Annotated in this window: 45 protein-coding genes (2 of these 45 only partly in view); 18 read left to right on the plus strand and 27 right to left on the minus strand. The window is 40.4% G+C overall.

Annotated features, from left to right (window positions below):
• From B4Q04_RS17095 to B4Q04_RS17105, 3 genes are all read left to right on the plus strand, one after another.
• Window positions 1-200, plus strand: partial view of a T9SS type B sorting domain-containing protein gene (locus tag B4Q04_RS17095; protein ID WP_088697535.1) — the 3' portion only. The gene continues 8,569 nt to the left of window position 1, outside the view; the window shows 200 of its 8,769 coding nt (coding positions 8,570-8,769); the start codon falls outside the window, past its left edge; it ends in the stop codon at window positions 198-200.
• A 126-nt stretch (window positions 201-326) separates the two neighbouring features.
• On the plus strand, window positions 327-1,046 hold the full coding sequence (locus B4Q04_RS17100) for a prolyl oligopeptidase family serine peptidase (protein WP_088697536.1): 720 nt from the start codon (window positions 327-329) through the stop codon (window positions 1,044-1,046).
• Between the two features lie 95 nt (window positions 1,047-1,141).
• On the plus strand, window positions 1,142-2,623 hold the full coding sequence (locus tag B4Q04_RS17105) for a sulfatase (RefSeq protein WP_236631040.1): 1,482 nt from the start codon (window positions 1,142-1,144) through the stop codon (window positions 2,621-2,623).
• A 230-nt stretch (window positions 2,624-2,853) separates the two neighbouring features.
• Here B4Q04_RS17105 and B4Q04_RS17110 read toward each other — a convergent pair whose 3' ends face one another.
• The 5 genes from B4Q04_RS17110 to tsaD all read right to left on the minus strand — a co-directional run bounded on the left by B4Q04_RS17110 (window position 2,854) and on the right by tsaD (window position 7,863).
• Window positions 2,854-3,966 carry a THUMP-like domain-containing protein gene (locus tag B4Q04_RS17110; RefSeq protein ID WP_317042126.1) on the minus strand — a complete coding sequence of 371 codons (1,113 nt, stop codon included), beginning with the start codon at window positions 3,964-3,966 and terminating at the stop codon, window positions 2,854-2,856.
• 73 nt (window positions 3,967-4,039) lie between these two features.
• Window positions 4,040-5,140: an AI-2E family transporter gene (locus tag B4Q04_RS17115; protein ID WP_013995058.1), complete on the minus strand. Its 1,101-nt coding sequence runs from the start codon at window positions 5,138-5,140 to the stop codon at window positions 4,040-4,042.
• Between the two features lie 28 nt (window positions 5,141-5,168).
• Entirely contained in the window at window positions 5,169-5,819 is a 651-nt protein-coding gene (locus tag B4Q04_RS17120; protein ID WP_088697539.1) for a DUF4159 domain-containing protein, read from the minus strand.
• A 223-nt stretch (window positions 5,820-6,042) separates the two neighbouring features.
• Window positions 6,043-6,750 carry a 16S rRNA (uracil(1498)-N(3))-methyltransferase gene (locus B4Q04_RS17125; protein ID WP_088697540.1) on the minus strand — a complete coding sequence of 236 codons (708 nt, stop codon included), beginning with the start codon at window positions 6,748-6,750 and terminating at the stop codon, window positions 6,043-6,045.
• Window positions 6,751-6,825: 75 nt separating this feature from the next.
• Window positions 6,826-7,863 carry a tRNA (adenosine(37)-N6)-threonylcarbamoyltransferase complex transferase subunit TsaD gene (gene tsaD, locus B4Q04_RS17130; RefSeq protein ID WP_013995061.1) on the minus strand — a complete coding sequence of 346 codons (1,038 nt, stop codon included), beginning with the start codon at window positions 7,861-7,863 and terminating at the stop codon, window positions 6,826-6,828.
• Between the two features lie 81 nt (window positions 7,864-7,944).
• Between tsaD and B4Q04_RS17135 the strand changes: the two genes are divergently transcribed.
• From B4Q04_RS17135 to B4Q04_RS17150, 4 genes are all read left to right on the plus strand, one after another.
• The gene (locus B4Q04_RS17135) at window positions 7,945-12,375 is read left to right on the plus strand and encodes a translocation/assembly module TamB domain-containing protein (protein WP_013995062.1); all 4,431 of its coding nucleotides are present in this window, start codon (window positions 7,945-7,947) and stop codon (window positions 12,373-12,375) included.
• Window positions 12,376-12,646: 271 nt separating this feature from the next.
• Window positions 12,647-13,633, plus strand: coding sequence for a 6-phosphofructokinase (gene pfkA / locus B4Q04_RS17140; RefSeq protein ID WP_013995063.1), 987 nt, complete (start codon window positions 12,647-12,649; stop codon window positions 13,631-13,633).
• 22 nt (window positions 13,634-13,655) lie between these two features.
• The gene (gene gap, locus B4Q04_RS17145) at window positions 13,656-14,657 is read left to right on the plus strand and encodes a type I glyceraldehyde-3-phosphate dehydrogenase (protein WP_013995064.1); all 1,002 of its coding nucleotides are present in this window, start codon (window positions 13,656-13,658) and stop codon (window positions 14,655-14,657) included.
• Between the two features lie 82 nt (window positions 14,658-14,739).
• Window positions 14,740-15,591: a hypothetical protein gene (locus B4Q04_RS17150; protein WP_013995065.1), complete on the plus strand. Its 852-nt coding sequence runs from the start codon at window positions 14,740-14,742 to the stop codon at window positions 15,589-15,591.
• Between the two features lie 60 nt (window positions 15,592-15,651).
• Here the strand turns inward: B4Q04_RS17150 and B4Q04_RS17155 are convergent, their stop codons facing one another.
• On the minus strand, window positions 15,652-16,032 hold the full coding sequence (locus tag B4Q04_RS17155; protein WP_013995066.1) for a RidA family protein: 381 nt from the start codon (window positions 16,030-16,032) through the stop codon (window positions 15,652-15,654).
• Between the two features lie 67 nt (window positions 16,033-16,099).
• Window positions 16,100-18,841 (minus strand): putative LPS assembly protein LptD, encoded by a 2,742-nt coding sequence (locus B4Q04_RS17160; RefSeq protein WP_088697541.1) that lies wholly within the window; start codon window positions 18,839-18,841, stop codon window positions 16,100-16,102.
• A 104-nt stretch (window positions 18,842-18,945) separates the two neighbouring features.
• On the opposite strand from B4Q04_RS17160, the gene B4Q04_RS17165 reads away from it, so the two are divergent.
• From B4Q04_RS17165 to B4Q04_RS17205, 9 genes are all read left to right on the plus strand, one after another.
• Window positions 18,946-20,325, plus strand: coding sequence for an N-acetylmuramoyl-L-alanine amidase (locus B4Q04_RS17165; RefSeq protein ID WP_088697542.1), 1,380 nt, complete (start codon window positions 18,946-18,948; stop codon window positions 20,323-20,325).
• A 100-nt stretch (window positions 20,326-20,425) separates the two neighbouring features.
• Window positions 20,426-21,406, plus strand: coding sequence for an MlaD family protein (locus B4Q04_RS17170; RefSeq protein WP_088697543.1), 981 nt, complete (start codon window positions 20,426-20,428; stop codon window positions 21,404-21,406).
• A complete protein-coding gene (locus B4Q04_RS17175) occupies window positions 21,407-22,735 on the plus strand; it encodes a (Fe-S)-binding protein (RefSeq protein WP_013995070.1) in 1,329 nt (442 codons plus the stop codon).
• A 49-nt stretch (window positions 22,736-22,784) separates the two neighbouring features.
• Complete coding sequence (locus tag B4Q04_RS17180; protein WP_013995071.1) at window positions 22,785-23,576, plus strand: (Fe-S)-binding protein; 792 nt, start codon at window positions 22,785-22,787, stop codon at window positions 23,574-23,576.
• Window positions 23,577-23,615: 39 nt separating this feature from the next.
• The gene (locus B4Q04_RS17185; RefSeq protein ID WP_013995072.1) at window positions 23,616-24,098 is read left to right on the plus strand and encodes a hypothetical protein; all 483 of its coding nucleotides are present in this window, start codon (window positions 23,616-23,618) and stop codon (window positions 24,096-24,098) included.
• Between the two features lie 107 nt (window positions 24,099-24,205).
• Entirely contained in the window at window positions 24,206-27,115 is a 2,910-nt protein-coding gene (locus B4Q04_RS17190) for a glycoside hydrolase family 3 N-terminal domain-containing protein (protein WP_088697544.1), read from the plus strand.
• 156 nt (window positions 27,116-27,271) lie between these two features.
• Complete coding sequence (bshA, locus tag B4Q04_RS17195; protein WP_013995074.1) at window positions 27,272-28,417, plus strand: N-acetyl-alpha-D-glucosaminyl L-malate synthase BshA; 1,146 nt, start codon at window positions 27,272-27,274, stop codon at window positions 28,415-28,417.
• Window position 28,418: 1 nt separating this feature from the next.
• Window positions 28,419-28,862, plus strand: a complete 444-nt coding sequence (locus B4Q04_RS17200) for a hypothetical protein (RefSeq protein ID WP_088697545.1) — start codon at window positions 28,419-28,421, stop codon at window positions 28,860-28,862.
• A gap of 119 nt (window positions 28,863-28,981) precedes the next feature.
• Window positions 28,982-30,160: an OmpA family protein gene (locus B4Q04_RS17205; RefSeq protein ID WP_088697546.1), complete on the plus strand. Its 1,179-nt coding sequence runs from the start codon at window positions 28,982-28,984 to the stop codon at window positions 30,158-30,160.
• Here the strand turns inward: B4Q04_RS17205 and B4Q04_RS17210 are convergent, their stop codons facing one another.
• The 19 genes from B4Q04_RS17210 to B4Q04_RS17300 form a co-directional block, all read right to left on the minus strand.
• Window positions 30,161-32,212, minus strand: a complete 2,052-nt coding sequence (locus tag B4Q04_RS17210) for an HAD family hydrolase (protein WP_088697547.1) — start codon at window positions 32,210-32,212, stop codon at window positions 30,161-30,163.
• 300 nt (window positions 32,213-32,512) lie between these two features.
• Window positions 32,513-33,694: a GNAT family N-acetyltransferase gene (locus B4Q04_RS17215; protein WP_088697548.1), complete on the minus strand. Its 1,182-nt coding sequence runs from the start codon at window positions 33,692-33,694 to the stop codon at window positions 32,513-32,515.
• A gap of 35 nt (window positions 33,695-33,729) precedes the next feature.
• The gene (locus tag B4Q04_RS17220) at window positions 33,730-34,701 is read right to left on the minus strand and encodes a hypothetical protein (RefSeq protein WP_236631041.1); all 972 of its coding nucleotides are present in this window, start codon (window positions 34,699-34,701) and stop codon (window positions 33,730-33,732) included.
• Window positions 34,702-34,707: 6 nt separating this feature from the next.
• Window positions 34,708-36,162 (minus strand): MBOAT family O-acyltransferase, encoded by a 1,455-nt coding sequence (locus B4Q04_RS17225; protein ID WP_088697549.1) that lies wholly within the window; start codon window positions 36,160-36,162, stop codon window positions 34,708-34,710.
• A 60-nt stretch (window positions 36,163-36,222) separates the two neighbouring features.
• Complete coding sequence (locus B4Q04_RS17230; protein WP_088697550.1) at window positions 36,223-37,467, minus strand: GNAT family N-acetyltransferase; 1,245 nt, start codon at window positions 37,465-37,467, stop codon at window positions 36,223-36,225.
• A gap of 12 nt (window positions 37,468-37,479) precedes the next feature.
• Complete coding sequence (locus B4Q04_RS17235) at window positions 37,480-38,529, minus strand: GNAT family N-acetyltransferase (protein ID WP_013995082.1); 1,050 nt, start codon at window positions 38,527-38,529, stop codon at window positions 37,480-37,482.
• Between the two features lie 327 nt (window positions 38,530-38,856).
• A complete protein-coding gene (locus B4Q04_RS17240) occupies window positions 38,857-39,513 on the minus strand; it encodes an HAD family hydrolase (RefSeq protein ID WP_088697551.1) in 657 nt (218 codons plus the stop codon).
• A complete protein-coding gene (locus B4Q04_RS17245; RefSeq protein WP_013995084.1) occupies window positions 39,497-40,465 on the minus strand; it encodes an ATP-grasp domain-containing protein in 969 nt (322 codons plus the stop codon). The genes B4Q04_RS17240 and B4Q04_RS17245 overlap by 17 nt, the downstream gene beginning before the upstream one ends.
• Window positions 40,462-41,487: a glycosyltransferase gene (locus B4Q04_RS17250; RefSeq protein ID WP_088697552.1), complete on the minus strand. Its 1,026-nt coding sequence runs from the start codon at window positions 41,485-41,487 to the stop codon at window positions 40,462-40,464. The genes B4Q04_RS17245 and B4Q04_RS17250 overlap by 4 nt, the downstream gene beginning before the upstream one ends.
• Window positions 41,478-42,095, minus strand: coding sequence for a sugar transferase (locus tag B4Q04_RS17255; RefSeq protein ID WP_088697573.1), 618 nt, complete (start codon window positions 42,093-42,095; stop codon window positions 41,478-41,480). Before B4Q04_RS17255 ends, B4Q04_RS17250 begins: the two co-directional genes overlap by 10 nt.
• A gap of 274 nt (window positions 42,096-42,369) precedes the next feature.
• Complete coding sequence (locus B4Q04_RS17260; RefSeq protein WP_088697553.1) at window positions 42,370-43,515, minus strand: glycosyltransferase; 1,146 nt, start codon at window positions 43,513-43,515, stop codon at window positions 42,370-42,372.
• Window positions 43,516-43,564: 49 nt separating this feature from the next.
• Window positions 43,565-44,704, minus strand: coding sequence for a glycosyltransferase (locus B4Q04_RS17265; RefSeq protein WP_236631042.1), 1,140 nt, complete (start codon window positions 44,702-44,704; stop codon window positions 43,565-43,567).
• 22 nt (window positions 44,705-44,726) lie between these two features.
• Window positions 44,727-46,583, minus strand: coding sequence for an asparagine synthase (glutamine-hydrolyzing) (gene asnB, locus B4Q04_RS17270; RefSeq protein WP_088697555.1), 1,857 nt, complete (start codon window positions 46,581-46,583; stop codon window positions 44,727-44,729).
• Between the two features lie 74 nt (window positions 46,584-46,657).
• Window positions 46,658-47,692 (minus strand): glycosyltransferase, encoded by a 1,035-nt coding sequence (locus tag B4Q04_RS17275; protein WP_088697556.1) that lies wholly within the window; start codon window positions 47,690-47,692, stop codon window positions 46,658-46,660.
• A 45-nt stretch (window positions 47,693-47,737) separates the two neighbouring features.
• The gene (locus tag B4Q04_RS17280; RefSeq protein ID WP_123772393.1) at window positions 47,738-48,877 is read right to left on the minus strand and encodes an O-antigen ligase family protein; all 1,140 of its coding nucleotides are present in this window, start codon (window positions 48,875-48,877) and stop codon (window positions 47,738-47,740) included.
• Between the two features lie 95 nt (window positions 48,878-48,972).
• Complete coding sequence (locus tag B4Q04_RS17285; RefSeq protein WP_088697558.1) at window positions 48,973-49,908, minus strand: ATP-grasp fold amidoligase family protein; 936 nt, start codon at window positions 49,906-49,908, stop codon at window positions 48,973-48,975.
• A 115-nt stretch (window positions 49,909-50,023) separates the two neighbouring features.
• Window positions 50,024-51,364: a murein biosynthesis integral membrane protein MurJ gene (gene murJ / locus B4Q04_RS17290; RefSeq protein WP_088697559.1), complete on the minus strand. Its 1,341-nt coding sequence runs from the start codon at window positions 51,362-51,364 to the stop codon at window positions 50,024-50,026.
• Between the two features lie 27 nt (window positions 51,365-51,391).
• Window positions 51,392-52,489: a glycosyltransferase family 4 protein gene (locus B4Q04_RS17295; protein WP_088697560.1), complete on the minus strand. Its 1,098-nt coding sequence runs from the start codon at window positions 52,487-52,489 to the stop codon at window positions 51,392-51,394.
• A 305-nt stretch (window positions 52,490-52,794) separates the two neighbouring features.
• Entirely contained in the window at window positions 52,795-53,679 is an 885-nt protein-coding gene (locus B4Q04_RS17300) for an IS256 family transposase (RefSeq protein WP_262508242.1), read from the minus strand.
• A 410-nt stretch (window positions 53,680-54,089) separates the two neighbouring features.
• Here B4Q04_RS17300 and B4Q04_RS17305 point away from each other — a divergent pair, with 410 nt between their 5' ends.
• On the plus strand, window positions 54,090-55,289 hold the full coding sequence (locus B4Q04_RS17305; protein WP_088697561.1) for a sugar-transfer associated ATP-grasp domain-containing protein: 1,200 nt from the start codon (window positions 54,090-54,092) through the stop codon (window positions 55,287-55,289).
• Window positions 55,290-55,319: 30 nt separating this feature from the next.
• Here the strand turns inward: B4Q04_RS17305 and B4Q04_RS17310 are convergent, their stop codons facing one another.
• Entirely contained in the window at window positions 55,320-57,089 is a 1,770-nt protein-coding gene (locus B4Q04_RS17310; protein ID WP_088697562.1) for an Ig-like domain-containing protein, read from the minus strand.
• Window positions 57,090-57,420: 331 nt separating this feature from the next.
• Here B4Q04_RS17310 and B4Q04_RS17315 point away from each other — a divergent pair, with 331 nt between their 5' ends.
• A protein-coding gene (locus B4Q04_RS17315; RefSeq protein WP_088697563.1) for an MBOAT family O-acyltransferase crosses the window boundary here: on the plus strand, window positions 57,421-57,671 show its 5' end (the start). The gene runs 1,168 nt beyond the window's last position; 251 of the gene's 1,419 nt are visible here — the first part of the coding sequence; the start codon lies at window positions 57,421-57,423; the stop codon falls past the right edge of the window.

Here is a 57,671-nt window from a genome sequence, read left to right on the forward strand (position 1 = left end):
GCAATCGTGAGTTCTTCCCTAACATAGAGGTGATTATCTATGACCGTTACGGTAGGGTGGTTGCTGAACTGGACCAAGTTAGTAATTGGGACGGACGCTACGAAGGAAAAGAACTACCAAGTGGTGATTATTGGTACGTGGTGAATCAAAACGATGACCGAGATATACGCTACGTTGGACATTTTACCCTGTATCGATAAACTTTTATAATATAAATCATATAGAAACGGATGCCAATTTTGGCATCCGTTTTTTTTGCGCTACATTTAAAATTGTACTTTAACCGATGAATTCTGTCATACCTATTTGCGGAAAAGAAGAGATCAATGTTGCGAAAATTATATTTCATTTTACTTTGTGGTGTCCTACAGGGGTGTGTCGCCCAATCAAAATATAAACTCATAGATGCCGAACAAGAAACGGTCATAACCGAAAACTACAGCTATTATCTGTACTATCCAGAGGAATACGATGAGCGTCCAGAGGAAAAGTTTCCGCTCTTGCTGTTTTTGCATGGAGGCGGAGAGTCTGGGGATAGTTTGGTATATGTAAAGAGAAACGGTCCGCCTAAATTGATAAAACGGGGCAAAAAATTTCCTTTTTTAATTCTTGCGCCTCAAAACCCCTATAAGAAAATGTGGTGGAACACCCGCTCTGTTATACAATTGCTCGATACGATTGTAAAAAACAATCGGGTAGACACGACTAGGATTTATTTGACAGGACTTAGTAGAGGTGGAGGGGCGGCATGGGAAATGGCCGTTCAGTATCCTAAAAAATTTGCGGCCATGGCTGTAGTTTGTGGTATGACCCCCTTGCCATATGCTTCGTGGATCGACAAGAAAATGCCTATCTGGGTTTTTCATGGGGAAGAAGATGAGTCCATTCCCATATCCGAATCGGAAACTATGGTGGCCAGGTTAAAAAGCATGGGGTACGAGGTGCGTTTCACTCGATATCCGGGTGTGGGCCACGATGCATGGGTGCCGGCCTATGACAATGAAGAGCTGTACGAATGGTTCGTGAAGCAAAAACGTCAGGAATAATTGATGGGCTAATCTTTTTGAGAATGATTTTAAGCCGCAACAGGTGTTTGAATTTGCTGCGGGATTAATGTAATAAGATAAATGAAATGAACAAGATGAATTTTTTTTACAGTTTGGTTTTTTTAATGGTTTTTAACCTGTCATCGGTATTGGCAAATACGGGACCTGATAATAGGAAAAAGAAAAAACCGCGTAATGTAATTTTTATTTTGACTGATGACCACCGCTATGATTATATGGGGTTTACAGGGAAGGTACCGTGGTTGGAAACCCCTCATATGGATAAATTGGCAGAGGAAGGCGCTTATCTCTCCAATGCCTTTGTAACCACATCGCTCTGTTCGCCCAGTCGGGCCTCAATATTGACCGGACAGTTTTCACATTCACATACCATAGTGGACAATCAAGCTCCCGACCCAGGAAACTTGACCTATTTCCCGCAATATTTGCAAAAGGCGGGCTATCAAACCAGTTTTTTTGGAAAGTGGCATATGGGAGACCATGGTGATGACCCGCAGCCAGGCTTCACCCATTGGGAAAGTTTCCCGGGCCAGGGTGTTTATTATAACCCAACACTAAATATTAATGGGAAAAGAGTGGCCTATAAAGATTCGACCTATATTACCGATTTGTTAACGGAACACGCTATCGATTGGCTCGATAATCGGGATAGGGAAAAACCGTTTTTTCTATACTTGTCGCATAAAGCGGTTCATGCCGGTTTTCAGCCAGCGCGCAGACACAAAGGACGGTATAAAGGAAATAAAATTGCCTTGCCGGCCACCTACGAGCAGACAAAAACAGGCGCATACAAAGAGTTGAAATGGCCACAATGGGTTGCGGACCAACGGGTAAGTTGGCATGGTGTGGATTATATGTACCATGAGAATAGGGATTTAAATGAAATGGTCGTAGATTATTGCGAAACTCTTTTGGGTGTAGATGAAAGTGTAGGAACGGTCATGCAATATCTTAAGGAGCATGGTCTTGATGAATCTACACTCGTTATTTATATGGGGGATAATGGTTTCAGTTGGGGGGAACATGGGCTTATCGATAAGCGACATTTTTATGAAGAGTCGGTAAAAGTACCTTTGTTGGTACGGTGTCCAGAATTGTTCGAAGGTGGATTGAAGCCCAAGGCCATGGTCCAGAATATCGATATAGGTCCTACTATTTTAGCGGAAGCGGGAATAGAAAAACCAAAGAACATGCCTGGGGTGTCTTTTATTCCGGCTCTTAGGGGCGAGGCCGGGGCAAATGTGCGTAAAGAGGTTTTTTACGAATATTTTTGGGAATACGATTTTCCTATGACGCCTACCGTTTTTGGTATGCGTACGGATAAATATAAATACATAAAGTATCAAGGTATATGGGATAGAAATGAACTGTATGATTTAGAGAACGATCCCGATGAAATGTACAATCTGATCGCTGACCCAGACAAGCAGGAAATTGTAAAGTCGATGTCTATTGCCATATATGATTGGTTGGAAAAGACCAATGGAATGGAGATACCTATTAAACGTACGGTAAAATATAGATTTGGCGATTATAAGCATAAGGGGGAGTATTGAATTTCTTTTTGGCTTCATTGCCAAAGTGTGGAAGTCCATGGAAGTTTAGAAATGAATTTAATAGCTTTTATGCATACGGAAGTACGCATTGATTTTAGGGTGTTTTTTGTGGGGAATTAAGGAGTCGATAAAATGGGTTATTTTATTAACTTGAAGTTCAGCAGGGCTATTTCTTTTCTTATCGACGTTCAGTGTACGTTACTTCTCCGCTAAAAGAAAACTTAGATTTACTAGGTTTTGGAGGTAAGTATAACTATGGCCTTTCTTTCTAGGTTTGTAGCGAAGAAGATATAGAGCTCGCCCCCATCTTTAATACTGAACTTCTTTCGGATATCGGCTACGCTATCGGGAAAATTGCGTGTTGTAATATTGGCCTTCCTTATGGCATTTCGCTTGATTTCCTTTTTGTTGTAAGGAAGCACTTTTTCGATTTTGAATCGTCTTCCCGGAAAATCGATCAGTTCATCGGAGGTGTATAAATGGGTGTGTTCCTGCAGTTTTTTCAGTTGATAGCTATGGCCAATGGTTTTAAAGGCCCCGGATTTCAAAATTGCGGCATTCGGCTCGTACAGGTACGATAGGGGAAGGGAAAAGCTTGAGTCGCATTTCCTTTCTTGCTCGAGGCCGAAGCTAAAGCTTTGGTCGTCTAATTTGGTTTTGTTAACGGTTTTGACGGTTACTTCGCCTTTAAAACCTCGTTCTAAAACCCATAAGAGTTCTTTTACTTCGTTGTTTAGGGCAACGATATGTATTTCCTTGATGTGTTTCAGTTCGTTTATCCCTGCGGAAATATCGAGGAGGGGTGCTGTCTTAATTAAGATGTGTTCCGTTTTGGAAAACAATAGATCTAGATTTGCGATTACATCGGGTTGGCAATCCGACAATAAAAAAACTCGTTGTTTGATATCATTTCGCCTTGAAGGGTCGATGTAGATCCATTCAAAATGCCGTTCCGAATTCCTGATAAAATCCAAACCGCTTTCCGCTTTTGTCTCTATGTTATTCGCACCTAAAACCTCAAAGTTATGGGACGCGATTTCGGACAAGTTTTTGTCGATTTCGCAGTGGAAAACACGGTCTATTTTTTTGCTAAAAAAATAGCTGTCTACACCAAAACCTCCGGTAAGGTCGACAAGTGATTTCCCCGATACTATTTCCGACTTGTAGCGAGCCGTAATTTCAGAAGAGGTTTGCTCAATATTTAGCTTGTTGGGGTAGTAGATGTTCGAGGCATTGAACCAGGTATTGAGTTTTTTTTCGCTCTTTTTTCGCGACTCTAATTGCTCGGCTAGCTCTTTGTTGGAAACTAGCCCAAAATAGGGTTTTTTAAGCAATACTGACATGATGTCAGTATTCAAATTTTTTAATATAAAATTCTGTACACCAGTATTTAATATATTTTTATTCAAACCTTAACTATAAACTTTTTGTGATCGATTTAACAAGCTTGTTTTCTGATAAAAATTCCTTTAAAATCACTTTTATGGCGGTGTATCCGGGTACGGCGACGATCATTCCGACCACACCGAAAAGCAATCCGGCAATGATAATGATCAAGAAGATTTCTAAAGGGTGTGACTTTACACTGTTGCTAAAAATGAAGGGTTGTGAAAAGAAATTATCAACGAGTTGTCCTATCAATAATCCGATTAAAACATAGCCGGCTTTGGGGAGGATTACGGTGCTAAAATCCATGCCTAAATTACTGGTCATTGTAAGCACTACCATAATGACCCCGCCAATGATCGGACCGATGTATGGAATGATGTTGAAGAGGGCGCACAAAAAGGCGATGACAATGGCGTTTTCTATACCTAAAATCAATAGTGTTATCGTGTAAATTACGAACAGGATAAAAATTTGAAGCAGCAAGCCAACGAAGTATCTCGACAATAAATTGTTTATTTTTTCAATAGAGGTTACGGTCCTTTTTTCGTTTTTTTCGTTGACAAAAGCCAGAATGCCGCTTTGAAAAAGATTACTGTCCTTTAAAAAGAAAAAGGAAATGAACAAAACGGAAAAGAGTCCGATACTGGCGGTGCTTAGGACGTCTAGGAAAGAGTTGAGAAAATTAGGTATAAATCCGATATTAAGGCTGTCTACAATCGTTTTTTCAAAGTCGGTGTCTTCGATTATTTCGTCCACTACGTTTGGCGCGGTGCCTATGAAATTGATGATTTGCTCGTGCAGTGAATCTAGGTTTCGTTCGAGTTGGTCAATATCGAGTAGTGAGAGGTTTTTGCCCTGCTCCGTTAGAAGCGGAACGAAAAGAGCGATAATCCCGCTCAACACACCTACCATTAGGGCCATGGTCAAGATTACCGCAATGGTATTGGGTAACTTGAGCCTGCGCCTGAAAAAGAACACGACAGGACGGCCAATAAGGGCTACGACAGCTGCAATGGCCAAATAGGCGATAACGGACTGGATTTTCCATAAAAAATAGAGTAGCAGGGCGGTGCTGAGAATGATTCCTACGGCGCGCAGAATTCCGTTGCTGATAGTTTTTGAGTTCATCTCTTTGTTGCGTTTTGTGGGCGTATATTTACTTGGTAAAGGCGTATTGAATGATGTTGGCGCCCATTTGAAGCGCCTTGGTCCTTATTTCGTCGGGGTCGTTGTGTACGCTGGGGTCTTCCCATCCGTCCCCAAGGTCGCTTTCTATAGTGAAGAGCAGTATCAGTCGGTTTTCGTCAAAAATGCCTAGGGCCTGGGGGCGCTTACCATCGTGCTCGTGTATTTTGGGTAGTCCGTCGGGAAATGAATAGACTTGCTTGAAAATAGGATGGTCGCTGGGGAGTTCTTCCAAAGTTTTGTTGGGAAAGACTTTTTCAAGGGCTTTTTTTAGGTAGGGGGCCATACCGTAATTGTCGTCGATATGTAAAAACCCACCGGATAGAAGGTAGGTTCTTAGGTTTTCTGCTTCCTCGTCGGAAAAGACTACGTTGCCATGTCCGGTCATATGAATGAAGGGATATTGAAAAATGGTGCTGCTTCCTACTTCAACGGTTTCGGGTTTCGGGGGCAGGGCGGTCCCGATATTTTCATTGCAAAATACGATGAGATTTGGTAGGGCGGTGGGGTTGGCGTACCAGTCGCCTCCTCCCTTATATTTTAATATGGCAATCTCTTGGGCAGGTAAGGAAACTGTTATCAACAGGGTAAGGAAGGCTAAATAATGGGTCAATCGTTTCATTTTAATGTCAGACTAAAGAACTATTATTCAAATGTATGAATTATGAAGTATAAACGAATTGTTTAGATATCGATTGTTTGGGGGAGACAATAGATATGTGAAAAATATTTTCGTTGAAGAGGTGGGGCGAAGCTTTCCGTCATAGTTGGTTTATGGTCTTTGCGAACATGTGAAATCTTGTGTAACGGGCGGGTAAAAAAGCTTGTGTTCCTTGTTTGGCTTCCTATGAATTGTTGATCATGGTGACGGTGGTGCAGGCTACAATGGCCGCTGTTTCGGTTCGTAAGCGGTATTCGCCCAAAGAAACGGGTAAAAAGCCGCTTTTACGGGCCAATCGTATTTCTTCGGGTGAAAAGTCACCTTCGGGCCCGATCAATATGGTGACGTCCGTGTCGGCCGCGACCCTTCTTTTTAGGTCTACTTTTTCTTCTTCTTCGCAGTGTGCGATGAACAAGAGTCCGTTTTGTGCTTGGGCGATGTAGTCTTTGTAGGCTATGGCGTCGTTCAATTTGGGGAGGTAACTGCGTAGGCTTTGTTTCATGGCCGATTGGGCCACTTTTTCCAAGCGCTCCTTTTTGATAACTTTTCGTTCCGATCTATCGCAAAAGATAGGGGTAATTTCGTTTACCCCAATTTCGGTAGCTTTTTCTAAAAACCACTCGAAGCGATCATTGTTTTTCGTCGGGGCGACCACCATATGTAGCCAGTGTCTTTGAGGGTGTTTCTTTGTTGTCGAGACCACTTGGGCCTTGCATCTTTTGGGGTCGGCGAGTAAGATTTCGGACTCGAAAATAAATCCTTTTCCATTGGTAATGTGTAAAGTGTCGCCTTCTTTTTTACGTAATACTTTAACTATATGTCGACTCTCTTCCTGTGAGAAGGTGAACTGTGAAACGCTCTGGTCTAAGTCTGGATTGTAAAATAATTGCATAGGTCTAAGGTATGAACAATATGGTGGGAACGAAATTTGTTTAACACTCAAGGTTGGGTTGTAGCGAATCTATTGTTAGAGTTTTTTTTGGGAAAGCATATAACGGGCCTTGGCGGAGATGTCCTGTTCGGAGAATTTATGCTGTTGGTATTTTAGGTAGCCTACTACGCCGATCATTGCCGCATTGTCGGTGCAGTATTCGAATCGGGGTATGAAGGTTTGCCAGCCCCTATTTTTTTCGGCCATTTTAAGTGCGTTCCTAATACCTGAATTGGCACTTACCCCGCCTCCGATAGCTATTTGGGTAATTCCGGTTTCTTCTACGGCTTTTTTGAGCTTGTCCATTAGAATATGGATGATTGTTTTTTGTATCGATGCACAAATATCTTTCAGGTTTTCTTGAACGAAATCGGGATTCTTTGCGGTTTCCCTTTGTATGAAATATAAAATACTGGTTTTTAATCCGCTGAAACTAAAATTTAGTCCTTCGACCTTTGGTTTAGGGAAAGGAAAGGCTTTGGGGTTTCCTTCTTGGGCATATTTGTCTACCAGCGGCCCTCCGGGGTAGGGTAGGCCTAAAATTTTGGCACTCTTGTCAAAGGCTTCCCCAACGGCATCGTCAAGTGTTTCGCCGAGAATTTCCATATCGAAAAAATCTTTTACAAGAACAATTTGCGTGTGGCCGCCACTAATGGTCATAGCTAAAAAAGGAAACTCGGGAGCGCCGTCTTGTTGCCCTTCTATAAAGTGGGCCAAGATGTGTGCCTGCATGTGGTTGACCTCGATTAGTGGGATGTTCAGGCCTAATGAAAGCGACTTTGCGAACGAGGTTCCGACAAGAAGCGAGCCCATCAATCCAGGACCGCGCGTAAAAGCTATGGCGGATAATTGTTTTTTGTCGATATTTGCTTTGTTCAAAGCTTGGTGTACTACTGGAACTATGTTTTGCTGGTGCGCCCGTGAAGCGAGTTCGGGTACAACACCTCCATATTCTTCGTGAATTTTTTGTGTGGCCGTGATGTTACTGAGTACTTTTTTATTGCTCAAGACAGCCGCAGAAGTATCGTCACATGAAGATTCTATGGCAAGGATATAAATAGTTTCGTTTTTCACCGAGTTTGGAATAAAAGTTGAACGCGCAAAGATAAAACATATAGACCTATCAAAAAACTGAGAAAAATACTGATTAGAACCATGATGGTACTCGTGCTGATCTGTATTTTAGCTACGGTCATACTTTCCTTGCCCTTCGTTCAGACAAGTTTCGCCAAATATGCCACGGATACGATCAACAATGATTTTGGTACGAATATCAATATCGATAAACTCAGAATTTCACTGATTACGTGGGATACCAATCTTGAAGGAATCTATATTGAGGACTACAGAAAAGATACCCTTTTTTACGTAAACAAGCTTACGACTTCCATTCTTAGTATTAGAAACCTGAGCAAGGGCAAACTCGAGTTTGGTGACATAAAAATAGATGAGCTGGATTTTAAGTTGAAAACCTATTTGGACAATAGGAGTACCAACCTTGAGGTGTTCATCGATAAGTTCGATGACGGAAAACCGCGTAAGCCCGGTACGGATCCTTTTCTCTTTTCGTCTTCTGATGTTGAGATTGCCAATAGTACTTTTCGCTTGATCGATGAGAATTTTGAAAATCAACTCTTGCTTGATTTTGAAGAGCTGAATATCGGGGCAAGCGATTTTCTTATTCTTGGTCCTCAGGTGTCGGCCAAAATCAATACCATGGCCTTTAATAGTCAGCGGGGCATCAACGTTCAGCAAATGTCTACCGATTTCAAGTATACAAAACAGCAAATGCGTTTTGACTCGTTGAAGATACAGACTGTTGGTTCGCACTTAAAAGGGGATTTGGTCTTTGATTATGAGCGAAAGGATTTTGCCGACTTTTTAAACAAGGTCAACTTAACGGCCGAATTTGAAGAATCTGTCGTGTCCTTTGACGAGATAAACATGCTCTACGATCAGTTCGGTAGGGGCAAGGAGGTCAATTTTTCGTCTAAGATATCTGGGGTGTTAAATGATCTTAATACCGAAGAATTGTTCTTACAGTCCGACAATACGGGTATCAGGGGCAATTTTAATTTTAAAAGCCTGTTCGATCGTAAAAAGCCCTTCATTATGCGGGCCGATATGAAGAACGTTACGTCAAGCTATTATGAGCTACGTGCCCTTATGCCGAATATATTGGGAAAATCCTTGCCTTCAAGTTTTCAGAAACTGGGGCAGTTCACCATACGGGGCGATGCGGTCATTACCGAAAATTCAATAGACGCCAAGGTGAACCTTAATACAGCTATAGGAAGCAGTTATGCCGATCTTGAGCTTTCCGATATCAACAATATCGACAACGCAACCTATAAAGGTTTTGTGTCCCTTATTGATTTTGATTTGGGCGATTTTACCGAAAACGAAAGATTGGGCAAGACCTCCTTGGATTTTAATGTGGAGGGGCAGGGCTTTGTTCAGGAAACTTTGAATACCGAGGTTATAGGTGAGGTGTATTCGGTGGAGTTTAACAACTACGCTTATAAGAATCTCAAGGTCTCGGGAATTTTAAAGGAGCAGTTGTTCGATGGTACGGTACTGAGCAATGACGAGAATATTAAATTCAGCTTTAAAGGGCTTGCCGATTTCGGGGAAGATCGAAACGATTTTAATTTTATAGCCTCCGTTGATTACGCCGACCTCAATAAGTTGAATTTTGTCAACGACAGCGTTTCCATATTTAAGGGAAATGTGAATATGGATGTTACCGGAAATACCCTGGATAACCTTGTGGGGGATGTCAAATTCACCAAGACCATCTTTCAGAATAAGAACGACACCTATTACTTTGAAGATTTTAAAGTGTCCTCGACCTTTGAGAACGATACGGTTCGCGTGATCGATATCAACTCGCCGGATATTATCACCGGTTATATGAAAGGAAAGTTTAAAGTGGGTGAGTTGGGTCGTTTGGTACAAAACTCCTTGGGAAGCATCTATACCAACTATAGGCCTTTTAAGATATCGGGAGGGCAGACCCTTGCCTTTAATTTTAAAATCTATAACAAGATTGTCGATGTCTTTTTTCCTGAAGTGAAATTTGACCCAAATACCTTTATCAAGGGAAATATTGTGGCCGATGAGGGTGACTTTAAGTTGAACTTTAAGTCCCCTAGTATAGTCGCATTTGGTAATGAGGCCGATAATATAGATATCAAGATCGATAATAAAAACCCATTGTTCAATACCTATATATCGGTTAGTGATCTTTCTACCAACTACTACGATGTAAAAGATTTTAACCTGATCAACACGACTCTAAAAGATACCTTGTTCTTTAGGACGGAATTTAAAGGGGGGAGTGATTTGAACGATAGTTATAATCTTAACTTTTATCACACCTTTAATAAAGACAACAAGTCGGTGATCGGTTTAAAGACTTCCGATGTAAACTTTAAGGGGAATAAATGGATTCTCAATAAAGACGGCGACAATAAAAACAAGGTAGTCATTAACCGTACGCTCGATAGTATCGATATACGGGAAATCGTAATGAACAATAGCGCCCAGGAACAGATTCGTCTGAAAGGGCAGTTGGCCGACTCTACCTATAAAGATTTGCAGCTTCAGTTCAAGATTGTTTCGCTGAACAAAATAACGCCCGCTATAGATAGTCTTCGGTTACAGGGTGAAGTGAACGGAACGCTCAATATCTTGCAGAAAGACAATATTTATTTGCCTTCTTCCAACCTTGCGGTCGATGATTTCTCCATTAATGATATGCGCTTGGGGGATCTTACCGTAGGTATTGTCGGTAATAAAGATTTGACGGAGTTTGCGGTAAATTCACAGATTACCGATAAGGGATTGGAAAAATTGAGCGTGGTAGGGAGTATCGACAATAAGGAAGATATGCCCAAAGCCAACCTTTTGGTAAGCTTTGATCGGTTTGATTTGGAGCCTTTTGCTCCCCTGGGGGAAAATATTATTAGCCATATACGGGGGTATGTCAGCGGTAATGCACGTATCCAAGGTTCGGTAGATAACCCTGATTTTAGCGGTGTACTTACTTTGGATAAGGCCGGTCTGGGTATTCCGTATCTAAATGTTGACTATGATTTTGCGGCGAACTCTAGGGTGAACCTGAGTAAGCAGACCTTTGATTTCGATCAGATAAAAATTACGGACGTAGATAAGAAGACCAAGGCAGTCTTGGATGGAACGATAAGTCATTCCTTTTTTGATAATTGGTTGCTCGATATCGATGTAGATACGAATAACGACAGGCTTTTGATTTTGAATACCGACTTTGAAGAGGAAGTGCTGTACTATGGTACCGGTTACTTAGACGGAAAAGGTCGGATTTTCGGGCCTACCAAGGCTTTGAATATTAAGGTGGAAGGAAAAACGGCAAGGGGGACTTCCTTAAAGATCCCGCTTAGTGATGTGGCTTCCATTGGGGATTATTCCTTTATCAATTTTGTGGAGAAGAATCAGTTGAACCATGTGGAAGAAGAACGCACCCTAGACGAGTTTCAGGGACTTGAGCTTACTTTTGACCTTGATGTTACCCCTGATGCAGAGGTAGAGATCGTGACCGATACCAAGACCGGAAGTTCTTTAAAAGGAAGCGGGGTCGGTATTTTGTTGATCCGTATCAATACCCGTGGTGCCTTTGAAATGTACGGAGATTTTGTTGTGGTCGAAGGACAGTATAACTATAAGTTCGGTGGGGTGATCAATAAAACCTTTCAGGTGAAACCGGGGGGTACCATCGTATGGGATCGTGAGCCTCTAAAGGCGACCTTGGACCTCGAGGCGGTATATGCCTTGAATGCCAACCCGGCGCCTCTGTTGGACAATCCGGGGTATACACGACGTATACCTACGGAAGTGGTGATTAAGCTTACTGATGACCTTGAGAGTCCTGATATCGAGTTTAATATTGATTTCCCGGGGACCAATAGTATCGTGCAGTCTGAGCTGGAATATCGATTGCAGGATCCTACGGTCGAAGAGCGCAATGCCCTTTTCTTGCTGGCTCAGGGCTCTTTCGTGAACGATCAGACCGGCATCGACCAACAAGCGGTAACCGGTAATCTTTTGCAATCGGCCTCGGGACTGTTGAACCAAGTGTTGGGCAATAACGATAAATTTAACCTTGGTCTTTCGTACGAGCAGGGAATTCTTGATAGAAGTGCCGATTACCAGACGGAAAACAGAATAGGGGTGACCGTTTCTACCCGGATCAGTGACCGCATGCTTTTTAATGGAAAAGTAGGGGTTCCGGTAGGGGGGACCACGGAAACCGTCGTAGCGGGAAATTTTGAGATACAATTGTTGTTGAACGAAGAAGGGACCTTAAGTGCCAAATTTTTCAACAGGGAGAACGAGATACAGGAATATTTGGCCGATAGATTGGGGTATACCCAAGGTGTAGGTATTTCGTATGAAGTAGATTTCAATAGTTTTAGGGAGCTCTTCCGGAATATTCTAAAAAAGGAAGCGGCTAAAGAAGAGCTTCCCGAACCCGGCCAGGTTCCTAGTGCCGTAATGGGTAAAGATAGTTTGCTGAAATTTTACCCTAAGGATAAGCAGTTAAACTAAAAGGGGTTATACGGTTCTTTTTAGTGGTAATCGGTCTAAAACGGGGGTATTTTCTTAAAAAACGCATCTAAAAAATACTAAAATTTCGCATTTGTAGCAGAATCAGGCTTTTGTCATATTCTTAGTAAGTCGAAAGCAAGGGGTGTAAAAATGTTATAATTGGTTACATATTTTAAGAAAATGTGAGCTGAGTTATCAAGACGTTAAATTAGATGGATAACAGGATCGGAATTCGAATAAGTTTGTTAGTTTTGCAACTTAGTTTTTTTTAATGGCTTCAGAAATAAAGAAAATAGGTGTTTTGACCTCCGGAGGTGATTCCCCCGGCATGAATGCTGCAATACGCTCCGTGGTTAGAACTTGTGCCTACATGAAAGTAGATTGCGTAGGTATCTATAGAGGATATCAGGGCATGATCGAGGGGGATTTTAAGCCGATGGACGCACGTAGCGTCAATAACATAATCAATAAAGGAGGAACGATTCTCAAATCGGCCCGTTGTGATGGTTTTAGAACGCCCGAAGGGCGCAAAAGAGCCTATGAGCAATTAAGGGCAGAGGGTATCGATGCTTTCGTGGTTATCGGGGGCGACGGTAGTTTTACCGGAGCTATGGTATTTAACCAAGAGTATCACTTTCCGATTATAGGTATTCCGGGTACTATCGACAACGATATATTCGGTACATCTAATACGGTAGGTTTTGATACGGCCATGAATACGGTGGTTGAGGTAATCGATAAGATTAGGGATACCGCCAGCTCGCATAACCGACTTTTCTTTGTTGAGGTTATGGGTAGGGATGTAGGTCATATCGCTTTAAATACCGGCGTTGGTGCGGGTGCCGAAGAGATATTGATTCCTGAGGCGAACCGAGGTCTTGAGCGTTTGCTCGAATCTTTAAAGCGTAGTAAAAAATCGGGTAAGTCATCTAGTATCGTTGTGGTGGCTGAAGGTGATAAGATCGGTAAAAGTGTTTTTGAACTTAAGGAATATGTTGAGGAACACTTACCTATTTACGATGTACGGGTGTCCGTATTAGGGCATATGCAGCGTGGAGGGGCGCCATCTTGTTACGACAGGGTCTTGGCCAGTAGAATGGGAGTGAAGGCCGTAGAAAGCTTGTTGGAAGGGCAGACCAACTTTATGGTGGGGGTCCAGAACAACAAAATTATTCTTACGCCGATTAGCAAAGCTATCAAAGGACATACGAAAATAGATAAGGAACTTATTCGAGTTTCAGAAATAATGACAACATAATTTAATTCAAAACAAGAAGAGCATGTCAGATTTAAAAATAGGAATTAACGGATTCGGCCGTATCGGAAGATTGGTCTTTAGGGAAACTGTAAGAAGAGAAGGTGTAGATGTAGTCGCCATTAACGATTTGTTGGACGTTGAGCATTTGGCCTACCTTTTAAAGTATGATTCCGTACATGGTAAGTTCGAAGGTACTGTTGAGGTTCAAGATGGTAACTTGATCGTTAACGGAAAAACAGTAAGGATCACAGCTGAGCGTGACCCAAAAAATATCAAGTGGGATGCCGTTGGCGCTGAAATCGTTGCTGAGTGTACCGGTATCTTCACCACTTTGGAAACTGCACAATACCACATCGATGGGGGTGCCAAAAAAGTAGTGATCTCCGCTCCGTCCAAAGATGCCCCAATGTTCGTAATGGGTGTTAACCATAAAGAGGTTACGGCTTCTAACACTATCGTATCTAACGCATCTTGTACTACCAACTGTTTGGCTCCAATGGCCAAAGTGTTGAACGATAACTTCGGTATCGAGGAGGCATTGATGACTACGGTTCACGCTACTACAGCAACTCAAATGACCGTTGATGGTCCTTCTAGAAAAGACTGGAGAGGTGGTAGAAGTGCTATGTTGAACATTATTCCTGCATCTACAGGTGCTGCTAAAGCGGTAACTAAGGTTATTCCAGCATTGGAAGGTAAGCTTACAGGTATGGCCTTTAGGGTTCCTACGGCTGATGTGTCTGTAGTGGATTTAACGGTTCGTCTTCAAAAAGACACTTCTTACGAAGAAATCAAAAAAGCGTTCAAAGCGGCTTCTGAAGGCGAGTTGAAAGGTATTTTGGGTTATACTGAAGAGGCTCTTGTTTCTCAAGATTTCGTAAGTGATAAACGTACAAGTATTTTTGATGCCGGTGCAGGTATCGAATTGAACTCTAAGTTCTTCAAATTGATTTGTTGGTACGATAACGAGGCTGGTTTTTCTAACAAAATGGTAGATTTGACTCAGCACGTTGCCAGCTTATAATTTTTCTGAATATTACTAATGGTAATCCTGAGAGTGGGCAAAAAATTGCTTATTTTCAGGATTATTTTTTTAAACGAAGATTATGATTTTAATTGTAGATAGTGGGGCCACAAAATCAGATTGGATTGCCTTGGATGAAAAGGGTAACCAGTTGTTTATGACCCAAACCTTAGGGTTGAGCCCAGAAGTTTTGACTAGAGAGGTAATCGAGGATAGATTGGCCAATAACTTTGAGCTTTCAAAAAATAGGGAGAAGGTTTCCAGATTGCATTTTTACGGGGCCGGATGTGGTACCGACCGTATGAAAAAATTCCTTGGGGATATCTTTAAGGATTTTTTCCCCAATGCAAAAACCGATGTAAAGGAAGATACCTATGCCGCAATTTTTTCCACAACCAAAATAGGTCACCAAGGAATCGTTTGTATCTTGGGAACAGGCTCTAACTGTAGTTACTACGACGGGCATCAGCTGTTTCAGAAAGTGACTTCCTTAGGTTATATACCCATGGATGACGGTAGTGGTAATTTCTTTGGACGAAAGTTGATAAGGGACTACTATTTTCACAAAATGCCCCAAGACTTAGGTATCAAGTTTGCCAAAGAGTATAATTTGGATGCCGATGTCATAAAAGAGAACTTGTACAAACAACCGAATCCGAATACCTATTTGGCTACCTTTGCCCGGTTTTTAGTGGAAAACAAAAACCATCCGTATTGTAAAGGGGTTATCGATAAGGGCTTCCAGCAGTTTGTAAACAACTATATCATGCAGTTTGAACTGGCGACCAAGGTGCCGATCAACTTTGTGGGAAGTATAGCGCATTACTTAAGGGATGAACTGGTAACGGTCCTTGAGCGTAACGACTTGATCGTTGGGGTTATTAGACAACGACCGATAGAAGGATTGATGGAGTTTCATGTAGAAACCATCTAGCTTTGTTTATTGCAATATATCACAGGCCTTGATGAAAGTCAAGGCCTGTTTTGTTTTGGGTTAGCGTACCGCAATCATTGAAATTTCAACATTGACGAACTTGGGCAGGTTTGAGACTTCTACGGTTTCCCTGGCGGGTGCCGTTTCACTGTCGAAATAAGTCGCGTACACTTCGTTGACCTCTGAAAACTGCTTCATGTCCTTCAAGAAAATAGTGCTCTTGACTACATTTTCAAAAGTCATATCGGCTTCGGTAAGTACCGCTTTTAGGTTTTCCATAGATTGTCGTGCCTCTTTTGCGATGTCACCCTCAATAAGCTTTCCTGTGGCGGGGTCTATAGGGATCTGTCCTGATATATAAAGGGTGTCTCCGCTTAAGACGGCTTGGTTGTAAGGACCAATAGGGGCAGGGGCATTGGGGGTGTTGATTATTGTTTTCATCGTTCTGTGATTTTTGTTTTTTAGCTGTAGGCTGTTTTGGCAAATGTAGCTAAGAATGTCGACCTTGTTAGCGCTGACTTCGGTTTTCCCACTTCAGGTCGCTAAGGATGGAGCTTTTTATTCCGATAAAGAAATACCATCGAGAGTATTGACCAAAAGGGGTCCAGTTAAAGTTCATCCTAAAACTTTTTAGGTCGCGTTCAAAGCGTAACTGGGTAAGGGTAAAACCTTTGTTCTTAAAATCGTATCCACTGGAGCCGCCCACCTTCCAACGGGGAGAAAGCTCAATGTCGCCCGAGAACATCAATGAATGACTGCTGAATTCGTTCTGTCGGGCCGAGTTGAAGTAACTTGCGGAATAGGCCAATCGAAAATTCCATGGGATTTTGGTGGCGTAGCGCGGGTTATCTACGTCTTCACCCTTATCTTTTTCGTCGTCATCTATTCTTCGCCTGTCAAAGTCGTCCGCCCTTCCGAAAAGGTCGTCGTCCCTACCTCCGCTTTGGGCTACGTAATCGTAGGCACCGGCCTCTTCCTCTTCTTCCTCTTCTTCTTTCTTTTTTCCAAAGGTCTTGCTGTCTATGGAATACCCGATGTTTATATTGGCTTGGGTCAATCTAAAAAGGCTTCCTCCGTTATCGATGTTGAATTTGTCGATTCTGCTACCATTGTTGTCTATGGCGTATGGGTCAAGGCCTGCAGAAAAGTTAATAGACATTTTATTGTCTAAAATGTTCGTTCCGCCGTTAATTCTTAGGGGGCTTAATTTTAAGGAATCCGACTCAAAATTATATCCGGTGGAAATATTGAAATTGCTAAGAATCGGAATCTTTTTGGGTTCGGTGGCCGTTGAATCCTTATCCCTTACCTTGGCTTCGAGGGTGTTTGCCAAAGAAAAGCTAAGGCTGTTGCTCTTGCCGAGGCTAGGGGCACCGTTTAGCGTGCCTTCAAAGCGGCTATACTGTACGACCTCTCCGGTATCGTTGTTCAGGTATTCATCGTAGAACTGGTCAAAAGAAGGGGAGTAACCGTAGCTTAACGAGGGCCGCATAACGTGGCGTAAGGCTTGTATCTTTTTGTCTTCCCCAAAATTGAAAGTACCGTAGACCGTAGTTCCTATACTGGCACTCATATTGTATTTGTTGTAGCGGTCAAAACCTGAAATGGTATCTTTTACGACCGAACCGACCTCACCGTCTTCGCCGAGCTCGTAGCGTTGGGTATAGGTTTCCAATGCCCATACGTCTTCATAGCTCCCACCCATGGTAACACTGAAAAATTTGGCGACCTTAAAATTGGTGCTGATAGGGATGCGGTGTTTTGCACCGACCTTGGCATTGTCGAACATGGCCGCCTTTAAAAAGTTTTCGTCGTTCGTAGTCAGTGAGTTACGTGCATTGACGTCATACTGGAAATTAATATTCTGTATCACCCCTTTTTTAATCCCATCTTTTTTGGCGAATGGGAATATACGTTCCATACTGGCCTGAAAAGTAGGAAGGGTCATCTGTATGTTGTCTTGGTCGGGGTTGGCACGTGCCGTAGGGCTCGTATTCTGCGAATGACTGGCCGTAAGGCTCATGTTGACCGAAGGATAGGCCGGAAAGGTCTTGGAATATGAAATGGATGACGATAGGTTGTTGTTCTGGGTCAAGGGCAGGTTTACCTGGTTCAATGAGTTTTGGTAATACGAACTGCTTCCTAGGTTTACCGATGCCGAAAACCGGGAATTGGGACTGGCCTTGGTGTCTTGTGAGTGTGATATCTGAATGTTCCACACCTTACTGTTGCTATAATCGTCAAAACCCTTCTGGCTCGTGACCAAATTTTCGTACCTGAAATTAACGTTACCGCGGTAGCGATAGCGCTTGCTGTACACGCTTTGTGTTCTAAAACCATAACTTCCGTTGGTATAGAAATCCCCCGTAAGGGTAATATCCGCATAATCGGAAAAGGGTATGTAATACCCTCCATTCTGTAAAAAGTAGCCTCTATCGGGGTCGTTACCGAATGTGGGCATCATCAATCCTGCGGAGCGGCCTACCGTTAAAGGGAAATAGGCAAAGGGCAAGGCCACGGGCGTCGGCACATCGGCTATGTAAAGGTTGCTGAAGCCTGCAATGACCTTCTTTTTGGGAACAAATTTCGCCTTTCGGATCCGAATGTAGTAATCGGGATTTATGGTGTCTTGTGAGGTGGTCAATTTTCCTTCGTGAAGAAAATAGACCGAATCGTTTTCCTTTTTTGTGATCTCCGCATAAACCTTCATGGCGTCGCTTCCCAATTGCCCTAGACCGGCCTGCTGCTCGGTTCTTGAGTTCCAGATCAAGGCTTTTTGGGTGTCAAAGTTAAAACGGATACTGTCGGGCCGTACCTCGTTATCACCCTGTTTAAAATAGGGGAGCTGGGTGTAATTGCCCAAAGAATCTTTGATTCGCCCCGCGTATACCTCGTTTTTAATATAGTCCATTGTAATAATACCGGCTTTTAATTCGGTATCTTGGTAATATATTTCGGCTTCGTTATAGAGGTATATCTTTTGGTCTTTTTGGCTCAGTTTGACGTAATCTTTGGCCTTGTACTTGATTTTGTCAAGTAGTAAGGGCTCCTTGCCATTATTGGGGCCAAGTGCGGTTGAATCTCCCGCTATACTGTCTTTTTGTACGGGGTCTGGGAAAAGTGGGGCAATAATAGTATCCTTGTCTGCTTTGATGGGTAGCCATATTAAACCGTCTTCTTGAGCGAGTGAATTGAAAGCGCCAACAAATAGCAATGCTAGTAAAAGTAAAAGATGTTTGTTTGATTGCAAGGCTATATATCCTATTTTTGTAACCGTTCGGCTTATTTTTCGGAGCTCAAACTTACATATATTTTTCGTTCCCTATACAGGGTGTTACCATAAATTTAACCATAATGAAGGCTTCTAAATACAGAGTGAATACCCGTGTACAACGGTTTTTCCTATTTCCTATTATTTTTTTAGCACTAATCTTATCTTCTTTTTACACCAAGAATCCTGAAAACAGAAACGATGGAAAATTCACGGTAGTGCTTGATGCTGGGCATGGCGGACATGATCCAGGCAATATGGGCAACGGGTATTTGGAAAAGCAGATCGCGTTGAACATTGTATTAAAAGCTGGCTCTATTTTAGAGAAAAATCCGAATATAAAAGTAATCTATACCCGTAAGGATGATACCTTCGTAGATCTTTATGAAAGGGGACAAATTGCGAATAAGGCCAATGCCGACCTTTTTGTGTCGGTTCATTGCGATTCACATACTTCAAATGCACACGGTGCGGGAACCTTTGTTTTGGGACTTCATGCGAACAAACAAAATTTTGAAATCGCAAAAAAGGAAAACTCGGTAATTTATTTGGAGGATAATTATAAGAGCAAGTACGCCGATTACGATATTAACTCGCCTGAGTCGGTAATCGGACTTACCATAATGCAAGAAGAGTTTTTGGATCAGAGTATAGCTTTGGCGAAGGCCATTCAAGACAACTTTACGAAAAAGCTCAAGAGAACCGATAGAAAGGTCAAGCAGGCCGGGTTTATTGTTTTGCACCAGACCGTTATGCCGAGTGTATTGGTGGAAACCGGTTTTTTGACGAATAAGGAGGAAGGGGCCTACCTGAATTCAAAAAGGGGACAGTCGGAGATGGGAACCTCCATAGCCGAGGCAATCCTTACGTATAAAGAGAATATTAGGGCCAATATTGCCGATTTCGATACGAGTATCATAACCAGTACGCCCGAACCCGAACCGATAGAGGAAAAGAAAGAACAGCCTAAACCGGAACCGGTCGCTGCCCCGAAAAAAGAAACGGTATCGCAAAAAATCAAAGACGAGCCTATTGTGGCCAAGACTACCGAGGTGCCCGCGGAGCCAAAGAAGGAGGCTATTCAAATCATCGAAGAGGCCAAGGGAAATGATCAGGACGTTGCGGTAAAAAAAGAGACTCCCCCAGAACCGCAAAAGACAGCACCTTCGGTTTCGAAGGAAACTACTGTGGCCCCAGCGGAAAAAAAATCCGATGTGGTGTACAAGGTTCAGATTATGGCCAGTGCAAAGAACCTCCCTTTACGACCTGAATCGTTCAACGGACTCAATCGGGTGGCCAAAGAACCTTATAAAGGGCTTTATAGATATGTATATGGTAGCACACCATCATTGGAAGAGGCAAAAATGTTGAAATCGAACGCCGACTTAAAAGGGTATACCACTTCGTATATCGTTGCCTATAGAAATGGCGAACGGATACCTTTTAAAGACAGTATCAAGTAGGTTTCGATACAATAAATAATTACCTTCCATATTTTATTTCTAATTTTGTTAGGGACCTATATATTGAAAGAAGTCTCTAATTAACCCAAAATCGATCCTTTTGAAACTATCCAGGGAAATAAAAACAGGAATAATAGTAATAGGCGGTATTCTATTGTTCATCTTAGGTTTTAGCTATTTGAAATCATCGCCTTTATTTGAAGATGGTAAAACCATATACGCAGTGTATAAAGAGGTCGGAGGACTTCAAGTGGGCACGCCCGTAACCATAAACGGTTTTGTGGTAGGTAAAGTGACCGACGTTAAGTTCAAGGACCAGAGCGGTCATTTATTGGTCACTTTGTTTATTAAAAGTGATTTTGAATTCAGTAAGAACAGTTTTGCCGAGCTCTACGATACGGGAATTATCGGGGGAAAGGGCATTCAGGTTAAACCCATATTTGACGGGGCACCGATGGCAAAGTCGGGCGACACCTTGACCAGCAAGGTTCAGCTGGGGCTGACACAATTGGTACAGAAACAACTGACTCCCTTACAGCAAAAAGTGGAAGGGGCCGTTACCAATGCCGATAGCTTGTTGATGAACGTGAACGAAGTGCTGGACGATAGGGCCAAAAAAGATTTGAGGGAAACCTTGAGCGGTCTGAACGCTACCGTAGCCAGTTTTCAAAAAAGCGCCGATATGCTCAGCCGGATTTTAAGTACCAACGAGGAGAACTTGAACCAATCGTTGAACAATTTTCAGGAACTTACCTCTAATTTCGCTAAACTATCAGACTCGTTGAACAATGCCGGTCTCGGCAATACTTTGGCAAAACTAGAGTCCACTATGGTCAATTTGAACAAATTGATGTCGAATATAGAGAAGGGGGACGGTACTTTGGGCAAGCTTATGAAAGACGAAGAACTTTATACAAATTTGAACAATGCATCAAGGGAACTGGATCTATTGCTCCAAGACTTTCGTTTGAACCCCAAGCGTTACGTAAACGTATCCGTTTTCGGTAAGAAGCAGGTAGATTACGAATTACCGGAAGACGATCCAGCCAACCTTCAACCACAACCACAACCCGAACAATAGATGGAATACTTCCCAAATATTTTATTTGTAATCGTACTTATAGCCGGTATCGGTTTTTTTGCCCGAAACGTAAAACGGCTGTCAAGAAATATTAAACTGGGTAAAGATGTAGACGTAAGCGATGACAAAGGCCAACGCTGGAAAAACATGGCCAAAATTGCCTTGGGGCAGACGAAGATGGTGGTTCGTCCCGTAGCGGGCTTTCTGCATATTATAGTATACGTCGGTTTTATCATTATCAATATCGAGGTGTTGGAGATCGTACTCGACGGCATCTTGGGGACACACCGCCTTTTTGCGCCCCTTGGTTCGGTATACGATGTGCTGATCGGCTCTTTTGAAGTATTGGCTTTCTTGGTCATTGTTGCCGTAACCGTATTTTGGGTACGCCGTAATATTATTCGGGTCAGACGTTTTATCAAACCGGAAATGACGGGTTGGCCCAAGCAAGATGGAAATCTTATTCTGTATATAGAATTGGTTCTTATGGTATTGTTCCTGACTATGAACGGGGCCGATTACCAATTGCAGCAAATGGGGGCAGACCATTATTTAAAGGCCGGTATGTTTCCGGTAAGCCAGTTTATGGCACCTCTTTTTGAGGGGATGTCCATGTCTTCATTGATACTTTTGGAACGTACGGCATGGTGGCTTCATATTATAGGGATACTTTGTTTTTTGAATTACCTTTATTATTCCAAACATTTACATATTCTTTTGGCATTTCCCAATACCTATTACGGTAAATTGAAGCCAAAGGGACAGTTTAAAAACTTGGATGCCGTAACCGCAGAGGTAAAATTGATGATGGATCCTTCTGCCGACCCTTTTGCCGCTCCTACGGAAGAAGATGCTGGGGAACCTGAAAAATTCGGGGCTTCCGACGTTACCGACCTGAGTTGGGTGCAGTTGTTGAATTCTTATACCTGTACTGAATGTGGGCGGTGTACCGACGAGTGCCCGGCCAACCAGACCGGAAAAAAATTGTCGCCCAGAAAGATCATGATGGATACCCGTGACCGCTTAGAGGAAGTGGGTAAGAATATAGATGCCAACAAGGGGCAGTTTGTAGACGACGGAAAGCAATTGCTAGACGATTATATCTCTAGGGAGGAGCTTTGGGCGTGCACTACGTGTAATGCTTGTGTTCAGGCTTGTCCGGTGAGCATAGATCCCCTTTCCATAATTATGGATATGCGTCAATATTTGGTAATGGAGCAATCCGCTGCGCCTACGGATTTGAACAATATGATGGGGAATATAGAAAATAACGGGGCGCCTTGGCCTTTCAACCAGATGGATCGACTCAACTGGGCCAAAGAAGAATAAACAAGGTACTTGGGCCGCGATACTAATTTTAGAATTTGAATTTTTTACAATGGCGAACGAATTGAAAGTTCCAACAATGGCAGAACTCTTTGCCGCAGGTCAGAAACCAGAAGTTTTGTTTTGGGTCGGCTGTGCGGGTAGTTTTGACGATAGGGCGAAAAAAATAACAAAGGCTTTTGTGCAATTGCTCAACAAGGCGAATGTTTCCTTTGCCGTTTTGGGTACGGAGGAGAGTTGTACCGGTGATCCGGCCAAAAGGGCGGGCAACGAGTTTCTCTTTCAAATGCAGGCGGTTACCAATATCGAAGTGATGAATGCCTACGGTATAAATAAAATCGTAACGGCTTGTCCCCATTGCTTCAATACCATTAAAAATGAGTACCCCGGTTTAGGGGGGCAGTATGAGGTGGTTCACCATACCCAATTTTTAAAGACCCTGTTCGAAGACGGAAGGATTACCCTTGAAGGTGGAAAATTCAAAGGAAAGCGTATAACTTACCATGACCCGTGCTATTTGGGCCGGGCCAATAATGTTTACGAAGCGCCAAGGGAAATGATCCGAAAACTTGATGCCGAGCTTATTGAAATGAAGAGCTGTAGGCAAAAGGGACTTTGTTGCGGTGCCGGTGGGGCACAGATGTTCAAGGAACCCGAAAAAGGGGATAAGGACGTGAACATAGAGCGTACGGAACAGGCAATGGAGACCCAGCCCGAAATTATTGCCGCCGCATGCCCATTTTGCAATACGATGATGACAGACGGAGTTAAGAATAAAGAAAAGGAGGGCGCCATTGCCGTGATGGATATTGCCGAGCTGATTGCCTCTGCGCAAGACCTGTAGGGCCCCTCGATTAAGAACCCCCAATTAGAACACAAGAAAATGCTAGTAGAATTTAATACTTTGCCCGATGCTTCACGCATATGGATCTATCAGGCCAACCGCAGTTTTACCGAAGCCGAATTGGCCGAAATACGTAACGAGCTCAACGACTTTATAACAGAATGGACCGCCCATGGTAGTCAGTTGAAAGCAGGATATGAAATAAAATACAAAAGGTTTATTGTTTTGGCCCTCGACCAAAGTGAGGTGGCCGCATCAGGTTGTTCAATAGACGCATCGGTTCATTTTATCCAACATTTAGAGAAAAAATACAATGTAGAACTTCTTGATAAGATGAACGTTTCTTATAAGCAAGGCGAGCACATTGCCTATAAGACCTTGATAGATTTCAAAAAAATGGCCAAACAAAAGGCAGTGTCTAAAAACACTATTGTTTTTAACAATCTTGTTGCCAATAAACAGGAGTACCAAGAACATTGGGAAGTACCCGCCGGGGAGAGTTGGCATGCCCGGTTTATGTAGTGAAATCGGTTCGACATGTTTCCTGAAGTATTGGTTTCATTATATATATCGGATGAAATGCAATATTCCTTTTAGTTTTTAGTTATTGCCATAGATCTATCTGAACAATGCGTTTTTTTTCTGTTTTTTCCTTACTTTTTTTTGTAATTCTAGGTGCTGCAGCGCAACATCCTTTGGTGACCAAAGACAGTCTGGCCCAAAGTAAATGGGTCGATGCGCGCTATAGTGAGATGACGCTTGACGAAAAGTTAGGACAACTTTTTATGGTCATGGTGGGCTCGGATCAGGCTAAATCCAGTACAGATAAAATAAAGGCACTCATTAAGGAACAGCATATTGGAGGGGTAATCTTTTCTACGGGTGGCCCTATGAGACAGGCCAAACTAACGAACGAATTTCAATCGGTTTCAAAACTTCCCTTGATGATCGGCCTAGATGCCGAGTGGGGACTTGCCATGAGGTTAGACTCTACATATGCCTTTCCATGGAATATGACCCTAGGGGCCATTACCGATAACACCGTGGTACAAAAGGTAGGTAGGCGCATCGGGGAGCATGCCAAACGTTTGGGCGTGCATATCAATTTTGCTCCCGACATCGATATCAATACAAACCCGAAAAATCCTATAATAGGTAATCGCTCTTTTGGGGAAGACCGTGAGAACGTAGCCAATAAGGGAATTGCCTTTATGAAAGGAATGGAAAGTGCCGGGGTACTCGCCAGTGGAAAACACTTTCCAGGCCATGGGGATACGGAAACCGATTCGCATAAGGCCTTGCCCATGATCAATTTTACCCGCGAACGACTTGATAGTGTAGAATTGTATCCTTTCAGAAGATTGATCGACGAAGGCTTGAGTAGTGTTATGGTCGCCCATCTAGAGGTACCTGCGCTCGAGTTGCAAAAAGAACTTCCGTCTTCCTTGTCGGAGCAGATCATTTCTGGGTTGTTAAAGGAGGAAATGAATTTTAAAGGATTGGTTTTTACCGATGCCCTAAATATGAAGGGGGTAACCAACCACGGTAAAGATGGTGATGCCGAGTTGGCCGCTTTCATGGCGGGCAATGACATCCTATTAATGCCTACACAAGTGGACAAGGCCAAGGAAAAACTGGCCAAAGCTTATGAAAAGGGAAGGATTACCGAAGAAAGGTTGGCCAGTTCGGTAAAGAAAATTTTAATGGCGAAATATAAGGTCGGGCTAAACAGGTATAAGCCGGTGGAGCTCAAAAATCTTTATGAGGACCTGAATTCGAGAACCGATGACCTGATTTACGAAGAGGCCATAGAAAAGGCCTTGACCGTGGTAAAGAACAATTTTTACCTGATGGGAGTCAAGCAGTTGGAGAACAAGAAAATCGCCTATGTAAAGTTCGGCGATGCCAATAGTGATCCCTTTCTTGAAGAATTGAACAAATATGCTGCGGTAAAACAGGTGAACGCCAGTGATATCGGAACCTTAAAGACGAAGCTTAAAGATTATAACTTGGTAATCGTGGGACTTCATAAGAGTAATGAAAGCCCTTGGAAAGCGTATAAGTTTTCAAAAAGAGAACTACAGTGGTTGGAGGAAATAGCGAACCAACGAACATCAAACTTGATATTGTCGGTATTCGCTAAGCCTTACGCACTCTTAGATGTACCTTCCTTTAAGAGTATCGACGGGGTAGTGGTAGCGTATCAAAACAGCGAGTTGGCACAGCGTAAGACGGCTCAGTTGATTTTCGGGGCCATCCCCGGTGAAGGTAAGTTGCCGGTTACCGCCCATAGCGATTTTCCGGTAAACACCCAGGTTCGGTTAAAGTCGTTATTGCGATTGGGGTACAGTTATCCCGAGCGGGTGGGTTTCGATGCGGCCAAATTGGCCCAAATCGATACACTGGTACGGCATGGGATCGATTCTTTAATGTTTCCGGGTGCCCAGGTACTGGTGGCCCGAAAGGGAAAGGTGGTCTATAATAAAGGGTTTGGTAAGCCGACCTACGATTCTAAGGACAGTATTACCACCGAACATATTTATGATTTGGCTTCCATAACAAAAATATTGGGTACGTTGCCGATGATCATGAAAATGGAAGAGGAGGGGGATATCAAACTGAACAATACCTTTCAGGAACTGATTCCCGAATATGCCGAATCGGAACTGAAGAACGTCACCGTACTAAAGGCATTGTCACATTATGGAAGACTGCCCGCGTGGATCGCTTTTTATGTCGCTACGCTTGACAAGAACCGAAAACCATCGAAAGAGTTCTATAGAACGGAACCTACCGATGGTTTTTCGTATAAGGTAACCGATAAACTTTATCTTACCGATGCGTATAACGATTCCATCTATAACCGGATCGGGAGACAGAGCTTAAAATCGAATCGCTATAGGTACAGTGATGTAGGTTATTACGTGATGAAAAAATACATTGAAAAAGTTGGCAAGAAGCGATTGGACAAGCAGGTGGATGAATTTCTGTATAAGCCCATCGGGGCATTGAATACGAGTTATAATCCTCTTGAGAAATTCCCTAAAAACAGGATTGTACCCACCGAAGTCGATAAATATTACCGTTACGAGACCGTTCAAGGCTATGTGCACGATATGGGGGCGGCCATGCAAGGTGGGGTCGGAGGCCATGCCGGACTTTTCAGTAATGCAGGTGATATCGCCAAGATCATGCAAATGTACTTACAGGACGGCATTTACGGAGGCACCCGTTTTTTGGATGCACGTACGGTCAAAAAGTTCAATACCTGTTATTTCTGCGATGAAAACGTGAGGCGTGGGGTAGGCTTTGATAAACCCCAATTAAAAGATGGCGGCCCTACCTGTGGTTGTGTATCCCGAAAAAGTTTTGGCCACAGTGGTTTTACCGGCACCTATACTTGGGCCGATCCCGAAGAGGAAATCGTTTACGTGTTCTTGTCGAACAGAACTTACCCTTCCTCTTCCAATACGCTTTTGATAAAATCGGGTTTACGAACACGTATTCAAAAAGTAATTTACGACGCTATTGTAAATTGATGTTTTTTTTTTTAGGAACTATAATTCTTTGGCACATCCTTGATAATTAAAGAATTGGGCGAAGATGCTCGGTTTACTTGCCATATACTTTGCGGTGTCTTGAAATTAAAAAGGGCTTTTACCGACTTACTTTATAGATTTAGCTAAATTTGACTGATGAAAATAGCAATTGTTTGTTATCCAACTTTTGGAGGGAGCGGTGTAGTAGCCACGGAACTAGGTATAGCCTTGGCCGATAGAGGGCATGAGGTTCATTTTGTAACTTATAAGCAACCCGTGCGCCTAGGGCTCTTAGGTAATAAAATTTACTTCCACGAAGTGCATGTACCCGAATATCCGCTCTTTAAATATCAACCTTATGAACTGGCGTTGTCAAGTAAATTGGTAGATACGGTGAAGTTGCACAACATCGATTTGCTTCATGTTCATTATGCCATACCACATGCCTATGCAGGTTATATGGCCAAAAAAATGTTGGAGGAAGAGGGAATATATGTGCCAATGATAACGACCTTGCACGGTACGGATATCACCTTGGTGGGCAACCATCCATTCTATAAACCGGCGGTTACCTTCAGTATCAATCAATCCGACGTGGTGACTTCCGTTTCCGAAAACCTAAAACAACGTACCATGGAGTTCTTCGATATTAAGAAGGAAATCGAGGTGGTACCCAATTTTATAGATAAATCAAATTACAGTCTTACGTTTACCGATTGCCAGCGTTCTTTAATGGCTAAGGACGACGAGAAAATTATTACGCATATCAGTAATTTTAGGAAGGTAAAACGCATACCCGATGTCATCGAGATCTTTGACCGTATTCAAAAGGAAATACCGGCCAAGTTGGTTATGGTAGGGGAAGGACCTGAAAAGGAAAATGCCGAAAGGTTGTGCGAAGAAAAGGGTTTGGTCGATAAGGTCATATTTTTAGGCAACAGTAATGAAATAGATAGAATTCTATGTTTTTCCGATCTGTTTCTTTTGCCTTCCGAATCTGAGAGTTTTGGTTTGGCGGCCTTGGAGGCAATGATCAATAAGGTACCTGTAATATCGAGTAATGCGGGGGGTATACCTGAAGTTAATGAACACGGTATTACCGGGTTTTTGAGCGATATTGGCGACGTTGCCGATATGGCACACAACGCCTTGCGTATTTTGAAAGATGAGGATACTTTGGAGCAATTTAAACAAAATGCGGTAGCCTCTGCGGAACGGTTCGATATCAAAAAGGTGCTGCCCTTATATGAAGCACTCTATGAAAAGGCCTATAAAGCAAGGTTTGACAAATCTTTGACGTAATATGAAATGTGCTTTCTTGGTTTTGATTCTACTTTTCTCATCTTGTAAAGGGCAGGAAAAAAGAGGGCGCCAACAAGACGTTTCCGAACAGGAAAACCTAATGCAACTTATTGAAAGCGATTTTTATAGCGGGACCGATGAAGAGGGGATGATAGTCGTTACCGATAGAAAAAGCCTGCTTAAATTCTACGCACAGGTCAACAGAACCCGAAAACCGGGACTGGTGGTACCCGAAGTTGACTTTGGCAAGGAAATGTTGCTCATCTACTGCGCCGGAAAACAGCAAGGAGCTTCCTTGCCTCGATTGTTCGTTAAGAATACATCCGACAGCCGTTTGGTCTTAGGCGTTGAAACGACCAAGGGAGAGGCGTCTTCTACCGCCTTGACGAGTCCGTTTTCAATTTATAGCCTACCGCTTACCCAAAAGCAAATTATTGTAGAGTAAAACCGATATATAGCTGGTATTGAACGGGCTATCGATTATTGGTGCCATTCGAAGTGTACATTCGGGTTCTTGCCCTTATAGTTCTTACTTTGTAGTGAGAACACCCAAATTGTATTCTTATGAAACCCCATATAAAATATATGGTTCTATTGTTATGTGCCACGACAAACCTATTGCAGGCGCAAGAAGAACCAAAACTTGTAGCAAAGGACAGTATTGTAAAAAGTTCGTGGATTATTGGCCTTGGTTATAATATTGTAGATGACTCAGGAGATGTGTTCGATGAACTATTGGCTCCGGGAGATCAATGGAACGTACTGCCATATCCCTCAAGAATCAGTATCGGAAGATATTTTGATAGTGGAATCGGCGTAGAGGCTATCGGTACCTACAACAAATACGCCGTGGGTAAATTTATCGATGGAAGGACTAACCTTGAAGAAACCGATTATTATGGGATAGACGCCCGGTTGACCTATGACTTGAATAAGATCATTGGGCAGACCGGATGGTTCGACCCCTACTTGGGTGTTGGTGCGGGTTATACGGAAGCCAATAATGAACCTCGGGCCACTTATAATGCCGTAGTTGGGTTTAGAACCTGGTTTTCCGATCGTTTCGGACTCGATTTCAGTTCTTCGGGAAAATGGGCGGCGAACAATGACCAGGCCACCAATCACTTACAGCATGCGGCTGGGGTGGTATATCAATTTGGAATTACGAAAGGACTATCGAAAAAGGGCGAGGCCAAACTCGCCTTGATCGAGGAGTTGGATGCCCAAAGGCAGAAGCAACAAGATTCGATCGCGGCTGCAGAAAGGGAAAGGGAAGAGGCGGACCTAGCTGCAAGACTGGCCAAAGAAAAAGAGGAAGCTCGATTGGCCGCAGCCGAAAAAGCTAGGCTAGATGCCTTAAAACAGCGTGAAACGGAAATCAGAAATGAGATTGACGCTTTGGGCTTTGCGTATTTCGACCTGAATTCTTCGTATTTAAATGCAAAATCGAAAAAGGTTCTTGACGGTCTCGCCGATATTTTGGCGAAATATCCGGAATTGGAGCTTCAAATCACTTCACATACCGATTCAAGGGGTACATCGGCCTACAACGATTGGTTGTCGGAACGACGTGTAACCCATACCAAGGCCTATTTGGTAAAGCGGGGCGTATCGGCTGAACGTCTTGATACGGAAGCCTATGGCGAAACCCATTTGTTGAACGAATGTGATGACAACACCTATTGCGATGAGGAAAAACATCAAGAAAATAGAAGGTCGGAGTTTGTTATTACCAAGTTTTAGTTACGATAACAAACCTTTGTTCAGCCATTTTCGCTTGGCCCAAAAATTAAACTTAATGTAATAGTACGTTAGGTTTAAGGGCCATGACATCCAATAATAGCCTTTAGCATACATGAATGGTTTGATTTTCACCAAATAGCGGAAGACTTTTTCGGGAGACTTCAAAAATGTCTTGATAAGGGCCACCTTTGAAGTTTTAACTTGGTTCGGGTTGTACTCAAGGCCTACTTTATTCTCGCCTACATTTTGGTAAAACCCCTTTGTAATCTGGTTTACGAACTTTAATTTTTTCCTGTTGGTAAAAATACCTGTACGCAAGGCCATGTCGGTAATGTAGTTTTGTACCATAGCCTGTGAATAGTCAATGGCACGCAAATCGTTGAAAAGGTTCTTGAATTCGGAAAACATATATTCCTGAATCGGACTCACGTATTGGTCAAAAACCATTTTCTCATTGGGTTCGTGGAACTCCACTGTGGGGGATTGGCCGTTTTCGCCCATGGTATACGATAGGGTACTGCCATGTGGCGCTGCCAGCAATTGTTCGTAAAGTTGTCCGTTGGCCATGAGTACATCATCGGAAAAATCTTGGCTCGGATAGATTGAAAAATTCAAACCGTATCTCTTGGTGCCCTTTTCAATATTGTATATTTCCTTAAGTCCAAGGTAGTAGCCCGTTACCGGTATTTTCCTTTTGAGGAACTTGTATATGCTTTCTTGCATGGTGCCTCCCCATCCCACATCAACTAGGGCAAGACCATCTTTATCAAAATCGGCTTCGAAGGATTTCAAATAGTTGAGGAATGCCATTTTTTGGTCGTAGCGGTTTTGGTCGTAGGCCTCTTGAAATCTAGGGCTGCTTCTTAGGTACTGCATGGTTTCCGATTGAAAAAACGCAGCATGGTTACTGTCCGTAGTTATAGGGATTTCCTGCTTGATATCGTTTTTGGTCTCATCGGAAAAAGGGAACCAGTCAAGGAAATGATCTAATGACATCTTTCCGAATCTTTTGAGTAAGCCCCCAAAATCTTCTTCGGGCAATGGTCGAAGGGCCAGTTGAGTAGCCGATTGCCTTGAAGCCTTGAGATAGTGCGTTCGAATTTTCGCCTCGCTCTTGAACAGGTTCATGTCTTGGTAGCAATCGAACAGTTCTTTTAAAAAGTGCCCTTCGCGGGCAAGGAAGAACAGGTCGTTTACCTTGTTTTTTTTGGCATTGATATAAAGTCGCTCGGTAAAGAAGTAAAAATGGAGCACGTATTCGCTAAACGGATGTCCGCTTTTTTTACACCGGGATTCAATGGTCTGGCAAACTTTTTTAAAGTCGTTTTTATCGGAACCCAAAAGGTTCTTTTTGTTCCTGAACTTATGGGAAAAGTGTTTCAGGTGCAATGAGGGTATACCGTGTTTATGGGCATTGTTCACATCACTGCCCATATTGTCGCCGATCATCAAAACCTCTTTGGCATCTAAGGACAGTTTGTCCAGTACATAGGGGTATAATGAACCTTTTTCTTTGCTGTGTCCTACGCTGCTAGAGAGAAAAACGGCATTGAATAAATGGTCTATTTTATGGAAGTCAAGAATTTTTTCGATTACCTTTTTTGAAAGGTAGAAATCGGACATTAGGTAAATGCGATAGCCCTTTTGTTTAAAGTGTTCGAGAGTGGAAATAAGGGTTTCGTTCTTGAACTGCACTGAAATTTCAGCGGTAAAGTCGGCCCTTTCAAATAATTTTTTGAATCTAGGGAAGGGAACGTCGTGTAAGTTTTCGGTATTCACAAGCCTGTGATATACCTCGGTGATTACATCTTTGTATTTGATCTCTAGGGTAGAGCAACCTTGCTTTTTGCCGAGATAGGCAAGTGCTTCGGTACGAATGGTAAACAATTGTTCGCCCTCCATGGGTATGGCCAACTCACGAACCATAAACTTGGCCCATAACCGTATGGCGTAATTAGGGTGTACGGTACGGTGGACCAGCGTATCAAAAAAGTCCGTAAAAAGAACTTTTCGATCATCAAACCGCGAAATTCTTCGTTTCAGGTCTTTCAAGGGGGACTAAATTAAAACTAGGTTGGGGTGCTCTACTACCTAATAAAGAGTAGAAAAATAATGGGGGATTTATGGTAAATAGAAAGAATTATATTTTCTTTTAATTCAGCAAGCCACAATTGTATATTGAAATTTTCAGACGTCTTGGTTAAATCAGCCACAGTGTTCTCGTTTACGGGGTTCAACTGCGAATATATACGGTGAAGTGCAATGTCTGGATTTTTTTTAAGAAAATATTGGGAAAAAACTCGATGAACCGCATAAATACGGCAAAATTAAAGGTTTATTTACGGTTTTTATTCAGAAAATCGGGCTATCGGAAGTATTTGAAAGCAATATTTTACTCTTTTTACCTACGACCAAGTACGATTTTGGATGATCTAAAATTGCATAAACGTTAATTTCGGACTCTTTTTCGTCGTTCTCATAGAGAAAATCGTAAATAGTCCGTCTAAGAAAATCGAATTTGCTATTCTTAAAATCAATGGCTTCTATTTTTTCGAATTCCTTTTCGAAGGGTATCGGGGTCCGTGTAATTTTTGAAGGGTCGTTCGGTAAATTTATGGGTTTTCGATGTTTGTCCCTAAAATCGTGATATTTCTCAATAAGGCCTTTTTCGCGAACAAATTGCTTCAAGGCTTTGATCAGATAGTACAATTGGGCCTTTAGTCTTCCTTTTAAGGAATCCTTTTTGAAAAAGATATCGTAATTGTAATCGTAGACGGTATTGCACCAGCGTCTTTTCCAATAAAAATCGCCCTTTGAAAAAGTAATCAATCGTACGCCATTGGCAATGCACCATTCTATCTGCTTCATCAGGTCGGTGTAACCGGTGTTGAACTTCGAATAATCGATATCGTAGGTTCGTATATATTGAAAAATAACATTTTTCATGTGGAAGTTCAGGCAGATATCGATAGGTTTTTTTCCATTGTAAATTACATAGAATGAAGCTTTCTTGTCTAAGATCATTTGATAGACGTTGGCACGGTAAAAATCTTGGGTAGCCAAATTGATATTATCCTTGATTCCTTTTTCAAGCGAGCGCAATTCCAACAGTCGATAGAATTCATCCATTAAAAAATCATACTCCTGTTTTTCCATGGCACCAAAGTACATGACATAACGAATATCAAAACATTGTTCTAGTTTTCTTTGCTCTCGACGTAGTTTATAGCGGCTCGTTTTACCGAAGCGCTCGTTTAGGTAAGCGCCTAAGGAAGGTACATTCTCAAAATTGATTAGAAAGCCGGGATACTGTTTTATGGTATGGCGCCCTATATTTTTTGGAAGTTTTTCGGTCTCTACCTTGAAATAACCAGGTACGTCCTCAACTACGAAGGCCGGTCCTTCAAAGTGAAATTCATCGGTATTGGAATTGGTAAAGACCACGTCACCCGTATACCTGTTTTGCAATTGCCTGTAATGTGTCGGCAGCAGTTCTTTGGTGTAGGCGTCGAAAAAAAAGTTCGTGGAGTTCATAGGGGGCAGGTCGTGCAAGAATTTTGTTAACGCGTTCAGTGCTTTTGGGTCTCCTTTACATAGTCGGCTATCTCTTTGGCAATAAGGGCTCGACCGTGTGCGTTCCAGTGGTGGTCGTATATCAGGGTCGTAGGTTTCTTGGAGTTCTCAAAACTGGATGAAAAGTCAATGTACCGTATCCCATTGCTCTGACAGAAGTCCAAGAAGCGTTTACTGGTTTTTCTACGGTCTAGCAGCAGGGTGGTTTTAGTTTTGTCAAAACCGTAAAGGTGGATCAAGCTTTTGAAATTGGCTATTCTTTTTTGGTCGCGTTTTAACTTTTCGTCTTCACTGTCTAGGGTAAGTTCATTGGTACGGTAGCCTTCTTTGGTGTCGTTAAAGGCTACGCCACGTTGGGCCAATTTTTTGAGGGGCTCTATAATCCCTATTTTGCTGCCGTAGGCCAGTAGTTTGATATTGTCGCGTATTTTAAAAAGGGTAGAGGAGAGCATTTTGATCCGGTCCTTATTTGGTTCGTAAACCCCTCGGTTTAAGTCGTTATCGTAATTTAGGTATAAGATGATTTGGTCTATGAGTTGAAAATCGTTCTTATAAGCATGTACCAAATGCATCTGGTTGGCAAAGTCATAGCCGGCGTATCCGTATTCATATACTTCGATACCTTCGGTCTGAATTTCAATTTGCTTGCCTATGGAGTTTGAAACGTCTTGGTGAAAACCTTCAATAAAGGAATCCCCGATCAAGGCCAGTTCAAACTTGTCCGCTGAAGGCGTGAACTCTCGGAAGGAATTGAAGCCCGCCTTGTTGATATGGAATTCAGAGAAGTTTTGGTTTCTATTGCCTGTAACAGCGTATCCACTATGGTCGGGCACTCGTTTTTCAACTCCATATTCATCAATAAAGCGAGGAGGGTCTTCGGTATAGAGATGGAATACTCTTACGATCACTTCCAATAATAGGAGGATCAGAAGCATATAGAGAACGGATTTTAGAATAAACTTTTTCATCCTATCTTAAAATTGAAAATAAATGAACGAACGGTTGACCCCATCGTCATAGAACAATAATATACTCAAAACCACTAGGGTATACAAGAGAAACCGGACTACGGGCGATTTAAACTTGAACGGGTTGCGTTCATCCCTTCGTATCAAATATTCATAAAAGGTAAACAGGGCTATCAGTAAATAAAAATCGAACATTCTATAGCCCATGGGGTGCATATAGGGTTCGTAATAAAAATTACTTCCTATTCTTTCGATAAAATCGAAGGATGAGGATAGGGTGGGCGACCGGAAGAATATCCTCGAAAAGGTTACGAGAATAAAAGTCAGTAACACTTGAAGGATTTCAGTAATACTCGGAAGCCAAGTACGTTCGGCTATAACATTGTCGGCATAAATCCTGTTTCGGCCCATTAAAAATACGGGCATATAGAGCAAGGCATGAATTCCTCCCCAAAAAACAAAGGTCCAATTGGCCCCATGCCAAAGTCCGCTGACCAAAAAAATGACGGCAATGTTTCGCAATGACTTTAATTTACTCACCCGCGACCCTCCCATAGGAATGTAGAGGTAATGTCTGAACCATGTGCTGAGCGAAATGTGCCATCTTTGCCAATATTCAGCAATGTTCCGTGAAAAATTGGGGAATTTGAAGTTGGACATCAGCTCTACCCCAAAGAGTTTTGCCGTACCGATGGCGATATCGGTATAGCCACTGAAATCGCCATACACTTGAAAGCTAAAAAGCGAGACCCCAAGAATCAAGGTAGAGGCCGGGTAGTCGGTATAGTTCGTAAAAATATCATCAACTATGGGGGCTAGGGAATCGGCGATAACGAGTTTTTTAAAAAAGCCCCAAAGAATAAGCTTTAATCCGCTACTGGCCTGTTCGTATTTAAAACTACGGCGGGTATTGATTTGGTTCAATAGGTTGGAGGCCCTTTCTATGGGGCCCGCTACCAATTGCGGAAAGAAAGCTACAAAAGCTGCGAAGGAGATGAAATTTTTGGTGGGCTCGAGCTTTTTGTAATAGATGTCAAATGAATATGACATGGTCTGAAAAGTGTAGAAGGAGATACCTACGGGTAGGATGATACGTAAGGTCCATACGCTTTTAATGTTGTAGCCCAAGGCGCTAACCGCCTCGATAAACGAGTCTACAAAAAAGTTGTAGTATTTAAAGAAGCCTAATAGGCCCAAGTTAAAGGCAACGCTTACCCATAGCCAATATTTGGCTCTTTGCTTATTGTCTTGATTTTTAAAAATTTGCTGGCCAACGAAAAAATCGAGAACGGTACTGAAAAAGATAAGGATAAGAAAACGCCAATCCCACCAGCCATAGAAGACATAACTGGCTGCAATGACCAATAGATTCTGCACCTTGAGGCTCTTTTTGAAAACGAACCAATATAGTACGAATACCACCGGAAGGAAAATCAAAAAATCGAGTGAGTTGAACAGCACTGTTATCTATTTTTATTGATGTTATTTATCCTTAATTGTTGTAATCTCTTCAAGGTCGAATTAAGTTATGGAAACTTTCACTTTTTTCTTCGTCCCTATAAAATAATATTGGTCGGTTAGGTCGGTGAACGCTTTAAGCGAGGTAAAACACTCATCGTTCAGATATAAGAATTCAAACGCCAGCATTTTTAATTTATGGTTCTCGGCCAGGTTTAAATCGACTTCGGTAAGCCCATTGGGTAGGGGGTCCGAAGAAATATCATGAAATGTAAAGGGAGCATCTATAGTGTTGACTTCGGATTTTCTATGCCTTAGTTTATAAGTGAACCGATGCAATCTTTCGTTTATGTTCTTATCGCGCAGCTTTTGTTTGAAATCGAAGAATCGCTTCAAAGTAGACGCCAAGGTCTTGGCGATAAGGGATGAGGCGTCGTAGAAAATATGATATTCAAAATCATAGGTCGTATTCGACCACCTCGTTTTATAATCAAAGTAACCTTTGGAAAAATCGAATACTTCTATTTTTTCAGCTAGGCAATATTCTATCAATTTCATAATGGTCACCGAACCCAAATGGAATTTGGCGTAATCAATATCAAAAACGGTAATAGCATCAAAGAGAACGCTGTCGGAATGATAGTTCAAGGTTACCCCGATCGGTTTTTCCCTGTCGTAAATAACGAATAGGGAGGCTTTTTTTTCAAGAATCAACGGATAGGCGACATCGTAATAGAACTGCCATTCTTCCGGATTGAGATTATTGTTGGTGATTTGTTTGTCGTCAAATCGTTTGGTGAGTAATTCCTTAAAAGAAGCAAATACAAAATCGTAGGTTTCTTTGCCGATGTCCCCGTGGTACATTTTGTATCTAATATCGAAACAGGCTTCAAAACGCTTTTTGTATTTGTTCAACTTGTACCTGCTGCTCTTGCTGAAGGTAGCGAGCATATACTCGTTAAAGTTGGTGTATGGCCCTAATTCGATGGCAAAGCCGGGGTATTGCTTGGATCGGAGCAACTTTAAAGTGGTATTTTCGGGGATGTCGCGAATGGTATTGAAATAGGTAGGGACATCGTAAATGAGAAATACCTTTTTTTTATGGTCGTTTATAGGCGCGGGGTGTAATCGATAGTCCATACCCTTGGTAAGGGTTTTTCCTGAATTGATATAAAGGGGGAGTCCCGCATACTTGTAAAATTGTATGTTTTCTAAAAAATCGACAGTCAAGGGCTTCTTGCCTCCGTAAAAATGATTCGACCAAATCGAGGTGTAGGTGTCTGATAGAAAGGGATTATTTTTTATCAAAACGGACTGGGATTAATTGGATTTTGGTATTTGTCGGTAGGCGGGAAAAAAGTTGCTTTCGCCATCATTGGTACTTTCACACCGTTGGTCCTCGTTCATTTTTACGAGTTCCTTGTACACTTTAGGGTTTACTACATATCTCCAAAATTTAGCAGGTCTGTGGTTTTTTGAAAAAGTGGACTTAAAGGCAAAGAGCGTATCGCTCTTAACGCCTTTTCCACCACCGAGGTTGAAATACTTGTATTTTTCTTCGGTGGCATTGATGCGCATGGTGTCAATGATCAGTTTAATGGCATTGAGGTGCAAGAATTCTTCTTTATGTCCCGACAAATGGTATTGTACTATTTCGTCGGTCTTTATGAACATGGCACCACCGATGACTTCATTGGTCTCGTTTAATACGCATAGCAATAGTTCCGTTTCAAAGAACGAACTGAGCATGAGCTGGTAGAAGTAACGGTCACTGAAGAAATAACTTTCATCGGCATTTACCCTTCTCATGTTTTCGTAATAGATTTCGATAAAGGTCCGGATGTCCTCTTCCGAAGTCCCTTTACGAACGGAACAGAGCTTTTGCGATTTATTGATATAAGTCTTTAAGCGACTACTGTACTGTTGTCGTTGTAGATCAAGTGGTAGGGTGAGATCAATGTAAACTACCTCACCAGGGCTATAGATTTCCCCAATATTGGCCAGAATTTCATCTTGGTGGTCAATGTAGGGATGGAGTCTTGAAAAAACGGATACCACTTTGTGTGCCAAGAATAGTTTTTGTAATTCGTTTTTGAAATTGGTGTTGTCGAAATTAAGCTTCTTGGTACTACATAGCGGGCCTGCATAGCCATACACAGAGGTAACGTCCTTGTAACAGGTGCCCTCTATTTCCCGTAACATTAGGGGGAGGATGATATGAGTACCTTCTTCTTCGTAATGAATCAGAATAGGGGTTTCATCATCTCCTTTTGAGAGGTAGTGGTAGTGGTAGGTATGGTAAAAGTCACAGTGGTCGACTTTTTTTATGAGGTCGTTCCACTCATTCCTTTCAGTTATGATTTTGATCATGCATATGGTCTAAATATCCGAATAGACAGTGCTGGCCCTGTCATCAGAGTGTTTTGGTTTAGGATGGGTACTATTGATAAAATGGGGGCTATCCGTAACGTTGACTCATAAATAGGACTAAAAGGGTAATGATAGGTAAATAACTCTTTGTTAAAGCCATTTGATAAAAATTTAATTAAAACTAGGTGTATTCCGTTATTTTGGAATCCGTTGTCCGAACCAGATTATACCTACATAATTACTAACATAAATTTACCACTTTGAAATAGACTTTCAAAAAACCCAGGTCAACTTTTTAACACGATCAAAGAAAAAAGCGATGGTATTTTATGTAACTGCAATTTCGCCAATATTTTTAACGAAGGTCTTTGGAAGGTGGTCTTCGGTAAAATAGCGAAAAGCATCGCTGTGGATGTTCAGGCCATTGTCGATGAGCCCGATACTATCCCACCCAAGGGTATTAGGAGCGAGAAAGTCCTTTCTTATATTATCGGCAATGTAACAATAGCGATGATTTGGAAAAGCTTCTTCTATGGCCCGATAGTTTTTTTTGTCGGGCTTTTCGGAACCTAGTTCTTCCGATATCACAATGGTATCAAAGTAGTCAACTACGGCCAAGGCTGAGAGCTTGGCTCTTTGGGTTTTGCTCCTCCCATCGGTTATGACACCCAGTTTTCCACCTTTGTCCTTTATGTGTTTTAACAAAGGTAGAACCCCTTCGAATGGAACGATAGCTGGTTGGTGGTTGCGATAAAGGTTTATGAGCATTTGTTTTTCAACCCCAAAAGTAGTGGTCAAGTATTCGAACACGTTCTCTTTGTTTCGATACATTGAGAACATTTGTACAAAAAGTTTTTTCCATTGCTTGGGGGCGAGTTCCATGGCAATGGCGGAATAAGCAGATCTTAGATAATCGATTTCATTATAGAGTGTATCGTCTAAATCAAAAACGATGACGGATTTTTCATCAACCTTTATATCCATGGACTAAAATTTCATCGTCATATCTGATCATGAGAAGGTCTTTTTCCCAACAATCAAAATCTTGATCAATTTGTTTCCCTTGGGTGAATTCCTCTATAATCCATTTGGGGTAGTTGGCACCTGCCAAATAAGATAGGGGGTAGCCACCACCAAATCTTGGGTTGATCTCTATGGCCCTAACATTGTTTTCCGTATTATGGACGAAAAACTGGGCTGTAAGGCAACCCACGGCACCGTTTACGGTAGCCATATTTTTTTTGATGTAATCGACGAGAAGATTCTTCACGGTCAAGGCCTTATAGACCTCTCCATCCCTTACTTCGATTCTTTTTCGAGGAACGACACATTTCAGTTCATGGTCTTTGCCGTAGTATAGGTCGCAGGTAAACTCATTGTATTGATCATGATCGAGGTATTCTAAGAACATAAGCTTATCATTTTGAAAATGATAGTCCGTTAGGTCTTTCTCCTCCTTGATCAGATAGGTGTCAACACTTCTACTGCCATCAATAGGTTTGATGAACAGTGGAAGGCGATATTTGTCTTTTGAATATTCTTTGGCAACTTCTACGTTATGGGCTTCAAAGAACTTGTGGATTTGTCTTTTGTCCCTACATTTTCCGACGAAATCGGAGGAGGCAACCACGGGTACGATCCCGTTTTTTTCCAAAAGCAGTCTGTTTTGTGCCAGTGGTAATAACTCTGTGTCAATCGTAGGAATCAACAGGCCGATGTCACGTTTTTTACATTCGCTGATCAACACATCGAAATAATCGGCATGGGTCACAAAAGGCACTTTAAAATAGCCGTCGGCTATTTGGCAGGCACCGGAAAGTGTTGGGTCGGCATCGGATGCATACACTTTAGCCTCGGGATATATTTTTTTAAGTTCCTTTTGAAAGGCCCTAACGAGAGAAACACGCCTCCCGGCAGAAGATATGAGAATATTCATCGTACTAAAGTATAAAAAGATCGGAACATCTTTATGAAAGGATTGATCAAAGGTTTTCTGTTAAATACGAAAACCAAGCACGAATAGCCTATCCCGTGGTAATCTTCCCCTAGAAATTTCTTTAATGGGTATGCGTCTATTTTTTCAAAACCCGAGAGCATGGCGGGAATTTCAGAAACCGGAATATCTGATTTCATCAGGCGAACCATTAGAAAGAAGACAAAGGACTGCTGACGTGTTTTAAGTCTTTTGATACAGGCCTCGGCGTCTTTATGCCCCCTAGGTATGGTCGATATTAATTCGTTGAACACATGGGCTGCATTTGCATTGTCGTAGATCACTTTGTTGTAGTGTTCCGGACTTTTATTGCGCATGGCCGATGTTGGCAAAATACGATATCGGTGTACGTCTAAGTCGGCATGGGCCATTCTTTTGGCCTGGCAGAAGAGTTCGGAGGTAAGAATGGCATCTTCCATCCATTTGCCCTCGATAAAGCGGATTCCGGTATTTTGTATAAAATCGCGCTTGATCAAATACCACCAAATTTCGTTTTTGTGCTTTTTGTTCGCTATATAGGTAATGCCGTCGCAGATGTCAGGTTGAGCGGATGCATCAAAGGAATCAATGTTTTTAGAATAGGGATAAGGTTTGGTGACGACCGATTTGCTTACGAAAGTCAAGATGTCTAAATCGTTGGCTTTGCATAGGTCGAGTAAAATGGGCAAAGTATTTTGGGCAACATAGTCATCGGGGTCGAGAAAATAAATGTATTCCCCTTGAGCGAGGTCGTATCCCGAATTTCTTGCCGCACCTACGCCCGCATTCTTTTTGTCGATAACCTTTATATTGGAGTGTTGCGAAGCGTATTCTTGGGCGATTTCTAACGTTCTATCTTTAGATTCATCGTTTACAATAATAATCTCGTATTCGGAATCCGTCATTTGCTGGTCTAATAAGCTATTGACGCATTCGCTTAAATAGAGTTCCATGTTGTAACACGGTATAATAATACTTAATCGCATAGTTCGCTATTTCCTGTAAACAATTCCATTGTGGCACTGGTATCGGATGAGATCCCATCGGTTTTGACTACTTTCAGTACGGTCAAAAACAATATTTTGAGATCGAGGGGGAAAGAGATGTGGTCAACATACCACACGTCATATTCAAATTTTTTATTCCAAGATATGGCATTTCTCCCGTTCACTTGTGCCCATCCCGTTATGCCCGGCTTGACCTCGTGCCTTCGCTTCTGATAATCGTTGTAGAGGGGCAAATACGAGACTAATAATGGGCGGGGGCCAATTAGGCTCATATCTCCCTTGAGCACGTTTAATAATTGGGGGAGTTCATCAAGGGATGTTTTTCTAATGAATTTACCTGCAGAGGTAAGTCTTTTTTCGTCAGGAAGAAGGTTTCCGCTTGCATCTTTTTTGTCGTTCATGGTCTTGAACTTCAATATGGTGAAGATTTTGCCGTCTTTTCCAGGGCGTTTTTGAACAAAAAAGATACTTCCACGATTAGCGATTCCTAAAAAAAGAACAATGAGCAATATGATAGGCAGGGCCAGAGTCAAAATTGACAATGCCATTATAAAATCGATTAGTCTTTTAAAAAAATAACGGTAAATCATGAAGCGTCTAATAACCCTTGCAAAATACAGATAAAAACGCCTTATAAATTTTGGTTATAGACCAAGTACTTGCATTTTTGTTAAAATGCAAGTTTACTCGATAATCGAGATGAAATGCTCCGAGGCTTGCCTCGAAATCAAGGAGTATTCCTTTTAATGCCTTGAGGGCTTGCCCCAAGGTAGTTTACTGCATATCGATGTCTGTTGTAATAAGACGAAAGGGAGGAAACCCATACTTTTGGTTATGCTAACCCATAGGGGGCGTTCGGGCCTACTTGAGCAATCGGTATTCTTTGAGCTGCTCCGACCAAACGAACTGTTGGCTATATTTTTCGGAAATCAGTTGTCTGTATTTTGGATTGGAACCGAAGTAGTCGGATGGGGTATTTAAGCAGTTTAGCATGGCATGGGTTAGGGCATCGCTGTTCTTTACGGGTATAATCGTACCATTTATTCCGTCTTCGATAATTTCATTAGAACCATTAATATTGGTAACGATACTGTATTTGCCCATGGCGCCGGCTTGGAGAAGTACATTTGGGAATCCCTCTCTGTAACTGGGAAATACGAATACGTTCGAAATGGCAAAATAGGGTCTAACATCTTGTTGCCAACCCACGGATATAATGCCCTCGTTTTCTTCAATTTCCTTTTCTATGGATGGGGGCAAGGGGTCCATATCCTTTTCGTAAGGCCCCACGAGCAATAATTTAGAGTTTTTTGATTCTTTTTGTACTTGAACAAAGGAAGTGATCATTTCCTCTATCCCTTTATCAAACCCAATTCGGCCCACAAAAGACCATATAAAATCAGATTCGTCGATATGTAGATTTTTCCTTATTTCCTTTTGAATATTGCTCGGATAGAGCATAGGATCGAAGTGGTCTAAATCAATACCGTTCACATTCCCGTGACCAATAATCTTTAAAGGTTTACGGGTGATTTTGTATGCAGTAAGATCCTTCTTTACCCCCCTTCCCTCTGGATAAATATGGGTCGCACAAAAACAGATGATGCGGTCGAAGAAGATAAGCATATGCTTCATTAGACCTTGTTGGGTAGGGAAAACCAGGCCCGTAAAGGTATGCAGGCGATAAGGGACCCCGGCCAGGTAACCGGCAACCATGCTCAACAGTCCCGCTTTAGGGGTGATGGAATGAATGATATCGGGCTTTTCCTTTTTAAAAAGAACGAACAACTTGTATAGGGATACGATATCGGCCCAAAGATTTATTTTTCGGTCAATATTGACAACTACCGTACGAATACCTTCACTGTCCCTTATCGTTTGGTGCTGTGAACCTTCAGAAGCTACACCTGTTACGTCAAAAAAATCGTTCATATAACGTAACTGGCCGTTGAGTAGAACGGCAAGGGAACCTGGGGCAGCGGCAATTCTAAATAGTTTTCTTTTCATAACCTATGTAAGGAGGTGTTCTATCTAGCAAAACTAAAGGTTCGGGTTTTTATTGTTTGGACAAAGCTAATTCGTAGGCTTTTAGAATGCCTTCTTTGCTAAAATCTTTTATTCGTTCAAGAACCTTGGTTTTGCAATCGTTTAGGTATTGGGGGTTTTCTAAGAAAAACGTCATGCCCTTGGCCATAAGGTCAACATCACCGACCGGAGTTAAAATCCCGTAAGGTGTTTTCATTATATCTTCATCATGGGCTTCTTCGAGCTTCATGATCTCACTAGGGCCGGATTTACAATTTGTAGTCAAAATAGGTAGCCCGCAGCACATGGCTTCTAAGAGAACATTAGGAAAGCCTTCGTGATTGGAGCCGAAAACAAATAAATCGGCCGCTTTTAAGTATTGATAAGGGTTGTTGTCAAAGCCAAGGAAGAATACGCGGTCTTGTAATCTCAATTCTTTTGCGAGTTCGGTTAAATATTCCGATAGTACTCCCGAGCCCAAAATATATAACCTGGCCTGGGGCAGATTTTGTAGGGCACGAATCAAAAGTTCATGGTTTTTACCGGTATCAAGTCTCCCCACCGTAATCATGTTGAAATAGTGGGGGTCGAAAAACGAGTTAGCCGCTTGCCTCTTTATAATATTCTCAATGTCGACTGGGTTATAAATAACATCGGTTATATTTGAATCAATACCATAATTTGTTATTAAATCGTTTGCATTTCCTTGAGAATTGCAAAGAATATAATCGGCTTTCGGATACAACTTGGAGATAAGCCAATTATTCACTTTTGATTGAAAATTCCCATAACCGTATTGTAGACTGGGAAAAGATCGTTCACTTATAATGATTTTGGGGCGAAACGAAGTAAATAATTGCGATAAAGTGTTAATGTAGTTTGGTCGTGTAAGCAAGCTAAACGAATGGCTAACATTTAATTTTTTCAGTAGTCTAGCATATTTAAAAGCTAAAAAAGGTAGTTTTAGTAGTTTGATTATTCCATTTTCATCGCCCTTTGACCTTTCTAAATAATGGATATTAATGTCTTTGGGAATGTCATAACTGATAGTGTCGTTCATAAGCACCAAATGAACGGAAAATCCTTGTTCTTTTAGATAGGGTAGTAGATAGGAAACTACTCGTTCGGCACCACCACCGGCCATGGAATATATAAAAAGGGTTACGTTCATTCTTTTTTTAGATGTAATCTGGCTATTGTATAGAAAAGCCCTTTCCGTTGTTGTCTAGCCATTGTTTAAGTACTAAGAGTTTCCAGATTAATAAATAATGATTCCATGATCCATCCATATGTTGTGTTATAAGTTTTTTTACTTCTAAATGGTTAATTCCAGGAATAGTCTTTAATTGAGTAGGAGATAGCTCATCCATTACAAAATCCTTTAATTCATTTCTGAACCATTCTTCAAATGGAATACTGAACCCTTTCTTAGGCCTATTAAAAATTTCTTTTGGAACATACTTAAATAAAATTGACCTTAAAATCTTTTTTTGAGAGTTTGCGTCAAATTTATAACTTGTTGGAAGAGAACGTGAAAATTCGATAATTCTATAATCTAATAAGGGAGACCTAACTTCTAAGGAATAGGCCATACTAGCTCGGTCTACCTTAGTGTTGATGTCCCAAGATAAATAGGTTTTTAAATCAAAATCGGAAATACGTTCATAAATATTTTTTTTTGTGTGGAATAAGTACTTCAGCTCTTCTATAGTTTGTTTTTTTGGGTAAGGTTTTATCCATGTAGTGTCTGGTGTTGTCATGGATTTAATGTATGCTTCTTCGATATTCGAAAGTTTTAAGTATTGCGAAAATGTTTTAAACCTATTGTTTTTGTATGGAATTGTATTTAGAAAATTTGAGATAATATCTCTTGCAGGAGAAGGGATTTTATAAATTTTCTTTTTGGACTTTACCCATGTATATCGGCTATATCCTAAAAACGCTTCATCTCCTCCATCACCTGATAGGGCTACGGTTACATGTTTTTGTGTGTGTTTCGATAGTAGCATGGAAGGTATTGCCGACGAGTCAGCAAAGGGTTCATCAAAAAAGTTATGAAAATTCTGAATTAAGTTGATACCTTCTTTATAATTACATTCTATTATATTGTGGTTCGTACCCAGATGATTTGCAACTTCTTTAGAATATTCACTTTCGTCAAATTTTTTTTCGTCAAATTTCACGGAGAACGTTTTTATTTGTTTTTCACTCGTTTCAGTTGCAATAGCAGCGATTAAAGAGGAGTCAATTCCACCAGACAAAAATACTCCAACAGGGACGTCTGCAAAAAGACGTTTGTTTATTGCGTCTTTTAGTAATGATTCTAGTTGCGTTTGGGCTAGTTCATAGCTTCCTGTAAATTGGGTTTTACCTTGATAATCAATATCCCAATATTTTTCAATGTTTAGAGTTGAATCTTTAATATCAAAGATGAGAAAATGCCCATCTTTTAATTTTTTTATTTCATTGAAAATAGAAGATGGTGGAGGTACTGAATTCCAGTTTAGATAGCTTGTAATGCTATTTTCAGAGATAGTTAAGTTTGGGTTGAAGAGCTGGATTGAAGATAATTGACTAGCGAACTCAAATTTATCTCCATTATGGTAGTAGTAAAAAGGTTTTTGGCCTAAACGGTCTCGAGCACCAAAAAGAAGTTGTTTCTCAATATCGTAAATAACAAAAGAAAACATTCCATTGAAAAGAGATAGACACTCTGTGCCATACTCCAAATAGGCTGCACATATAACCTCAGTGTCACTTTCTGTACTAAATGAATGTCCTTTCTTTCTAAGAATTGCTTTTAATTCCCCAAAATTGAAAATTTCACCGTTGAATACTATATTCACTCTGTTTTGATAGTTGAAAGGCTGGTTTGATCGTGGGTCAAGATCTATAATTGATAGACGGTTGTGTCCAAAAGTGATAGTTGATAACCTGTTTTTATAGGTCTCGATTCCCATTTGATCAGGCCCTCGAAAACTTGTTACTTCAAGTTTTTTTTTAACTTGCCTTTCGGTGTAACTAATTGTAGTTCCGTATATTCCACACATATTTTTCGTTGTAAGTTATTTAAGACGACTAGGTTGGATGAATGATATTCTTCAAGATACTGGGTTTTTTAATTTTAAGAGGATAATAGTTGTTCATATTTTTTTAAGATATTTTTAGATGAAAATTTGTTGGCAACGGTGCTTTGAACACTCAAATTATTCCATTTTGTTTTGGATTTGATGAAATTTAGAAAATCCTCTTCTGTTTTTGCTAAAAATCCATTTTTATAGTTATCGATTATTTCTTTAGTCCCTCCTGGAACATCGAAAGCTAATACGGGTACTCCAACAGAACAACTTTCTAAAGCTGCGTTTGGAAAACCTTCTGAATAAGAGCCTTGTAAAAACAGGTCACTTTCCTTAAGGTGCATGTTTACATTTTTAGTGAATGGAATATGTGTAATTTTATCCCTTATTTGAAGTGTTTCTGCCAATCGAAATAACTCATTTAGTTCTGGCCCATCTCCCACAAGTGTATAATGAAAATCGGCTTGAAGCTTACTTAAAATGGAAATGATTCTAGAATGCCCTTTTATTTTGTTTAAGCGACCTACCGTTATAAATTTTTTTGGAGTACGGTAACTTTCTTTTGGTTGAATATGTTCAAAGTTGGTAATTGGATTCCCTATAATTATAATTTTATTTCGGGCAACCTTATATTTCTTGCGAAAATTGTTCGCCATATCATGTGATTGGCAAACAATTTTATAAATACCGCGATAATAATACTGAGAGATAAAATTTTCATTTTCATTTTCTATATTACTTGGGCGAATAATAAAGTTTATGTTAGAAAAAAGGTATGAGAACAAGCCCATGATGACATTTAGATGAGCTATTGAACTAAGAACAAAATCAGGTTTTTTTTTTGCCAATAAAGAAAACAGTTGGGGTATTGCTTGTCTTACCCTATTTTTGTTTAAGTATGTTATTGGTACGTTTTCTACAGCGTATGATGTGTCTTTGGCACTACCGATTACGATTAGTTCTGTGTTAAATTTTTCCAAAGAAAGATTTTGGGAAAGAAAACAAAAAACTCTCTCTGCTCCTCCTGGAGAAAGGGAGGGGATTATAAAAACAACAGTCTTTTTTTTAAAATTTGGGTTCATGGCAGTGTTTATTGTAAGTAAATTTGGTTAATTACATAGAGTAATTTAGTCTGAAATCAAGGATGGCATAGCTTTTAATTTTTTTATCATTATAAAAACATAGATTGAGAACAGAATATTGTTATAAATAAAAAAATAAGTATGACTAGTGGTCATAGAAAGCATTACGATTAGAATGATATATAATAATTCAGGATGTGACCCAAAATGGTTATAACTTTTTATCAAGAGGTAGAAATAAATTCCTATTAAAATCAAAAATGGGACTATACCTCCTTCTCCAATTACTAATAAGTATGTATTATGAACTCCCGGTAATTCTGAGGTATGTTTTTGTAATTTCATGAACCCATGTCCAAACAAAGGCTTATCTGTAATCATGTCGTAATACATAGCCCATGTATCTGTTCTTGAATCCTCTTTTAAAGTTTCCGTTTCAACCGGACCATCACCAAAAAAACTTTCCAAAGCAGAGAAACGGTTACTGGCAAAAATTTTAGTATCTGTCATTGTAAACACAACTAATAATACGCCGACCCCTATTAATGGAGCCATGAGGTTTTTTCTGCTTTTATAAATGGCAATAAGATTAATTAATAGCCAAACAATTACAAATGTACGCGACAGGGTTAGGATTCCTGCAAATGTAAAGAGAAACTGTCCGGCAAGCATAATATAGCGTGAATTTATTCTATAAGAAAGGGCAAACCCGATTAGGCAGGCACTACCCGCATAATTCGGATTGAGGAAAAATCCACTGAATCTGCCAATTACCAAATTATGTTCGGCATTCGCTTCGGGAAATAAAATAGCGTTGCAAATAATACTAAGTGCGCCTATAAGTAAAATAAAAAAAAAATCGCTAGTTTTAGAATGATATAACAAAGTAGCTGAACAGAATGCTACAATCATAAACCGAGAAAACTCCTTGATAAAAAAGTTAGTCGTGTCTACTTCGGAATAATTGAAGCTACTAAAACAAAAAAACATTAGACCAAAAATGATAAAAGGAAGGGGTGGCTTATGTTTTGGTTTGGCAAGAGCAAAATAAATAATTAGTAACAGGGAACTCAAAACACTTGTTGTCGCTCCTAATCCAGGCCCAAAATAAACCAAGGAATAAGCAGGGATGTTACATAGCAACAGAAATAACAGAATATATTTTATTGGTTCTAAAGCTTTCAAATTATTATGTGTCTAATTACAAAACAAAACTAACGACAATTTATTCACGGAAAAAAATGTTACGCCGAATTTCAAGTTATTTTTTGATTATGACCTTACAGGTGATTGGTTAATTTTAATTCTTGACCTAGTTTCAAATCCCATATTGCTGGACGAATTGGATTGGTACCACCGTCATGATGAAAAGTAAGTTCGCCAAAATAGAGCTTAGAGTCTACATCGTACCAGTCAACCCTTACATAATCAAAAGGTTGTGATAGAGTTTGGGATAATCTAATCATTTCCCCTAAAGTTTCAGGCTTTTCAACATCAGTTGGACTAGGATCAGTATATAAACCATTTCCTTTGGGGGAGGACCATCTATATGGTTCTCTTTTCCAATTTATATCATACCAATTGCGAAAATGATTTTTTGTTCCTCTTCCAATGTCAACTTGAATCATCCTAACGTTTCCATTGAAACAGTGTATTTTAAAATCATATGGAATATCACCCTTTTCTGTCAAGAGTAATTTCTCTACAATTATAGTTGGTTCTATGTTTTTATATTGCCACTCTCTTGAACTGCGATAGTAATTTTTAGATAGTCTTTCTTTAAGTTTTTGCCGAATGCTATTCCAATCGATTTCTGCTACATCATATATGAAATATCCTCCACCACTATCGTGGTTAGTCTTTATTATACAAGGGGTTTGGGTAATTGTTTTAGGGGATATGTCCTCTATTTTTTTTGTGGAAAAGAATAGGGGTACTAAGAATTCAGGGCCAATTGTTTTTGAAATGTAGTCTCTAACAGCAAGTTTGTCTGCACACTGCGTATGTAGAGGTCTTCTGTCATTCAGCATTAGCCAGTTTATTTTTTCATTTAAAGTTTTCGGTTGATTAAGGTTTAAATATTTGCCAGTATATTTTTTAAATCTATATCTCTGGTAGATGGAGTCAGGAAGGTGTTGCAAAACAATATGGAAAATCTTTCGGATCCCATTACCTAAAATAGTTTTATGATAAAAGTTAAATAGGGAGGTTTTCATGTATAATTATCTCGTATGGGATTATAACTAAAGTTAAAACGTGTTATTTGATTAATTAGTGTTTTTCAGAATATTATGATTAGTATTATTCGATTAAACTGATAATTTTCGAGTGCTAAAGGTTCGAAGGGATTTCTTTGTTTCTCAAGGAACGAATGTAAATAAAAGTATAAACATTTTTTAGAATTACAATAATTGTTGTGCTTAATGCAATTCCAATTATGGCATAGTGTTCAATTAAGAGAAAATCAAATAATAGGTTTAAAAAAACTGCTACTAGAGCGGTATATGCCATAATTGCGTTTTTGTTAATACTTGTCAGAAAATTTACCATAAGCATACCTGATATGGAGAAAGGTAGGTAAACCAAAAATATTTGTTGTATTTGTGAGACTACAATAGTATCGTTTTTAGTGAATTCCTTTCTTTCAAATAAAATTTCAATAATTTCTTCTGAAAAAAAGAAACCTAAAATAACTAAAATGCTGACTCCTAGAAACACTATTTTAAGTGATTTGAATAAGATGGAATATGTTTTATTTTTATCTTCAAAAATAGATTTTGAGAAATAAGGAAGCATAACATTAGATATGGCTATAGTAACTAGCCCAGTGATAAATGCCGGTATTTTTAGCCCGTAATTTAGAGCTGCAATTGAACCTATTGCCAATTTAGCCGCGAAAAATTGATCTACCACAGGGTTCAATCCTGTCAATAAACCAGAGCCTACTTTGGCTGGTATTTGCCGAAATAAAATTTTAATGTTTCTGTTGTTGAAATTGGGGGGAGCTAACGCAATAAGTTTTTTAGAGGTTGCTAGGGTAAGCAAGTATATAAAGGATAGTGCAGAGCCAACCAGTGTGCCAAAAGCCAAAACTTTTGCTCCGAGTATATCTTTTAGGAAAAACAACGATAGAATTACACTAATAGGGGTAAGGGCATTTGCAAACGAAGAAAGGCGATACGCACTGGCTATGTTCAGTAATGCTCCAAATAAGGAAGAGAATCCCCAAAAGACAACACATGGAAGCATGAGGTAAAACTGTTGTTTGACTAAAGTGTAAAATTCTGTGTCATGACCAGGATAAAGGTTTTCTAAAAACACATCTGTAGCCAAATAGGCAATAAACATAAAAAAAATACTAACCAGTAGGGTAACAATAAACCCTGAACTTTGAAAAGACGCCCTATCTCCTTTAATTTTCAGTTCAGCAATATAATTCGGGACAAAAACACTTTGGTAAGCTCCTAAAAAAACATTACTAATAAATGTGGGAACAAGAATTGCGATAAAGAAGGTGTCTAGTACTTCAGTTAACCCGAAATTAGATGCTACAATTGTCTCTTTGAAAAAGCCTAAGCCTTTTATTATAAAAGTAATTATGCCTACTAAAATAATATTTTGAGCAACAATATTATTTCTGAGAATATAAAGGTATTGTTTAATCTTTTTCATCGTGGGGAGTAAATCTAACGTGATTTATTAAGGTAATTTCTCTATTAAGTCTCTCCACTCGCTTATTATGTTTTCGCAAGAATATTGTTTTACAGACTCGTAAGCATTTTTTGACAAAGTGTTTCTTAAGGTGGGGTTTTTTGATAAAAGAGATATTTTTTTTGCTAATTTGTCAACATTGTCGACGGGTGTTAGCAAGCCACTTACATTATCCTTGATCATTTCAGATGGACCGGTAGGACAATCCGTAGAGATGCACGGCATACCAAAATACATTGCCTCAAGGAGTGCATTTGGAAATCCCTCGAAGCGAGATGAGAATATGAAAATCGTGGATGAGAGATAGTATTTTGACACATTTTTTCTTTTACCCAATAAAAATACTTGGTCCTTTAATCCAAGTTCATCAATTAGATTTTCGAGTGGGTTTCTCAAGCTTCCTTCACCAATGATAAATAGAACCCAGTTTTCAAGGTTGGCTTTTTTAAAAGCTCTTATTAGCACATCTTGTCCTTTTTGATATTCTAATCTTCCAACGTTTAAAAGAATATTCTTTTTGGGTATATTCGAAGTTTTGAGGGTTTGAAATTCAGGATTAATAGGGTTAGGTATAGTTTTTAACTTTTTTTCGATAATAAATGATTGATAGAAAGTTTTGACTTGATCTGTTTGGACAACAAGCTTATTTGCTAAAGGGTATACTAACCTTCTTATTATTCTCCAAAATAAATTTATTGATTTAGTTTCTATATAGGGATTGTTTCTCTCACATATGATTACGGGGATTCCTTGGGATTTACTAGCTAAAGTTGTAATTATATTGGTTGATGTCATAAAAGCTATACAGTTATGAATTTGATACATTTTTAGATGTTTGATAATTGCTTTGTATATCTTGTAATTTGTTTTTAGTGCATCCCAAATATTAGCACTGGGCATTGAGCCTTCACAACAAAAAATGTGTGTAACCTCTGGAGGTAAATGATAATAGCTTTTTTCCGCGGTGAGGGTGAAAATAAAAACGTTGTATTCGGATACAAGTCTACTTGAAATAATACTTACTACACGCTCAGCCCCACCTGAGGCCATTGAGTGTATTACAAAAGCTAGATTTTTTTTTTTCATTTCTATAGGGATAAAGCCAAAAGCAAACGATAGAGAAGATTATTTATTGTTTCTAAGCTTTTAGAACTATTTATGGCAATGTGATAAACGATTAAAAAAGATTATTTCTAATATAATTGCAAAGATAGAAATTCACAATGGATAATCTCATGGGAGCATTTCTACAATTTGAAACTTTAAGTATTTCTGAAAGAAAAGGGTTTGTTAATCCTTCAGAACAACGTTTTTTTATAATTTTAACAGAACTTTCCGGAGGGAAGATATTGTGATTTTTTAGATGTTTAAGTAATTTGAGGGTCTGTAAATTAAACTCTATCCGATCTATCAATCCCTCTGGGGCAAGCCGCAGAGGGATTGGGATTTAATTCCAAGGGCATCCTCTCCCCAAATTTACTATAAAGTTGCTGGACCACCAGACTGCAATTTTGGATGGGCGAGGTCCAGTTCTTCTCGATGTTTCCGGTGACCAAGTAGACCAGCCTGAGCAATACCATATCGTTTGTAAAGTCCCTTTTGGTCTTGGTGACCTTTCGCACCTGTCGGTGGAAGCCCTCCGCGGCATTGGTGGAGTAGATTATCTTGCGTGTCGGCGGGGTGTACTGGAAGTATTGGGAGAGTTCCTCCCAGTTGTTCTGCCAAGATTCGATGACCACAGGGTATTTACCGCCCCATTTTTCGCTCAGGGCCAGGAGCTCGTCCTCGGCTACCTCCTTACTGGTGGCACGACACACCTGTTTGAGGTCCCGAAGAAACTCCTTTTGGTCCTTTGAGGTGATATACCTCAGGGAATTCCGTACCTGGTGGGCGATGCACTTCTGTACCTGTGTCTTTGGGAATATGCTCAGGATAGCCTCTGTAAAGCCCTTCAGGTCGTCGGTACAGGTGATAAGGATATCCTCCAATCCCTGGTTGTTTGGGTCGGTCAGTACCTGGAGCCAGAAGTTGGCACCTTCGCTCTCGGAGATGTACATGCCCAGAACTTCCTTGTTGATACCAAGGATATTGTAAAGGGACTTGTGCTCCATCTTCCCGTCCACCTTCACCTTGTAGTGCATCGCATCGAGCCATACGATGCAATAGAGGGGTTCCAGGGGGCGGTTCTGCCAAGCTTTTACCTCCGGGACGACCCTATCGCTGATCTGGCCCAAGGCCGTAGAGGCCGATGATCTTCTCCGAAAGGTTGTCCGCAAAAATGGTCTGGCGTTTCTTCACCTGCTCGGGCTCAAAGCTGCTCTGGCGGTCTTGGGAGGGGTGTCGATGTCGAAGGTGCCAAAACCACTTTTCAGGGTCTTTTTCCTTTTGCCGTTGCGTTTATTGCCATTGCTGCGCTAGCCTTTGTCCAGATGGTCGTCCATCTCCGCCTCCAGAGCCTTCTCGATCACATTCTTCAACATGGGGGCAAAGGCTCCCCCCTCTCCTAAAAGGTTCTTGCCCGATATGAACTGTTCAAGCACCTTTTTTTCAGACAGAGTTCAGGTTACTGTCTCTTTGGGGTATTTATCATTGAGGTTTTGCTTTCTTTTGAAGAATCGGCATTGTTGAAGGCATCCTCGAAAAACTTCTCGATAGTGTATTGAACATGTAGATTATATGTTTATTGATGAGCGCGATTTTGGATGTTATAGTTAAAGCTTATCACTTAATTCAATTTTTTCTTTTCAAATTATGGGTAATTATTGAGATATTCAAGTTTGGATATTTAAATGTATATTTATCTGAAGAATATAAAATTATATTGATGATGAATCCATTGAGTATATTTATTTATGGGGCTTTGAAAGCTTATGAAGTATTATCAAGGATTTCTCATGATATGAAATGGCAGATAAAGATTAAAAATCTTCTTAAATCTGGTCGTTGTCCGAAATTATCTAAAGAGCAAGTTGCTGATATTAAGAAATTTTATTCTGAAAAGAAGGTACAGGGTATCAAAACGTATTGGCATAGATTTTACTTTGGTTGCAATGGAATTTATTCGGCTGAGTATATCCCTGAGAACTTGTTTTATATATATATGGAACCTAAATTAAACAATAGGGAAACAGCCTCTGTATTGATGGATAAAAATATGTTGGAGAAACTTATCCCTGGCTTTAAACAGCCTAAAACTGTAATTAAAAATATTAATGGTTTTTTTTTTAACAATAAAGGTGAAATCATTACCAGAAATACTGTTTTAGAAATTTTAAAAAGATATGCTGCGGTAGTGATAAAACCTTCTTTGGATACTGGAGGAGGAAAGAATGTTTCTATCCTGACTAATAAGGATATGGGGAAAGATAATTTGAATCAATTACTTGATGTTTATGGTAAAAACTTTATAGTTCAACAAAAGTTGAAGCAGCATGAACTTATGGCTAATTTAAATTTCTCATCACTCAATACTTTTAGAGTAATGACCTATTTAAGAAACAGTGAAGTTGTTATTCTATCTGCTATTGTTAGAATGGGAAGAAATGGAGCTGTCACAGATAATTCTACCACGGGAGGTGTCTCTTGTGGGGTTAAACCCGACGGTACACTGAATGCAATAGGATATCAGCTATCAGGAGATAAATTTTTTGCTACTAGTACTGGAACTAAATTTGATCAAATTCACCTACCTTTTTTTGAAGAAATAAGGTCATCAGTTGAACAATTTCATCGTGAAATGCCTTATTTCAAAATAATTTCATGGGATTTGGCCATTGATAAAAAAGGAGATGTTGTTTTAATCGAAGTAAATTTAAAAGGTCAGGATATAACGTTTCATCAACTGAATAATGGGCCTGTTTTAAAATTGCTCTTGGATGAATTGTAGCCTTCCCAAAAATAAGGGATATTCCTCGTTTTAATTAGAAATTTCTAAGGAATACAAATAGTCTTCTAAATTAGTGAATCCATCATTATTTTGGTCACTAGAACCGTCGTCAGAATTAAGAGGTTCTAAGTTATTTGAATATTCCCATTGGTCAGGAATACCATCTAAATCGCTATCAAATTTCTCTGGTCGTGAAATGGATTGTAGGGAAGGATATCCCCCAACCTGATTCTCGTGAGTGATTCTCTTTCCGTTACCATTTATGATTTCGGTAATAATTCTTTTGTCAATAGCGTCTTGGAAGAGATAAGCGCCGACGGTTGGCAATACATTATCTAAAACCTGACCGCTAGGAATGTTCGGTGTTTTAGAGTTAAAAAATCGATTGCTGGAAATATGTGTAATTAAATTGTTAGAGCCTTTTGACGATATTGTAATATCATTAGAATTTTCATAATTATCGAATATGTACAGACCTGTGTTATCTTTAGCTTTTTCGCTACTTTCCAAACGAACGGTTTCTAATTTTCTGTTGGATGTAGAATTTGTTTTATAAACGTTGCCAATCAAATCGCCTTTTACTCCATAGAATAAAATTGTTCCTCTGCTAAAATTGTAGATAATATTATTGATAAACTCAACACCATCAACATAATTGTTGAATAAAATATTTCTCTCCTTATTGTGAGCTAATACATTTTTGTAAAAAGTTAGATTGCTAACATTGTTTGAAACTAATACACCGTATCCCTTATCAAGGTTTTCTGAGATTATACAATTCTGTATGGTTACATTACTTATAGATCCAGATTTTGAACTTGAGATATCAAGAATCTCGTCTCTTCCCCAGGATAGCGAACAGTGGTCAATAATTATGTTGCTCAAATGTTGGCCGCTATAAGCAATAATTCTTAAGACATCATCGGGTTCGTAATTTTCATCCAAAGCTGTGTTTGTCGTCGTCGTCCAATCTTTGCCTGGTCTAATCCTAATATACCTTATAATTACGTTCGAGTCCTGTACCCAAAAGCTAGAGCCTTTTAAAGTTATCCCTTGATTAGGTGCTGATTGTCCTGCTATAGTAATGTTTCCAAATCCTTTTCTTATTTTTAAAGGTTTTGTTAAATTTATGTATCCGGAAACATTAAAAATAATTGTACGATTTCCAGAGATTGTCTCCACGCCATATCTCAAGCTTCCTTTTCCGAAATCGTTTAAGTTCGTAACGGCATATACATATCCACCACGTCCACCGGTTGTGTGTTTGCCAAAACCCTCAGCGCCAGGAAAGGCTCGAAGTTCTCCCATATCCATTACAATTTTCACTGTTGCTTCTTGGGTTACTTTTTTACCGTTGTCGTCTATTTCCACGGTATAGGTAAAGGTGTCTTCATCCGAAGAATTTTTTTCTGTGTCGTCTGAACTTTCTATAGGATTCTGGTTATTTTCAGTAATATTTTCTGATTGGGCAAGGGCTTCTTCTTTTTCTTCGTTAGGTAGGTAGGTAAGGGTCTTGTCATCGTTGATTATTACAGTGCCGTTTTTGGGAGTGGAGGTGTCTATTATTTTGACATTATCCGGGTCGGAGATAGAGTCATTGGCCAGTACATCTAAAACCATGGTGTCACCGGAAAATTGATAAACGTCATTGATAAATATGTTAGCTCCGAGGCGGGCTTCTTGGTAGTCTTGAGTAATGTAATCCGCGAGTAAATCGGTGTCTTTGCTGCACGAGATACTTAATATTAAAGCAATGAAAAGCATAGCCAAATAAACGAATTTTATTTTTAAATTTTGCATAAGTAGGTAAGATGTATATTTTGTTGTCTTCGTAAACTTGTCTTCTAGTAACTTTTTTGTGATTAATAAGGTTGCATTTGGGGATCAATCTTAGTCGTCAAAAAAATGTAGATAAACAGTTTTTTTTGGAATCTATATGATGTTTGTAAATTGTTATATGGATTAAACTTTACGTAGGTGATTATGTTGTGAACGGTTCACTTTTCTAGATGAAATGCAATGGCAGATTTGAAAAAGTCGATGAAATACACTATTGGAGGGTAAACTATTTGGAAATCATTAAGTTTTAAATGTATTTTCGCTCTGATTTAAGAAATAATCTTACTCAAGTATGCTGTTCAATTCATTTGAGTTTTTACTTTTTTTTCCAACTGTATTTTTACTGTATTGGCTCTTGCAGTTTAGTTTAAAGGTTCAAAACATTTTTTTGCTTCTCGTCAGTTATTTTTTTTACGCTTGGTGGGACTGGCGGTTTTTATCTTTAATAATCTTTAGTTCTATTGTAGACTATGTGATTGGACTACGTCTTTCTGAAGTAGAAAGCTCAAAAACAAAGAAGCGGTGGCTATTATTTAGTCTTTC

The organism is Zobellia sp. OII3, from assembly GCF_002211465.1.
Taxonomy (GTDB): Bacteria; Bacteroidota; Bacteroidia; order Flavobacteriales; family Flavobacteriaceae; genus Zobellia; species Zobellia galactanivorans.

Excerpts from the sequence above, each read along its gene's own strand:
- B4Q04_RS17105 (WP_236631040.1), top strand. The coding sequence starts at position 1,142 with ATGAATTTTTTTTACAGTTTGGTTTTTTTAATGGTTTTTAACCTGTCA.
- B4Q04_RS17200 (WP_088697545.1), top strand. The coding sequence starts at position 28,419 with ATGAAATGTGCTTTCTTGGTTTTGATTCTACTTTTCTCATCTTGTAAA.
- B4Q04_RS17100 (WP_088697536.1), top strand. The coding sequence starts at position 327 with ATGTTGCGAAAATTATATTTCATTTTACTTTGTGGTGTCCTACAGGGG.
- B4Q04_RS17135 (WP_013995062.1), top strand. The coding sequence starts at position 7,945 with ATGATGGTACTCGTGCTGATCTGTATTTTAGCTACGGTCATACTTTCC.
- B4Q04_RS17115 (WP_013995058.1), bottom strand. The coding sequence starts at position 5,140 with ATGAACTCAAAAACTATCAGCAACGGAATTCTGCGCGCCGTAGGAATC.
- B4Q04_RS17250 (WP_088697552.1), bottom strand. The coding sequence starts at position 41,487 with ATGCGATTAAGTATTATTATACCGTGTTACAACATGGAACTCTATTTA.
- B4Q04_RS17165 (WP_088697542.1), top strand. The coding sequence starts at position 18,946 with ATGAAGGCTTCTAAATACAGAGTGAATACCCGTGTACAACGGTTTTTC.
- B4Q04_RS17215 (WP_088697548.1), bottom strand. The coding sequence starts at position 33,694 with ATGAACTCCACGAACTTTTTTTTCGACGCCTACACCAAAGAACTGCTG.
- B4Q04_RS17205 (WP_088697546.1), top strand. The coding sequence starts at position 28,982 with ATGAAACCCCATATAAAATATATGGTTCTATTGTTATGTGCCACGACA.
- murJ (WP_088697559.1), bottom strand. The coding sequence starts at position 51,364 with ATGAAAAAGATTAAACAATACCTTTATATTCTCAGAAATAATATTGTT.
- B4Q04_RS17110 (WP_317042126.1), bottom strand. The coding sequence starts at position 3,966 with ATGTCAGTATTGCTTAAAAAACCCTATTTTGGGCTAGTTTCCAACAAA.
- bshA (WP_013995074.1), top strand. The coding sequence starts at position 27,272 with ATGAAAATAGCAATTGTTTGTTATCCAACTTTTGGAGGGAGCGGTGTA.
- B4Q04_RS17240 (WP_088697551.1), bottom strand. The coding sequence starts at position 39,513 with ATGGATATAAAGGTTGATGAAAAATCCGTCATCGTTTTTGATTTAGAC.
- B4Q04_RS17150 (WP_013995065.1), top strand. The coding sequence starts at position 14,740 with ATGATTTTAATTGTAGATAGTGGGGCCACAAAATCAGATTGGATTGCC.
- B4Q04_RS17125 (WP_088697540.1), bottom strand. The coding sequence starts at position 6,750 with ATGCAATTATTTTACAATCCAGACTTAGACCAGAGCGTTTCACAGTTC.
- B4Q04_RS17295 (WP_088697560.1), bottom strand. The coding sequence starts at position 52,489 with ATGAAAAAAAAAAATCTAGCTTTTGTAATACACTCAATGGCCTCAGGT.
- B4Q04_RS17155 (WP_013995066.1), bottom strand. The coding sequence starts at position 16,032 with ATGAAAACAATAATCAACACCCCCAATGCCCCTGCCCCTATTGGTCCT.
- gap (WP_013995064.1), top strand. The coding sequence starts at position 13,656 with ATGTCAGATTTAAAAATAGGAATTAACGGATTCGGCCGTATCGGAAGA.
- asnB (WP_088697555.1), bottom strand. The coding sequence starts at position 46,583 with ATGTGTGGAATATACGGAACTACAATTAGTTACACCGAAAGGCAAGTT.
- B4Q04_RS17285 (WP_088697558.1), bottom strand. The coding sequence starts at position 49,908 with ATGAAAACCTCCCTATTTAACTTTTATCATAAAACTATTTTAGGTAAT.
- B4Q04_RS17220 (WP_236631041.1), bottom strand. The coding sequence starts at position 34,701 with ATGAAAAAGTTTATTCTAAAATCCGTTCTCTATATGCTTCTGATCCTC.
- B4Q04_RS17120 (WP_088697539.1), bottom strand. The coding sequence starts at position 5,819 with ATGAAACGATTGACCCATTATTTAGCCTTCCTTACCCTGTTGATAACA.
- B4Q04_RS17310 (WP_088697562.1), bottom strand. The coding sequence starts at position 57,089 with ATGCAAAATTTAAAAATAAAATTCGTTTATTTGGCTATGCTTTTCATT.
- B4Q04_RS17265 (WP_236631042.1), bottom strand. The coding sequence starts at position 44,704 with ATGAACGTAACCCTTTTTATATATTCCATGGCCGGTGGTGGTGCCGAA.
- B4Q04_RS17305 (WP_088697561.1), top strand. The coding sequence starts at position 54,090 with ATGAGCGCGATTTTGGATGTTATAGTTAAAGCTTATCACTTAATTCAA.
- B4Q04_RS17175 (WP_013995070.1), top strand. The coding sequence starts at position 21,407 with ATGGAATACTTCCCAAATATTTTATTTGTAATCGTACTTATAGCCGGT.
- B4Q04_RS17275 (WP_088697556.1), bottom strand. The coding sequence starts at position 47,692 with ATGAACCCAAATTTTAAAAAAAAGACTGTTGTTTTTATAATCCCCTCC.
- B4Q04_RS17245 (WP_013995084.1), bottom strand. The coding sequence starts at position 40,465 with ATGAATATTCTCATATCTTCTGCCGGGAGGCGTGTTTCTCTCGTTAGG.
- B4Q04_RS17190 (WP_088697544.1), top strand. The coding sequence starts at position 24,206 with ATGCGTTTTTTTTCTGTTTTTTCCTTACTTTTTTTTGTAATTCTAGGT.
- B4Q04_RS17185 (WP_013995072.1), top strand. The coding sequence starts at position 23,616 with ATGCTAGTAGAATTTAATACTTTGCCCGATGCTTCACGCATATGGATC.
- B4Q04_RS17180 (WP_013995071.1), top strand. The coding sequence starts at position 22,785 with ATGGCGAACGAATTGAAAGTTCCAACAATGGCAGAACTCTTTGCCGCA.
- B4Q04_RS17235 (WP_013995082.1), bottom strand. The coding sequence starts at position 38,529 with ATGATCAAAATCATAACTGAAAGGAATGAGTGGAACGACCTCATAAAA.
- pfkA (WP_013995063.1), top strand. The coding sequence starts at position 12,647 with ATGGCTTCAGAAATAAAGAAAATAGGTGTTTTGACCTCCGGAGGTGAT.
- B4Q04_RS17260 (WP_088697553.1), bottom strand. The coding sequence starts at position 43,515 with ATGAAAAGAAAACTATTTAGAATTGCCGCTGCCCCAGGTTCCCTTGCC.